55 protein-coding genes (2 of these 55 only partly in view) are annotated in these 57,020 nt (G+C 64.7%); 13 read left to right on the plus strand and 42 right to left on the minus strand.

From position 1 onward, the window contains the following. Window positions 1-1,260, minus strand: the 5' portion of a protein-coding gene (gene glmU / locus BLW56_RS14230) for a bifunctional UDP-N-acetylglucosamine diphosphorylase/glucosamine-1-phosphate N-acetyltransferase GlmU (protein WP_256203475.1). Its footprint begins 93 nt before the window's first position; the window shows 1,260 of its 1,353 coding nt (coding positions 1-1,260); its start codon is at window positions 1,258-1,260; the stop codon falls past the left edge of the window. 59 nt (window positions 1,261-1,319) lie between these two features. Here glmU and BLW56_RS14235 point away from each other — a divergent pair, with 59 nt between their 5' ends. Further along, the gene (locus tag BLW56_RS14235; RefSeq protein ID WP_093511327.1) at window positions 1,320-1,982 is read left to right on the plus strand and encodes an HAD-IA family hydrolase; all 663 of its coding nucleotides are present in this window, start codon (window positions 1,320-1,322) and stop codon (window positions 1,980-1,982) included. Here BLW56_RS14235 and BLW56_RS14240 read toward each other — a convergent pair. The 8 genes from BLW56_RS14240 to BLW56_RS14275 all read right to left on the minus strand — a co-directional run bounded on the left by BLW56_RS14240 (window position 1,979) and on the right by BLW56_RS14275 (window position 9,583). Then, window positions 1,979-2,992, minus strand: a complete 1,014-nt coding sequence (locus BLW56_RS14240) for a nucleotidyltransferase domain-containing protein (RefSeq protein ID WP_093511328.1) — start codon at window positions 2,990-2,992, stop codon at window positions 1,979-1,981. The two genes, BLW56_RS14235 and BLW56_RS14240, sit on opposite strands and share 4 nt — an antisense overlap. After that, complete coding sequence (locus tag BLW56_RS14245; protein ID WP_093511329.1) at window positions 2,989-3,855, minus strand: HprK-related kinase A; 867 nt, start codon at window positions 3,853-3,855, stop codon at window positions 2,989-2,991. Before BLW56_RS14245 ends, BLW56_RS14240 begins: the two co-directional genes overlap by 4 nt. Continuing rightward, window positions 3,852-4,133 carry an HPr-rel-A system PqqD family peptide chaperone gene (locus tag BLW56_RS14250; RefSeq protein ID WP_093511330.1) on the minus strand — a complete coding sequence of 94 codons (282 nt, stop codon included), beginning with the start codon at window positions 4,131-4,133 and terminating at the stop codon, window positions 3,852-3,854. Before BLW56_RS14250 ends, BLW56_RS14245 begins: the two co-directional genes overlap by 4 nt. Next, window positions 4,126-4,572: a MarR family winged helix-turn-helix transcriptional regulator gene (locus tag BLW56_RS14255; protein ID WP_093511331.1), complete on the minus strand. Its 447-nt coding sequence runs from the start codon at window positions 4,570-4,572 to the stop codon at window positions 4,126-4,128. The genes BLW56_RS14250 and BLW56_RS14255 overlap by 8 nt, the downstream gene beginning before the upstream one ends. Window positions 4,573-4,657: 85 nt before the next feature. Continuing rightward, the gene (locus BLW56_RS14260; RefSeq protein WP_093511332.1) at window positions 4,658-6,706 is read right to left on the minus strand and encodes a TonB-dependent receptor; all 2,049 of its coding nucleotides are present in this window, start codon (window positions 6,704-6,706) and stop codon (window positions 4,658-4,660) included. Then, window positions 6,703-7,335 carry a maleylacetoacetate isomerase gene (gene maiA / locus BLW56_RS14265; RefSeq protein WP_093511333.1) on the minus strand — a complete coding sequence of 211 codons (633 nt, stop codon included), beginning with the start codon at window positions 7,333-7,335 and terminating at the stop codon, window positions 6,703-6,705. Before maiA ends, BLW56_RS14260 begins: the two co-directional genes overlap by 4 nt. 8 nt (window positions 7,336-7,343) lie before the next feature. After that, window positions 7,344-8,372, minus strand: a complete 1,029-nt coding sequence (locus tag BLW56_RS14270; protein WP_093511334.1) for an SO2930 family diheme c-type cytochrome — start codon at window positions 8,370-8,372, stop codon at window positions 7,344-7,346. Next, window positions 8,369-9,583: a parallel beta-helix domain-containing protein gene (locus BLW56_RS14275; RefSeq protein WP_093511335.1), complete on the minus strand. Its 1,215-nt coding sequence runs from the start codon at window positions 9,581-9,583 to the stop codon at window positions 8,369-8,371. The genes BLW56_RS14270 and BLW56_RS14275 overlap by 4 nt, the downstream gene beginning before the upstream one ends. A 97-nt stretch (window positions 9,584-9,680) precedes the next feature. Here BLW56_RS14275 and BLW56_RS14280 point away from each other — a divergent pair, with 97 nt between their 5' ends. Further along, window positions 9,681-10,094, plus strand: coding sequence for a DUF2147 domain-containing protein (locus BLW56_RS14280; protein ID WP_143043469.1), 414 nt, complete (start codon window positions 9,681-9,683; stop codon window positions 10,092-10,094). Between the two features lie 143 nt (window positions 10,095-10,237). Here the strand turns inward: BLW56_RS14280 and BLW56_RS14285 are convergent, their stop codons facing one another. From BLW56_RS14285 to BLW56_RS20430, 8 genes are all read right to left on the minus strand, one after another. Beyond that, the gene (locus BLW56_RS14285; RefSeq protein ID WP_093511337.1) at window positions 10,238-10,933 is read right to left on the minus strand and encodes an aspartate/glutamate racemase family protein; all 696 of its coding nucleotides are present in this window, start codon (window positions 10,931-10,933) and stop codon (window positions 10,238-10,240) included. Between the two features lie 127 nt (window positions 10,934-11,060). Then, a complete protein-coding gene (locus tag BLW56_RS14290; RefSeq protein ID WP_093511338.1) occupies window positions 11,061-12,545 on the minus strand; it encodes an NAD(P)(+) transhydrogenase (Re/Si-specific) subunit beta in 1,485 nt (494 codons plus the stop codon). 1 nt (window position 12,546) lies between these two features. Next, on the minus strand, window positions 12,547-12,828 hold the full coding sequence (locus BLW56_RS14295; RefSeq protein ID WP_058803547.1) for a proton-translocating transhydrogenase family protein: 282 nt from the start codon (window positions 12,826-12,828) through the stop codon (window positions 12,547-12,549). A gap of 165 nt (window positions 12,829-12,993) precedes the next feature. Further along, a complete protein-coding gene (locus BLW56_RS14300; RefSeq protein WP_093511619.1) occupies window positions 12,994-13,596 on the minus strand; it encodes a fasciclin domain-containing protein in 603 nt (200 codons plus the stop codon). Between the two features lie 41 nt (window positions 13,597-13,637). Then, on the minus strand, window positions 13,638-14,243 hold the full coding sequence (locus BLW56_RS14305; protein ID WP_093511339.1) for a fasciclin domain-containing protein: 606 nt from the start codon (window positions 14,241-14,243) through the stop codon (window positions 13,638-13,640). Window positions 14,244-14,398: 155 nt separating this feature from the next. Beyond that, entirely contained in the window at window positions 14,399-15,148 is a 750-nt protein-coding gene (locus BLW56_RS14310; RefSeq protein WP_143043470.1) for a hypothetical protein, read from the minus strand. 8 nt (window positions 15,149-15,156) lie between these two features. Beyond that, the gene (locus BLW56_RS14315; protein WP_093511341.1) at window positions 15,157-16,278 is read right to left on the minus strand and encodes an NAD(P) transhydrogenase subunit alpha; all 1,122 of its coding nucleotides are present in this window, start codon (window positions 16,276-16,278) and stop codon (window positions 15,157-15,159) included. Between the two features lie 10 nt (window positions 16,279-16,288). Continuing rightward, on the minus strand, window positions 16,289-16,411 hold the full coding sequence (locus BLW56_RS20430; protein WP_037510616.1) for an aa3-type cytochrome c oxidase subunit IV: 123 nt from the start codon (window positions 16,409-16,411) through the stop codon (window positions 16,289-16,291). 240 nt (window positions 16,412-16,651) lie between these two features. Here BLW56_RS20430 and BLW56_RS14325 point away from each other — a divergent pair, with 240 nt between their 5' ends. Next, window positions 16,652-18,082, plus strand: coding sequence for a sigma-54-dependent transcriptional regulator (locus tag BLW56_RS14325; protein ID WP_093511343.1), 1,431 nt, complete (start codon window positions 16,652-16,654; stop codon window positions 18,080-18,082). Here BLW56_RS14325 and folP read toward each other — a convergent pair whose 3' ends face one another. The 7 genes from folP to glmM form a co-directional block, all read right to left on the minus strand. Further along, window positions 18,083-19,213, minus strand: coding sequence for a dihydropteroate synthase (gene folP, locus BLW56_RS14330; protein WP_093511344.1), 1,131 nt, complete (start codon window positions 19,211-19,213; stop codon window positions 18,083-18,085). It lies immediately after the preceding gene. Beyond that, the gene (locus tag BLW56_RS14335) at window positions 19,213-20,352 is read right to left on the minus strand and encodes a site-specific DNA-methyltransferase (RefSeq protein WP_093511345.1); all 1,140 of its coding nucleotides are present in this window, start codon (window positions 20,350-20,352) and stop codon (window positions 19,213-19,215) included. The genes folP and BLW56_RS14335 overlap by 1 nt, the downstream gene beginning before the upstream one ends. Before the next feature lie 217 nt (window positions 20,353-20,569). After that, window positions 20,570-21,466 carry an oxidoreductase gene (locus BLW56_RS14340; RefSeq protein ID WP_093511346.1) on the minus strand — a complete coding sequence of 299 codons (897 nt, stop codon included), beginning with the start codon at window positions 21,464-21,466 and terminating at the stop codon, window positions 20,570-20,572. A gap of 23 nt (window positions 21,467-21,489) precedes the next feature. Next, window positions 21,490-22,047, minus strand: a complete 558-nt coding sequence (locus BLW56_RS14345; RefSeq protein ID WP_256203501.1) for a ribonuclease HII — start codon at window positions 22,045-22,047, stop codon at window positions 21,490-21,492. Continuing rightward, entirely contained in the window at window positions 22,044-23,186 is a 1,143-nt protein-coding gene (gene thiD / locus BLW56_RS14350) for a bifunctional hydroxymethylpyrimidine kinase/phosphomethylpyrimidine kinase (RefSeq protein WP_093511348.1), read from the minus strand. Before thiD ends, BLW56_RS14345 begins: the two co-directional genes overlap by 4 nt. Next, a complete protein-coding gene (locus BLW56_RS14355) occupies window positions 23,183-23,407 on the minus strand; it encodes a DUF1272 domain-containing protein (RefSeq protein WP_093511349.1) in 225 nt (74 codons plus the stop codon). The genes thiD and BLW56_RS14355 overlap by 4 nt, the downstream gene beginning before the upstream one ends. A gap of 35 nt (window positions 23,408-23,442) precedes the next feature. Beyond that, complete coding sequence (gene glmM, locus BLW56_RS14360) at window positions 23,443-24,783, minus strand: phosphoglucosamine mutase (protein ID WP_093511620.1); 1,341 nt, start codon at window positions 24,781-24,783, stop codon at window positions 23,443-23,445. A gap of 171 nt (window positions 24,784-24,954) precedes the next feature. Here glmM and BLW56_RS14365 point away from each other — a divergent pair, with 171 nt between their 5' ends. Together BLW56_RS14365 and BLW56_RS14370 are read left to right on the plus strand one after the other, a co-directional pair. Continuing rightward, a complete protein-coding gene (locus tag BLW56_RS14365; protein WP_093511350.1) occupies window positions 24,955-26,208 on the plus strand; it encodes a dicarboxylate/amino acid:cation symporter in 1,254 nt (417 codons plus the stop codon). Beyond that, window positions 26,205-27,200, plus strand: coding sequence for an aldo/keto reductase (locus BLW56_RS14370; protein ID WP_093511351.1), 996 nt, complete (start codon window positions 26,205-26,207; stop codon window positions 27,198-27,200). The genes BLW56_RS14365 and BLW56_RS14370 overlap by 4 nt, the downstream gene beginning before the upstream one ends. A gap of 102 nt (window positions 27,201-27,302) precedes the next feature. On the opposite strand, the gene BLW56_RS14375 is transcribed toward BLW56_RS14370, so the two are convergent. Genes BLW56_RS14375 through BLW56_RS14395 form a run of 5 tightly spaced genes read right to left on the minus strand, consistent with a single transcriptional unit; the run spans window position 27,303 to window position 32,929 of the window. After that, window positions 27,303-27,839: a DUF1003 domain-containing protein gene (locus BLW56_RS14375; protein WP_062179950.1), complete on the minus strand. Its 537-nt coding sequence runs from the start codon at window positions 27,837-27,839 to the stop codon at window positions 27,303-27,305. A gap of 4 nt (window positions 27,840-27,843) precedes the next feature. Continuing rightward, entirely contained in the window at window positions 27,844-28,545 is a 702-nt protein-coding gene (locus BLW56_RS14380; RefSeq protein ID WP_093511352.1) for an NnrU family protein, read from the minus strand. 47 nt (window positions 28,546-28,592) lie between these two features. Continuing rightward, window positions 28,593-29,894, minus strand: a complete 1,302-nt coding sequence (locus BLW56_RS14385; protein ID WP_177175974.1) for an amidohydrolase family protein — start codon at window positions 29,892-29,894, stop codon at window positions 28,593-28,595. Continuing rightward, a complete protein-coding gene (locus BLW56_RS14390) occupies window positions 29,891-31,303 on the minus strand; it encodes an amidohydrolase (RefSeq protein WP_093511353.1) in 1,413 nt (470 codons plus the stop codon). The genes BLW56_RS14385 and BLW56_RS14390 overlap by 4 nt, the downstream gene beginning before the upstream one ends. A gap of 3 nt (window positions 31,304-31,306) precedes the next feature. Continuing rightward, a complete protein-coding gene (locus tag BLW56_RS14395) occupies window positions 31,307-32,929 on the minus strand; it encodes a peptide MFS transporter (protein WP_093511354.1) in 1,623 nt (540 codons plus the stop codon). A gap of 184 nt (window positions 32,930-33,113) precedes the next feature. Between BLW56_RS14395 and BLW56_RS14400 the strand changes: the two genes are divergently transcribed. Together BLW56_RS14400 and BLW56_RS14405 are read left to right on the plus strand one after the other, a co-directional pair. Next, entirely contained in the window at window positions 33,114-33,695 is a 582-nt protein-coding gene (locus tag BLW56_RS14400; RefSeq protein WP_093511355.1) for a nitroreductase family protein, read from the plus strand. Between the two features lie 71 nt (window positions 33,696-33,766). Then, window positions 33,767-34,114 (plus strand): GntR family transcriptional regulator, encoded by a 348-nt coding sequence (locus BLW56_RS14405; protein ID WP_093511356.1) that lies wholly within the window; start codon window positions 33,767-33,769, stop codon window positions 34,112-34,114. 33 nt (window positions 34,115-34,147) lie between these two features. Here BLW56_RS14405 and BLW56_RS14410 read toward each other — a convergent pair whose 3' ends face one another. Genes BLW56_RS14410 through BLW56_RS14430 form a run of 5 tightly spaced genes read right to left on the minus strand, consistent with a single transcriptional unit; the run spans window position 34,148 to window position 41,807 of the window. Next, complete coding sequence (locus BLW56_RS14410) at window positions 34,148-35,041, minus strand: hypothetical protein (protein ID WP_093511357.1); 894 nt, start codon at window positions 35,039-35,041, stop codon at window positions 34,148-34,150. A gap of 24 nt (window positions 35,042-35,065) precedes the next feature. After that, entirely contained in the window at window positions 35,066-36,913 is a 1,848-nt protein-coding gene (locus tag BLW56_RS14415) for a tetratricopeptide repeat protein (protein WP_093511358.1), read from the minus strand. Further along, complete coding sequence (gene prsR / locus BLW56_RS14420; protein ID WP_093511359.1) at window positions 36,914-38,299, minus strand: PEP-CTERM-box response regulator transcription factor; 1,386 nt, start codon at window positions 38,297-38,299, stop codon at window positions 36,914-36,916. After that, a complete protein-coding gene (gene prsK / locus BLW56_RS14425) occupies window positions 38,296-40,440 on the minus strand; it encodes an XrtA/PEP-CTERM system histidine kinase PrsK (protein ID WP_256203476.1) in 2,145 nt (714 codons plus the stop codon). Before prsK ends, prsR begins: the two co-directional genes overlap by 4 nt. After that, on the minus strand, window positions 40,419-41,807 hold the full coding sequence (locus BLW56_RS14430) for a TIGR03013 family XrtA/PEP-CTERM system glycosyltransferase (RefSeq protein WP_093511360.1): 1,389 nt from the start codon (window positions 41,805-41,807) through the stop codon (window positions 40,419-40,421). The genes prsK and BLW56_RS14430 overlap by 22 nt, the downstream gene beginning before the upstream one ends. 128 nt (window positions 41,808-41,935) lie before the next feature. Here BLW56_RS14430 and BLW56_RS14435 point away from each other — a divergent pair, with 128 nt between their 5' ends. From BLW56_RS14435 to BLW56_RS14445, 3 genes are read left to right on the plus strand one after another with little or no spacing between them, the layout of a single operon-like run. Then, window positions 41,936-42,970 carry a mannose-1-phosphate guanylyltransferase gene (locus BLW56_RS14435; RefSeq protein WP_256203477.1) on the plus strand — a complete coding sequence of 345 codons (1,035 nt, stop codon included), beginning with the start codon at window positions 41,936-41,938 and terminating at the stop codon, window positions 42,968-42,970. 6 nt (window positions 42,971-42,976) lie between these two features. After that, window positions 42,977-43,687: a helix-turn-helix transcriptional regulator gene (locus tag BLW56_RS14440; protein ID WP_093511361.1), complete on the plus strand. Its 711-nt coding sequence runs from the start codon at window positions 42,977-42,979 to the stop codon at window positions 43,685-43,687. Between the two features lie 46 nt (window positions 43,688-43,733). Then, window positions 43,734-45,563: a DUF885 domain-containing protein gene (locus tag BLW56_RS14445; protein WP_093511362.1), complete on the plus strand. Its 1,830-nt coding sequence runs from the start codon at window positions 43,734-43,736 to the stop codon at window positions 45,561-45,563. Window positions 45,564-45,605: 42 nt separating this feature from the next. On the opposite strand, the gene BLW56_RS14450 is transcribed toward BLW56_RS14445, so the two are convergent. The 3 genes from BLW56_RS14450 to BLW56_RS14460 form a co-directional block, all read right to left on the minus strand. Then, window positions 45,606-46,655, minus strand: coding sequence for a L,D-transpeptidase family protein (locus BLW56_RS14450; protein ID WP_256203478.1), 1,050 nt, complete (start codon window positions 46,653-46,655; stop codon window positions 45,606-45,608). 100 nt (window positions 46,656-46,755) lie between these two features. Next, a complete protein-coding gene (locus tag BLW56_RS14455) occupies window positions 46,756-48,069 on the minus strand; it encodes an HD-GYP domain-containing protein (protein WP_093511364.1) in 1,314 nt (437 codons plus the stop codon). 94 nt (window positions 48,070-48,163) lie between these two features. Next, the gene (locus tag BLW56_RS14460; protein ID WP_093511365.1) at window positions 48,164-49,552 is read right to left on the minus strand and encodes a helix-turn-helix domain-containing protein; all 1,389 of its coding nucleotides are present in this window, start codon (window positions 49,550-49,552) and stop codon (window positions 48,164-48,166) included. A 141-nt stretch (window positions 49,553-49,693) separates the two neighbouring features. On the opposite strand from BLW56_RS14460, the gene BLW56_RS14465 reads away from it, so the two are divergent. After that, window positions 49,694-51,286 carry an isocitrate lyase gene (locus tag BLW56_RS14465; RefSeq protein ID WP_093511366.1) on the plus strand — a complete coding sequence of 531 codons (1,593 nt, stop codon included), beginning with the start codon at window positions 49,694-49,696 and terminating at the stop codon, window positions 51,284-51,286. Window positions 51,287-51,429: 143 nt separating this feature from the next. On the opposite strand, the gene BLW56_RS14470 is transcribed toward BLW56_RS14465, so the two are convergent. Together BLW56_RS14470 and BLW56_RS14475 are read right to left on the minus strand one after the other, a co-directional pair. Then, entirely contained in the window at window positions 51,430-52,413 is a 984-nt protein-coding gene (locus BLW56_RS14470) for a TerC family protein (RefSeq protein WP_093511367.1), read from the minus strand. A gap of 68 nt (window positions 52,414-52,481) precedes the next feature. Then, entirely contained in the window at window positions 52,482-52,676 is a 195-nt protein-coding gene (locus tag BLW56_RS14475; RefSeq protein WP_256203479.1) for a DUF465 domain-containing protein, read from the minus strand. Between the two features lie 241 nt (window positions 52,677-52,917). On the opposite strand from BLW56_RS14475, the gene BLW56_RS14480 reads away from it, so the two are divergent. Together BLW56_RS14480 and BLW56_RS14485 are read left to right on the plus strand one after the other, a co-directional pair. Further along, a complete protein-coding gene (locus tag BLW56_RS14480; protein ID WP_093511368.1) occupies window positions 52,918-53,685 on the plus strand; it encodes a crotonase/enoyl-CoA hydratase family protein in 768 nt (255 codons plus the stop codon). 2 nt (window positions 53,686-53,687) lie between these two features. Continuing rightward, window positions 53,688-54,578: an alpha/beta hydrolase family protein gene (locus BLW56_RS14485; RefSeq protein WP_256203480.1), complete on the plus strand. Its 891-nt coding sequence runs from the start codon at window positions 53,688-53,690 to the stop codon at window positions 54,576-54,578. 42 nt (window positions 54,579-54,620) lie between these two features. Here the strand turns inward: BLW56_RS14485 and BLW56_RS14490 are convergent, their stop codons facing one another. From BLW56_RS14490 to BLW56_RS14500, 3 genes are all read right to left on the minus strand, one after another. Continuing rightward, window positions 54,621-55,445 carry a helix-turn-helix domain-containing protein gene (locus tag BLW56_RS14490; RefSeq protein WP_256203481.1) on the minus strand — a complete coding sequence of 275 codons (825 nt, stop codon included), beginning with the start codon at window positions 55,443-55,445 and terminating at the stop codon, window positions 54,621-54,623. 92 nt (window positions 55,446-55,537) lie between these two features. After that, a complete protein-coding gene (locus tag BLW56_RS14495; RefSeq protein ID WP_093511371.1) occupies window positions 55,538-56,857 on the minus strand; it encodes an amidohydrolase in 1,320 nt (439 codons plus the stop codon). A 24-nt stretch (window positions 56,858-56,881) separates the two neighbouring features. Then, window positions 56,882-57,020, minus strand: the final stretch of a protein-coding gene (locus BLW56_RS14500) for a DUF4893 domain-containing protein (protein ID WP_093511372.1). It continues 509 nt past the right edge of the window; the window shows 139 of its 648 coding nt (coding positions 510-648); its start codon lies beyond the right edge, outside the window — the gene reads right to left on this strand; its stop codon occupies window positions 56,882-56,884.

The raw sequence follows: 57,020 nt of genomic DNA on the forward strand, positions 1-57,020 counted from the left end.
GAGTTCGCCGTCGGCGACGTCGCGGGTCACCGCGCTTCCCGCCGCAACGATCGCATCGGCGCCGATCTTCACGGGCGCGACGAGTGCGCTGTTCGATCCGATGAAGGCGCGCTCGCCGATCTCGGTCTTGTATTTGAAATAGCCGTCATAGTTGCAGGTGATTGTGCCCGCACCGATGTTCGCGCCCGCCCCCACGCTGACGTCGCCAAGATAAGTGAGATGGTTCGCCTTCGCGCCTTTGCCGAGCACCGCTTTCTTGGTTTCGACGAAATTGCCGATCTTCGCCTTCTCGCCAAGGACCGTGCCGGGACGCAGCCGCGCGAACGGGCCGACCTCGCAGCCGGCGCCGACGATCGCTCCCTCGATATGGCAATTGGCGCGGATTTTCACATTGTCGGCGATCGTCGCGCCGGGGCCGAAAAAGACATTGGGTTCGATCGTCACATCGCGGCCGAGCTTCGTATCCCACGCAAACCAGATGGTGTCGGGCGCGATCAGGCTGGCGCCGTCGGCCATCGCCTGCACGCGTCGCCGCGCTTGCCACTCGCCCTCCATCGCAGCGAGCTCGCCGCGGCTGTTGATGCCCGCGACGTCATAGGGATCGGTGATGACGACCGCGCAGTGGCGCCCGTCGGCATTCGCGATATTGACGATGTCGACGAGATAATATTCCTTCGCCGCATTGTCGTCGGTGACGCGCGCGAGCAGCGCGAAGAGGTCTGCCGACTTCGCTGCCATCAGCCCCGAGTTGCAGAGGCGAACCGCGCGCTCGGCGTCGCTCGCATCCTTGTGCTCGACCATCTTCACGACGCGGTCGCCCTCGGTGATGACGCGGCCATATTGCTGCGCATCGGCGGGCTCGAAGGCGAGCACGACGACGGCGGGCGCGTCGTCGGCGTTCAGCCGGTCGATCATCGCCTGCATCGTCGCCGCGGGAACGAAGGGCACATCGCCGTAGAGGATCAGGACATCGCCGTCGAAACCCGCGAGCGCCGCTTCGCCCTGCTGCACCGCATGGCCGGTGCCGAGCTGCGGCTCCTGTACCGCAAGGTCGGCGCTTCCTGCCAGCGCGGCTTCGAGCTGGTCGGCCTTGTCGCCGACGATCACGACCTTCTTCGCAGGGCTGAGTTCGTCGACGCTCGCCATAAGGTGCAGCAGCATCGGCCGTCCCGCGATCGGGTGCAGCACCTTGTGCAGGTCGGATTTCATGCGGGTGCCCTTGCCCGCGGCGAGAATGACGGCAGCGATCGGATTGCTCATGCCGCGAGCCATGCCAGCAAATCATTGCGGTTTCCAGAGCATCGCGCCATGCGCTGCGGATGAACGGATTTCCTTTTGCGATCGTCGGCTTCGACCTCGACGGCACCTTGCTCGACACGCTCGGCGACCTCGCCGCCGCGGTAAACCACGCGCTTGCACGGATGGACCGCGCGCCGCTGAGCACCGACGCCGTGCGGCCGATGATCGGACGCGGCGCGAAGCATATGCTCGAGGAAGGCCTGCGCGCGTCGGGCGGCGTCCCCGACGGCGCGGTCGAGCGGCTCTACCCCGAACTACTGGACTTTTACAGCGAGCATATTGCGGTCCACACCCAGCCCTTCCCCGGCGTGATCGCCGCGCTCGACCGGCTCGACGCGATGGGAATCAAAACCGCGGTCGTCACCAACAAGGCCGAGCATCTCGCGCGCCTGTTGCTCGCCGAATTCGATATGACCGATCGCATGGCGACAATCATCGGCGGCGACACGCTGGGCGTCCGCAAGCCGTCGCCCGAACCAATCCATGCCATGGTCGAACGATGCGGTGGTGGGCGCGCGGCGTTCGTTGGTGACAGTATCTATGACGTCATGGCGGCGAAGAACGCGGGCGTGCCGAGTGTCGCGGTCAGTTTCGGCTTCCTCGATCGACGCGCACCCGAGCTTGGCGCCGATCATGTGATCGACCATTATGACGAACTGGTGCCGCTGCTCGCGACGCTCTAGCGCTTGCGCCACTTCGTCCAGAGATGCCTCGCGAGCATCGCGGGCGGCATCCGCAGCCAGTGCGAGCGGATATAGAAGGCCTGATCGAGAAGCAGCTGCGTGACGCGCCCCCAGTCGTCGCGCGCGAGAAGGCGTCGGCGAAACCAGACGTCGGCAGGATCCTGCAGATCCCACCCCTGGGGCAGCGTCGCCCCATAAAGATCGCGCGCCAGCCGCGCCGCGCGATGCACGGGGATGCGCAATCCGTGAAGGTCCGCACGGGCGTCAAGCTTGCCCCAATAGCCCGGATCGGCGGCCGCGAAATCGCGCGTCATCGAGTGGAAATCCCACAGATTGCGTAGCCCGCCCTGCAGATCGCCGTCGGCGAGCATATGCGCCGCGCAATGGCACGCCATATCGGCGGGGTTCAGAACCGCGAACCCCGCACGGCTGCTCACCGCCTCGCTGACCAGCGCCAGCGCGTCGGGGGTGATCCGGTGGGTGCGCGGCAGGATCGTGTGATGCACGTCGATCATCCGGTCGCGGACCTTGTGGATCATCGGCGGCAGTTCATGCATATGCTGGCGGTAATAGGCATCGTCATACGGGTCCGACTTCACCCACTCCCATCCCGCCTTGAGCAGGTCATTTTCGGCGCGGCGGATGTCGTGCGCGAGGACCAATATGTCGAGATCGCCGATCTGGCGCCCGGCGGCGCAGGCCATGTCCACGGCGGCATAGGCCGCGCCTTTCAGCAGCACGAATTCGATCCCCGCCGGCGCCAGCGCACGGCGCGCCATCTCGGCCTCCCACAAAGCCTGCGTCTGTGCGACCTTGGCAGCCGCACGCTGGTCGGCAAACAGCGCGGCGACGGTGGGCGGGAGGTCGGCATCGGCCAGATGATGCGCGAGCGTCGCCAGCATCGCCTCGCTGCGCGCAACGCCGATCACACCGTCCCAATCGCGCGGCACCAGCGCGACCGGATCGCAACGTCCGGAAAGCAGGTCGACGAAGCTTTGGACTGCGCTCACTTTGTCGTGTCCGCCCAAAGCTGCTCGACCAGCGCGACGCCGGTCGCGCTGTCTGGATAGGAAATGCCGAACGCGGGAGTTTCACGAACGAGCCGCGTCAACGCGGCAAAGCCCGCCTCTCCGAGCGCGACATAGTTGGTCGACGCCTCGGTCAGCCGGACAAAGGCTTCACCCTCGCCCATCGCTTCGATCGCAGTCTCGCCGCCGAAGCGCGGAAAGAGCAGCAGCGCCGGACGCGCGGGTTCGTGCATCGCGGCGATGGCTTCGGGCCGCGGGATTAAATGGCGAATGTCGCCCTTCGGCGTCGCGGCGAGCAGCGGGCCGAGCCGCGCCGGATCGACGCGGGCCGCAACCTCGGCAATCGCTTCATTCTTCAGGCTGACCGCGCGCGGAAAGGCGAAAGCATCGCCCCCAGCCGGGTCGATCAGTGTGAATTCGTCGCCCATCAGCCGCCAGTCGCCCTCTCCCAGCAGCGCCGCGAGCGTCGATTTGCCCGACCCCGACTCGCCCGACATGATCAGCGTGCGTCCGTCCTTTGCCACCGCGCTCGCGTGGAGCAGCATATGACGTCGCCAGCCGAGCGCGACCTGCAAATTCATTCCCATCTCGGCGGCGAGCAGCCCCATCGACAGCGGCAACGGCAGCGCGTCGGGAACGACGAAATCGCCGCCGATATGCACCGAAGGTCGCAACCAGCGCCGCCATGGCCGTGCGGCGAACAATCGGACGGTCGCATCGGCAGGGCGCGCATCGTCCGCAGGATATTGGGCATAAAGGTGCCGGAGCGCCGCAATCGGTTCGGCCCAGTCGCTGCCGATACGAAATTGCACCGGGCCGACGGCAATGCGTATCTTGTGCGTCACACCCGCTCCACCAGCCCCATCGCGGCAAGCTCGCCGAGCCGCTCGGCAAGGATGGGCTGCACATCGTCGTCGCCCTCGAAATCGAACACCGCGGCAAGGCGCGATGCAAGGAGGGCAGCGTTGCAGACGTCGGCGCCCATGGCGTCCAGTATCTCGGGCATCGGCGAGACGACGAGATGCGTCTGCATAGAGCGCCGGTCGAAAATCGCGGTCAGTTCGCCGAGCGGCTCGATCCGCAGCGCGCCCGGCGGCGCGGCGCGATACGTCCGATCAGCCATAATCTTCGGCGGCGGCGGTCAGTTTTGCGAGGATAGCGAGCAGCGCCGCGCGTTCTTCGGTACTGATATTCGATTCAAGCCGCGCCTCGCTCGCGAGCGCCGCGGGGACGATTGCGTCGTACAGCGAACGCCCCGTTTCGGTGAGCTCCAGATGATGCGAACGTCCGTCAGCCTCATGCGCCTGACGCGCGATCAGCTCGCGGTCGGCGAGCGCTTTTGCAGCGCGATTCACAGTCACCTTATCCATGCGGGTCGCCTGAACCAGCTCGCGCTGCGTCTTCGGCTGACCTTCGCCAAGCACCGCCATCAGCCGCCATTCGGGGATCTTGAGCCCGAAGCGATTCTCATATTCGGCGGCGATCCGGCTCGACAGGGCGTTCGATGCGATGGACAGGCGGTACGGCAGGAAATTGTCTAGATTCAGCTTCTTCGCGGCCATGCCTTACTCATCCCCACAATCCGTAACCCCGGCAGAGCCATCCTATCGCCTGTTTCGGGCCTGTGAAGGGCGGACAGCGTGAAAATCAGAAAGAAACGCGCGCGCCAACCCACAATGTCCGCGGTGTCGCGCGCTCGACGATCCCTGACGACGAGATTGCGGCGGGTACCAGCTCATCGAACAGATTCTCGCCGCGCGCCTCGATGCTGATCCCGTCGCTGAATCGCCACGACAGCCCCGCGTCGAGCGTCAGGGCATCGTCGAGAGCGAGCAGCCCCAGATCGTCCTCATTCTGCTTGCCGATATAGCGCAGCGTCGCGAAGCCGCCGAACGGGCCGTTCGCATTGCTGCGCAGCGATACGCTTCCGCCGTGCTTCGCGATCTGCGCCGGGCGACGACCGTCGAGCCCAAGCGCCGCGCCCGATGCATCGACGTCTGCATCGGTGAAGGCGTAGGTCGCGCGCAGCGTCGCCGGACCGATCCGCTGCTCGGCGCTGACCTCGACGCCCTTGCTGTCGATCGCGTCGAGATTCTGCCGCTGGTTGAGGTTCGGCGCGAGCGTCACATTGGCGATCGCGTTCGTCAGATGGTTCGCGAACAGCGTCGCCGACAACTTCGTGTCGCCATTGTCCCAATCGGCGCCGACCTCGCCGCCCCACAGTCGTTCGGGCTTCAGCATCTCGTTCGCGGTCGTCACCTCGGCTCCGACGCGGAATGGGCGATAGAGTTCGTTGAGTGTCGGCAAGCGCCAGCCGCGATAGGCTGCGGCGCGGATCGAGATCGCGTCCGAATTCCAGCGCACGCCGGCGCGGCCGCTGCCTTCCCAGCCCTGCCGCGAGGCGAAACGAAGGTCGGTGATAACGGGCCCCGCGATATTGCGTTCGAGGCGATAGCCCTCACCGAGCCACCAGCGATCGACGCGACCGCTCAGCGTCCAGAGTAGGCCGTTATCCCGGTAACCCCCGGTCCATTCGGCGAAAGCACCCACGGTATCGCTGTCGCCGCCCGCGATGCGGTGACGGCCGGGGGTCACGCCGGCGAAGAAAAAATCTTCCTCCGTGCGACCAACCGTACGGCGCCAGTCGACACCGATACGAAGCGGATTCTCCCCGCCGAATTCGGGCCGCAATTCGAACCGCGCGCCGAGCCCCGTCGCGGGGACGCGCTGCAAGAGTGCGGGCGCGACGCTGTTTCGTCCAGCGGCGACGCTCGCGAAGCCGCTCTCGAAATCGCGAAGCTGGACATAGCCGAGCGCGAGCCATTGTGTCCCGCCAAACGGATCGTGGACGAAGCGCAGGCTGGCGTCGATCCCGTCAAACTTGCTCTGCGTAAAATCGGTTCCACGGTCGCGCCGGTCGGAAAAACCGCGCAGCGCGGCCTCGATCCGGCTGTTGTCACCGGCGGCGAAACGAAGGCGCAAGCCCAACCCGCCCTGCTCGTAGGGCGCCGCGCGGTCGACTGCGCCGCGCTGTCCCGCCGCGACAGGCACAAAGCCATCGCCACGACTATAGCGTGCGTCGACCGCGACCTCCCCTTCGCCAATTTGACCGCCGACGGAAGCTGACGCATCCCAGCCGTCCCGGCTACCATAAGCGACGCTCGCCTCGGCGCGGTGAGTCATTTCCGAATAAAGGCCGATCGTACCCGCGAGCGCACCGGGACCGTCGACGCCGCTGCCGCCTCCGCGGGTGACGATGATTCCACCTAGCTTGATCGCGTCATAGGCGCTCCACGCGACCCAGCCCCCAAAGGGATCGGCTTGCGGCACGCCGTCGAGCGTGACGAGCGCGCGTGCCGACGCGTTGCCGCCGAGCCCGCGGAGCGTGATACCCTGGCTCGTTGGGTGCGCCGAACGGCCGTCCGACCGGCGAAACTGGACCAGCCCTGCCTCATCGCGAAGACGGTTCTCGACGCGCGCACCAAAACCGGGCGCGATGTGGGTCAGGATGGCGGCGCTCTGCACCGCATCGCTGAGCGGCCGACTCAGCACGCCGCTGCCGTTGACGATGATGACATCGCGCGGACGCGGGGTGCCGAGAATGCAAGGAGGCTCCTCGAAATATTCCTCCTCTTCCTGCGCCATCGCCGCCGCCGGCTGTGCCAGCAGCGCGGCCCCCACAAGCCAGCGGATCACGCTGGCTTCACCGCATCGGGATGCGCCGACTGGAAGGCGTCGAGTTCCATGCACGCGGCGTCGATCTCGGTCAGCCGCGGGAAGGCATCAAGCGGCACCTCAAACCTGCGCGCGTTATAGATTTGCGGGACGAGACAGCAGTCGGCGATGCCCGGCGTGTCCCCGCCAAGATATTTGCCGACGCCCGCCATCGCCTCCAAGGCTTCGAACCCCTGCGTGATCCACGTCGCGATCCAGCGGTCCTTGGTTTGTTCGTTAAGGCCTAGGTCGCGCTTCAGATATTTGAGCACGCGCAGATTGTTGAGCGGGTGGATGTCGCTCGCGATCACCTGCGCGCGCGCCAGCGCGACGGCGCGCGGCATCGCTTCCTCGGGAATCAACTGCGGCTCGGGAAACGCCCTGTCGAGCCAGTCGATGATCGCCATGCTCTGGATGATCGGTTCGCCATCGACGACGAGCATCGGGACGAACCCCTGCGCATTCTGCTCCAGAAAGGCGTCGCTCCGCTGTTCGCCCGCGATCAGGCTGACCTCGACGCGTTCATAATCGAGCCCTTTCAGGTTCAGCGCGATGCGCACGCGAAAGCTTGCCGAGGAGCGGAAATAATCGTGAAGGACGAGCTGTGTCATGGCGCCGTCTAATGCGATGCTTTCGGCATCTCCGCAATCCATTGCCTGAGCAGCGCCGCGCCTTCCTTATGGACCGTCGATCGCCCGACCTCGGGCATCGCGATGCCGGGATCGGTGCTTTCGAGGCGATAGATCAGGAAGCTATGGTCGGGATCACCGGGTGCGATGGCGAAATCCATGCCCCCGCTGCCGCGCCCCGCCGCGGTCGGCCGCTTGCCGATGCCATAATTCACGCCCGCTGGATCGTCGGTCCAGCGCAGAAACAGGCCGCTGTTCGACGCGCTGCCGGCGGGGTTATGGCAATGCGCGCAATTGACGTCGAGATAGGCGCGGGCGCGGGTCGCAACGCTGCCCGATATGGGATCGTCCCACTGCGGCATTGTCGGTTTCAGCGCAGCGGGATTATCGAAATAGAGACTGCGCAACTTGTCGGACGCCGCCGGGTCTAGGATGAAGTTGCGCGCCTTGGGTCCGATCGGCACAATCTCGCCGGCGAGGCTGTGGCATTCCTTGCACTGATTTTTGTTCGGCACCGCGTAGCGAATGCTGTGCGTCTCGCCATCGGGGCTCTTGAAGGTCACCGGCACGCGCCGCCCACCGAGCGCCAGCGTCGCATCCTTACCGTCGGCGTCCCATATATAGGGAAGCGCCAACCAGCCCGCCGCACGGCGGATCAGCAGCCGCGTCTCGACCGGGCGCCCGTCGTTGACGTCGCTCCAGCCAAAGCTTTTGACGAGCACGGTTCCGACCGGAAACTCGATCACCCCGTCGCTTCCGACCTTCGCCTTCTTGCCGGTGGGGATCGAGATGAAGCGATGCTTGTCGGTATAGTCACTGAACAGCGGTGCGCGGAGCGTATAGCCGATGCCGGTCGAAGGCGCCTTCGGATCATTGCCGCGGAACAGCCCGAAAGCCGAGAGCTTCGCGGGCATAGCATCGCTTTCGACGACCGCCTGGTCGACAGTCGGCGCCACCACGGCCGCCCCGCCGCTCGCACACAGCAGCGCCGCGCCAATCGCGGCAAGAACGCGTCTCACCGGACCTTCGCCTCCATCGCGTCGGGCAGCTTGATCGTCGGCAGCGCTGCGGGCGGCGTGCCTTTCGACAGGTCGGCGGGAGCGGGCTTCGCCTCGCTTTGCGGCGTCTTTACGTCGGGCAGGTTCAGCGACAGCACGCCGACCTTGTCGAGCACGATCGCGTCGCCCGCGCCGTCCCACAGCACCGGCGGAATGCTGCCGCCCATCGCCGCCGCGATCATGTCGCCGCCGGGGAATTTCGGCGCATAGCCCGCCTTGCCATGCTGATTGCAGCGCACGACGATCGCATTCGGCAACGGCTGATATTTCGGATCCTTATGCTCGTAACGATAACCGACGATCATCACATTGGCGGTGCCATTCTGGTCGAAGACATTGTCGAAAATCTCGACATTGCGGTTCGCCATGATCAGCACGCCGGTCCCCGTCGGAACGCTCGCGACGATATTGCCCTTCGGCGCGAAATTGGGCGTGCTGTTGTCGTTCACGATATTCTCGAACACGCGGACATTATGCCCGCCCTGCATCGGCAGGCTCGGCAGGTCGAACACGAGGATGCCGCCGGTGTTCTTCGTCGCGATATTGTCGTGGACGTCGGCGTCGTAGCTGTTCTCGATCTCGATCCCCGCGACATTCTCGGTGGCGATCGATTCGCGCACGACGATGTTCTTCGACTGACCGACATAGATGCCCGCGTCGGAGGCGCCGCGGACAAAGACGCTGTCGATCAGCACGTCGCTGCTCTCGACCGGATAGATGCCGTAGGCGCCGTTGCTTTCCTTCGGCCCCGCGGTCCATTCGACGCGCAGCTTGTGATAGACGATGCGGTCGGCGCCCTTCGACTTGATGCCGTCACCCTTCGTATTGAGCACCGCGAATTCGGTGAGGAACACGTCGTCCGAGGTGACGAGCAGCCCTTCGCCCGCGCCCTGCTGCCCGGTAAAGTCGAGGATCGAGCCGCCCTCACCCGCTCCGGCGCCGCGCACGGTCACATTTGCGACGTCGAGCGACAGGCCGTCGGTGAGCTTCCACACGCCTGCGCTGAGTTGGACGGTATCGCCCGGTTCGGCAAGGATCAGCGCCTCTTGCAGCTTTTCGTTCGCGTCGGGCGTTGTTGCGCTGACGCTGATGACTTTCGCCGCCGCCGGACTGGCGGCAAATGCAGCCACGATGCAGAGCGTCGCCGCGTGGCTGAGGCCATGGAATCGCATTTGTCTCTCCCCTTATTTTCGGGGAGCATGGTGCAAGACTTGACGGATGCCAAGCGTGTTGCTGACATATGTGTAGCTAACCCGGGGAGAGGTCGCCTTGATTCACAGATTTGCTCTGGCGCTTGTCGCCTTGATAGCCGTGCCATCGATGGCAGCGGCGCCGGCACCGATTGCCGGGCGCTGGAAAACCGACGATGGCAAAGGCATCGTGGTCATGGCCGCGTGCGGCAACAAGATGTGCGGGCGCGTCGAACGCCTGCTGATCAAGCAGCCCGCCGGCGGCCAGCTCGACGAACGCAATCCCGACAAGGCGAAACGCAGCCGTAAGGTTACCGGCCTTCAGATTTATTGGGATCTCGTCCCGCACGGCGACGGCTGGAAGGGCGAGGGCTATAGCCCCGAGGACGGCCGATATTACAAGGCGCATCTGCGCGCCAACGGCGGCAAGATGACGATGAAAGGCTGCGTCAGCCTGTTCTGCCGCACGGTAACGTGGACGAAGATGTCATAAACCCTATCCTCCCTGTGGCAAAGGCATGGGGAGGTGGCAGCGCGAAGCGCTGACGGAGGGGCGAATGGCATTGCCGTCGCCGCCCCTCCACCGCCTTCGGCGGTCCCCCTCTCCATCGCTTCGCGACAGGGAGGATTTTGTCATCACCCTTCGCCCAGGATCCAGTCGACCCCTGCGGCGACATGGATGCGCGTCGTGTCGTAAATCGGCAGGACGTTGGCGTCGGTATCGACCAGCATCACCAATTCGGTGCAGGCCAGCACGATGGCTTGCACATCCTGCTTCGCGATATCGGTGATGAAGGTCTTCATCGTGCGGCGCGAACTCTCGTTCACCTTGCCGAGCATCAGCTCTTCGTAAATGATCCGGTCGATTTCGTCGGCGCGGCTTGTGTCATAAGGGGCGAGCGTCAGCCCGTGGCGGACGAGGCGCTGACGGAACCATGCCTCGGTCATCACGTTGCGCGTGCCGATCACCGCCGCCGCTTTTACGCCATCGGCCTTCATCTTTTCGCCGGTCTCGTCGACGATGTGCAGGATCGGGATCGAGATCGCCGCGGCGACATCCTCGGCGACCTTGTGCATCGAATTGGCGGCGATCATCAGCGCGGTCGCGCCCGCCGCCTCGAGCCGCTGCGCCGAAGCGATCAGCACCTCTTTCGCGTGCGCCCATTGCTCGGGGGTCGTGATCCGCGACAGCTCGCAATAGTTGAGGCTCTCCATCACGATCGGCGCCGAACAGGCGGTGCCGAGGCGCTTTTGCACGCCCTTGTTGAGATGGCGGTAATAAAGCTCGGTCGATGCCCAGCTCATTCCCCCGATCAGGCCGATTTTGCGCAAGATGGTCCTCCAGAATACAACAGGACCGGGTCGTTGCCGGCCCGGTCCCGTCTATCGCTAGTTAAAGTGACGCCCCCGGGCAAGGCCGGGGGCAAAACTTTGCGGCAAAGCGTCGATGCCTGAAGCCTTAGTGCCCGCTACCGCTGAGCGCCTTGACGATGTCGTCGGCCATCTTCTTGGCATCGCCGAGCAGCATCATCGTCTGATCCATATAGAAAACGTCGTTGTCGACACCGGCATAGCCGACCCCGCCCATCGAACGCTTCACGAACAGCACGGTCTTCGCCTTTTCGACGTCGAGCACGGGCATGCCGTAGATCGGCGACGATTTGTCGGTCTTCGCCGCCGGGTTGGTCACGTCGTTGGCGCCGATAACGAAGGCGACGTCGCACTGCGCGAACTCGCCGTTGATGTCCTCCAGCTCGAAGACCTCGTCATAAGGCACATTCGCCTCGGCCAGCAGCACGTTCATATGGCCCGGCATACGGCCCGCGACCGGGTGGATCGCATATTTGACGTTCACGCCTTCCTTTTTCAGCTGGTCGGCCATTTCGCGCAGCGCATGCTGCGCCTGTGCGACCGCCATGCCGTATCCGGGGACGATGATGACATTTTCTGCCTGGCTCATCAGGAAGGCTGCGTCTTCGGCGCTGCCCGGTTTCCACGGACGCTGTTCCTTGGAACCACCGCCCGCGCCAGCGTCGGCATCGGCGCCGAACCCACCCGCGATCACGCTGATGAAACTGCGGTTCATCGCGCGGCACATGATGTACGACAGGATCGCACCCGACGAGCCGACGAGCGCGCCGGTGATGATCATCGCGGTGTTGCCGAGCGTGAAGCCCATCGCCGCCGCGGCCCAGCCCGAATAGCTGTTGAGCATCGACACGACGACCGGCATGTCGGCGCCGCCGATCGGGATGATCAGCAGGAAGCCGATGACGAAGCTGAGCCCCGTGATCGTCCAGAACACCCACGGCGACTGGTCCTGCGTGAAATAGGCGGTCAACGCGACGATCGCGGCGAGCGTGCCAAGGTTGATGATGTGGCGCCCCGGCAGCATGATCGGCGAACCCGACATATTGCCGTTGAGCTTGAGGAAGGCGATGACCGATCCCGAGAAGGTGATCGCACCGATCGCAATGCCGAGGCCCATTTCGACGCGGCTCACGACGTGGATCTGACCCGCCGCATCGGCGATGCCGAAGGCAACGGGGTTGAGATAAGCGGCAGCGGCGACCGCAACCGCGGCAAGGCCGACGAGGCTGTGGAACGCCGCAACGAGCTGCGGCATCGCGGTCATCGCGATCCGCCGCGCCATTACGATACCGATCACCGCACCGATACCGATCGCGACAAGGATCTCGCCGAGACCGATTGTATCGAGCGCGCCGTCAACGCTGACCGGCACATGCGTCAGCAGCGTGGTGACGACCGCGATGGTCATACCGATCATGCCGAAGCGGTTGCCGCTCTGCGCGGTTGCCGGGCTCGACAGGCCGCGCAGCGCGAGGATGAAGAGGACGCCCGACACCAGGTAGGCGACGGCGGCGTAGGGATTTACGGCGCCGTGGCCGCCGGTCGCGGCCGAGAGAATGGCCTGTACGTCCATCTCAGCGCTCCTTCTTCTTGTACATCGCGAGCATGCGCGACGTCACGGCAAAGCCGCCAAAGATGTTGATGCTGGCCATCACGACTGCAGCAAGGCCCAGCCATTTCGACGTGGCCGAACCCGCGGCGGCGCTGGCGATCAGCGCACCGACGATGATCACCGACGAAATGGCATTGGTGACGCTCATCAGCGGCGTGTGCAGCGCCGGCGTCACCGACCAGACAACAAAATAGCCGACAAAGCAGGCCAGGACGAAAATCGAAAAAATCGCGATAAAATCCACGGGCTCGCTCCCCTGCTGATTCCGTTTCGCGCACCTCTTGCCGCGCCCCGCGATGTGTGTCGACTCCAAAGCATCCAAAAAGACGCGCCCGCATCTCCCTGCGCAGGAAATGCGGGCGCTTTACGACATAAAATATCGTCTTGCCGGACCATCCGGCGATGTTTTTTACATTTTCGGGAGGAGCACCGCGTCGATGACGTGGATAACGCCGTTCGACTGGCCGACGTCGGCCTGCGTCACCGCCGCCTTGTTGCCGCTCGCGCTGGTCAACAGGATCGCATCACCGCTCTTCGTCGCGGTCAAATCCTGCCCGTCGACGGTCTTGAGCACGGCTTTTCCGCCGCCTTCGGTGATCTTCGCGGCGAGGTCGGCGGCGGTCAGCTTGCCCGGAACGACATGATATTTGAGCACGCCCGCCAGGACATCCTTTTGTGCAGGCCGCATCCAGCCGTCGCGAGTCACCGGCGGAACCTGAGCGAAACCGGCATCATTGGGTGCAAACAGCGTAAACGGCCCTGCGCCCGAAAGCGTCTGGGTCAGGCCGGCCTGCGTTACCGCCGCCGCCAGCGATTTATAATCGGGCGACGCCGCGATGTTTGCAGCGATCGTGTTGCTCCCGAGCATGGCCGACGGCGCGGCAGCGGCGGCAGGTGCCACCGTTTCACTGCTCGCGACTGTTGTCGGTTCATCGGGTGCATCGGTTTTACCGCCGCAGCCCGACAGCGCGAGAGCGGCCGCCGCGATCGTCAGGATCAAAGGGGTTTTCATATGCTTATCCTTCATAATGACGACCGCAGCGGCGCGAATCGTCAGCCGAGCGTCGGCATCAACACGCCGTTGATGACGTGAATGTTACCGTTCGACTGCTCGACGTCGGCCTGCGTGATGAAGCCGCTGCTGCCCTGCGTGCCGTCAACCTTGATGTTGCCCTCCACCTCGGTGAAGGTCAGCGTCTCGCCCTCGACGGTCGCGAGCGTCGCCTTGCCGCCGCCGGCCTTGATCTTCGCGAACAGATCTTCGGCGGTCACACGGCCCGGAACGACATGATAGGTCAGCACCTTGGCGAGCGATTCGGTGTTGCCCGGATTCATCAGCCAGTCGGTCATCGGCTGCGGAACCGCGGCAAAAGCCTGATCGGTCGGCGCGAACAGCGTGAAGGGCTGGCCGGCAAGCTTGTCCGATACACCAGCGGCGGTCAGCGCGGTTGCCAGCGTCTTGTGGTCGGGCTTGGCGGCGATTTCGAGTGCGATACCCGTCGGCTCTGCGGGGGCAGCGGGCGCGGCGGCTTCAACGGGCGCGGCAGCATCGGCGGCGACTTCGGTCGCTTCGGCCGGAGCGGCGGTTTCCTGCGCATAAACGGGCGACAGGGTGGCAAGCACAAGGAGGGGGGTGGCGAAAAGCTTCGCAGACGACATCAATCATTCTCCACTTGGTTGAAAGTCAGGGTTAGAAAACCCTGAACGCATAGTAACCAAAGGAAGTTTCATGAAAAGGCCGAAAACGGCCATTTTGTGATTGGCGGCCGAAAGTGCAGCGGCCAACCGCCCGTCATCCAGGCGCCCTGCGATCGCTAATAGAAACCATAGGAGGTGGTCTTCACCACGGCGAAAGGCTGCATCGGCATGTCCCGTTGAACGGTCACCACCATCTTGCCGTCGCGCTCGGCAACGGCGGTAAAAACAGCACCAAGAATTGTCAGTTGCTTTGGCATTTCGGCCGATTTGAAAGAAACTGGCGCGGTCAGGCGATCGGTCGTTCCTTCACGCCCGAACACGATCATGAAGCTCTCGCGACTGTAGATATTGAAATAGTTCCGCCGTTCGATCGCGACAAAATATTCGTCGGTCATGCTCGTCACCGGAACCTGCCGATAGGCCGCTCCGGATACCGGCTTTCGCTTCTTGGTATATTTCTGCGCAACCGACGGCAGCCCTTTGGTCTGGCTTACGACGTCGAACCATTCGTCGAAATCGCCATCGGAATCGCTGTCGAGCAAGCACCCGACCAGAACCTTGTCCGGAACATAAGGCCTGCAATAGATGGAAGCGCCGTCCGACTTCGCCTTGAAGAATTGCGTACCGGCCTCGAACCGGTTCGAACCCATCGTTACCGGCCCGGCGAGTTCGGCGAGACCCATCGGCAGCAGCCGCTGTTTGAGGACGAAATCGCCTCCGGCAAGCGCCCGCTCTCCGGGCAGCGCGCCGCTGGGTGCAATAATCCAGGGCGTACTGATGTGACGCGACGGCTCCTCAGCGCCCGACGCGGGGCCCGCGAGTGCGGCACAGGTCAGAGCGGCGCCAACAAAGGCGATCCGCGCCATGCCGTCCATCAACCCAGCAGTCGCTCGTTCACGACCTTGCCGCCCTGCGTCAATCGCACGGCATTGCCGATTTCCTCGTCGAGCACGGGCTTGCCCGCTTCCTTGTCCCAGAAGGCCGAGAGGAAGTTGAACAGGTTGCGGCTGAACAGCGCGCTGGTGTCGGCGGGCATCAGCGCCGCGATATTCTGCGCGCCGATGACGGTGACACCATGGATCTTCTTCGCTTCGCCCGACGCCGATCCTTCGACATTGCCGCCGCTTTCGGCCGCCATGTCGACGATCACGCTGCCGGCGCGCATCGTTGCGAGCTGCGCGTCCGAGATCAGCCGCGGCGCGGGGCGCCCCGGGATCAGCGCGGTGGTGATGACGATGTCCTGCTTGGCGATGTGCGACGACACGAGTTCGGCCTGCGCCGCCTTATATTCGTCCGACATTTCGGTAGCATAGCCACCCGCGCCTTCGCCTTCGATCCCCGCGACCGTCTCGACGAAGATCGGCTTGGCGCCGAGGCTGAGGATTTGTTCCTTGGTCGCGGCGCGCACGTCGGTCGCGCTGACCTGTGCGCCGAGGCGACGCGCGGTCGCGATCGCCTGAAGACCCGCAACGCCGACACCCATGACGAACGCCTTGGCGGCGCTGACCGTGCCGGCGGCGGTCATCATCATCGGAAAGGCGCGGCCATAGGCGTTGGCAGCAATCAGCACCGCCTTGTAACCCGCGAGGTTCGCCTGGCTCGACAGGATATCCATCGACTGCGCGCGCGTGATGCGCGGCATGAATTCCATCGCGAGCGCTTCGAGTCCCAGCTTTGCATAGTCATCGACGCGCGCGCGCTCGCCGAACGGGTTGAGCCCCGCCGCCAGCCAGGCGCCATCGGCAAAGCCAGACAGGCTCTTGGGATCGGGGCCCTGAATGCCAAGAATGATGTTCGCGCCCTTCAGCGTATCGGCGCGGCTGCCGACGCTCGCGCCCGCGGCGCTATAATCGGCGTCGGCGATCGAGGCATTTTCGCCCGCCCCCGATTCGACGGCAACTTCAGCACCCAGCCCAATGAATTTCTTCACGGTTTCGGGGGTCGCGGCGACGCGGGTCTCGCCGGCGGCGAGTTCCTTCAGGACGGCGATGCGCATGCCGGTCGGGTCAGGACGCGATGAGCAGGACGACACCGACGGTGACCACCGCGGTGATGATCGAGCCGATCTTGAACAGGCTGATGAAACCCGCGTAGGTTTCTTCGGCTGCCTTCATTTCCTGCTGTGCCATCGTCATTCCCCTGTTGCTGCCGTTTCCTGTGCGCGAACGCACAGCGTCGGCCCCAGAATCGGTTATCGCGCCGGTCTTAGCCATGCACTCCCCGATGCTCAAGTGCGGGTTTGGCCCCTAGACTTCGATGTGGGAAAAGACGAATGCCCTTAATCGCCCTTTTACCCCTATTGGATACACATGCCGCCCTCAGCAGAACAAACCCGTAGCAATGCCGGTTCAGGGGGCAGTTTCGATACGATGACGAACACGCGCGACACGCGAACGGTGATGATCGTCGACAGCGAGCCTGCCCAGCAGCGCTTCCTCGCCGCGCTTGTGTCGCGTGGCGGCTGGCGCAGCGTCATCGCGCCCGACACCGATACCGCACTTGCCAAGCTCGGCACCCAGGAAGGCATGGCGCTCGACGCCGTGCTCGTCGATCAGGGCGCGCCGGGGATGGAGATCGCCGAATTTGTCGCCGAACTCCGCCGCTGGCGCCCCGCGCTGCCGCTCGTCGTCATCACGATGCGCAACGGCGTCGAGGTCGCGGTCAGCGCGATGCGCGCCGGCGCAAGCGATTTTGTCCAGAAACCCATCGCCCCCGACCGCCTGCTCGAAGCACTCGACCGCGTCGTGTCGACCAGCGGCCCGCAGGGCGAACTTCGCCCGCTTACCGAAAAGCTTCGTGCCCCATTGGCATTCGAAGAAATCATCGGGTCCAGCCCCAATTTCCGCAGCGCGCTCGCGATCGCCGCGAAGGCCGCCCGCGCACGCGTTCCGGTGATGATCAACGGCAAGCCCGGCACCGGCAAGGAAGTCTTTGCCCGCGCGATCCACAGCGCGAGCCCGCGCGCGCGCGGCCAGCTCGTCATGGTCGATTGCTCGGCGGTGTCGCCTGGGCTGATCGGTTCGGGCCTCTTCGGGCATGAGCGCGGCGCCTTTGCGGGTGCCTTCGACCGGCAGGTCGGCCGACTGGTGCAGGCCGACGGCGGCAGCATCATCATCGACCATGTCGAATGCATCCCGCTCGAAACGCAGGCCAAGCTCGTCGAATTCCTCAACAGCGGCGAGGTCCAGATGATCGGCGGCTCGATCCGCCAGAGCGTCGACGTTCGCATCATCGCGACGAGCACGAGCCCGCTCGACAAGCTGATCGAGGCCGGCCACTTCCGCGAGGATCTGTTCTACGCCCTGTCGAGCGCGCAATTCACCCTGCCCTCGCTTTCCGAACGTCGCGGCGACGTCGGCCCGCTCGCGCGCCATCTGCTCGCGCGGATCAGCGGGCTGCCGGGCATGGGAACGATCGGCGTCACCGACGACGCACTCCGGCTGCTTGCAGCCTATGCCTGGCCGGGCAATGTCCGCCAGCTTCAGGATGTGCTGTTCCGCGCTGCGGTCGAGAGCAAGACCGATGTCCTGACCAGCGCCGACTTCCGCGCGATCGAAGCCGCGCTCGGCGGCGGTGCAAGCAACGATGCCGACGTCGCGATCAACGGCGAAGCGATCGGCGTCACGCTATACCTTCCCGACGGCAATCTGCGCCCGCTCGAGGAAATCGAGGCCGATGTCATCCGCCTCGCGATCGGCCACTACCGCGGCCGGATGAGCGAAGTCGCCCGCCGCCTCGGCATCGGGCGCTCGACGCTTTATCGCAAGCTCAGCGATCTCGGGATCGATACCGCGGCCTGATCAGCCGGTCAGCGCCGCGTCGCGCAGTCCGCGCCAGACGCGGATCGCCTGCCGGTTCTCGGCAATATCGTGGACGCGGAGCAATTGTGCGCCCTGCGTCGCCGCCTGATAATGCAGCGCGACCGTGCCGCCGAGCCGCTGATCGGCGGGCGCCTCATTATCGAGCGCACCGATCATCCGCTTGCGGCTGGCGCCGAACAGGATCGGACAACCGAGCGTGTGGAACAGCGCAAGGCCATTGATCAGCGCCAGATTGTCACCGACCCCTTTGCCGAACCCCAGCCCGGGATCGACGATAATCCTCGACCGGTCGACCCCGGCGGCGACGCATGCGGCGACCCGTTCGGCGAGCATGTCGTAAACATCGAACAGGACATGCCGATAATCGCCGCCCTCATGCGGATCGCTCTTTGCCGAGGGCGCGTGCATCAGCACGACCGGGCAGCCCGCATGCACGACCACTTCCATCGCGCGGTCATCGTAGCGCAATGCCGAGATATCGTTGACGATCCGCGCACCGGCGGCGAGCGCCGCTTCCATCACCGCGGCCTTGCGCGTGTCGATCGACACCGCCACGCCGCCCCGCGCGAGCGCCGACACCACACCCTCGATGCGTTTGATTTCGTCGCCTTCCCACACCAGCGGTGCGCCGGGCCGTGACGATTCACCCCCGACGTCGAGGATCGCGGCGCCTGCTGCGCCCATCGCAAAACCCGCCTCTACCGCGGCGGCGACATCGACATGCTTGCCGCCGTCCGAGAAACTGTCGGGCGTGACGTTCAATATGCCCATGAGCTGGGGTTCGCCCAGCCGGATCGTCCGCTCGCCAAGCTGCAGATTTCCGCGCGGCCGCAGGACACCGTCGCGCTGCGCCAGCGCCGACTGCGCCAGCCGGTCGGGCATCGCCGCGATCCAGCCGGCCCATTCCGAAACCGGAACGATCGTCGATTCGACCGTCGGACCGTCGCGCAGGCTGATATGCCAGGCGGCGAACCAGACCATCGTGTCTGCGATGCGCAGACAATCATCGTCCAGCTCGTGCGGCCGGTCGACGAAACAGGTCGGGCGGCAATAGATTTGCGCGTCCGCTGACGCGGCGCCGAGGTCGGGCTTGGTCAGCGGCTGAAACATCAGGCTTCGTTCGCCAGCAACCAATCCTGTCGCACCGCGTCGATCACCCGCAATTCCTTGCCCGTGTCGACATGCCAGAAAGTCCAGCCGTTGCAGCTCGGCGCGCCTTGCAGGCCCGCACCAACCTTGTGGATCGACCCGGCGGGCTGGCCTTCGCATTCGAGGCTGCCATCGACGCGCACCTTCGCCTTCCAGCGGCGCTTGGTGTCGGTCAGCACCGTGCCCGGCGCGATCATCCCGCATTCGACGAGCGTACCAAAGGCGACGCGCGTTGCGGCCTTCGGCGCCATCATCGTCTTCACCGCGCTTTCGTCAAGCGGCAGCGCCAGTTCGATCCGCTCCAGCGCGGCCTCGATATAATCATCCTCGCGCTCGATGCCGATGAAATGGCGACCGAGACGCTTCGCGACCGCGCCCGTCGTACCGGTGCCGAAGAAGGGATCGAGGATCACATCGCCGGGGTTCGAACAGGCAAGCAATATGCGATAGAGCAAGGCTTCCGGCTTCTGCGTCGGATGCACCTTGGTGCCGCCCTTCTTGAGCCGCTCCTGACCGCCGCAGATCGGGATCAGCCAGTCGCTGCGCATCTGAAGCTCGTCGTTCAGCGTCTTCATCGCGCGATAATTGAAGGTGTAACGGGATTTTTCGCCCATCGACGCCCAGATCAGCGTCTCATGCGCATTGGTGAAGCGCGTGCCCTTGAAATTGGGCATCGGGTTCGCCTTGCGCCACACGATGTCGTTCAGGATCCAGTATCCATTGTCCTGCAGCGCGGTGCCGACGCGGAAAATATTGTGATAGCTGCCGATCACCCAGATGCTGCCGTTCGGCTTCAGGATGCGCTTCGCTTCCTTGAGCCAGGCCTGGGTAAAACGATCATAGGTCGCAAGGCTGTCGAACTTGTCCCAATCATCGTCGACCGCATCGACCTGGCTACCGTCGGGACGCAGCAAGTCGCCGCCGAGCTGCAGGTTATACGGCGGATCGGCGAAGATCATGTCGACCGACGCGGCGGGCAGGCTGCGCATCATTTCGACGCAATCGCCCTGCAAAATGCTGTCGAGCGGCAGGTCGGCGGGGGCGACTTTCGGCGTCCGCTTCTTCGTCGCCGGTGCCTTGACCCGTTCCATAACACCCATGCTTCACCCCGTTCCTTGCTCGTAAGAAGGCCCTGATGAGTCAGGCGGAGTCCGCCGTCAAGCGCAGGAGTCTAGGGATTCCGCCTCTCTAACTGGTTAACGCGAGGAGAACGAAACGAGTCTGCCACACCATATGGAGTCATCGGCGAATCGCAGACTCAACCACTGGTGGTGTGGCGATGAGGACTCACCTGCGAAAAAAATTTTGGTTTCGGGGTCACAGGCCCGGATCGACCCCGGTCAATTCGATCGAACGCATCCAAAGTTCGCGTCCCAACTTCGGATCGCGTGCCATGCGTGTCGCGCGCGCCGGTCCCGATCGGCCCGATATCTCGCCCAGCCCCTGCGGCCCCAGATAGTCGCCGCCCTGCACGCGCGCACCGGTCGCCGCCTGCAGCGTCGGCCAGGCGCCTTGTGCCGCGCTGTTGAAGAAGGGGCCGGCAAGCGGCGTCATCGTGCGCAGCGGCAGTGGCAGGTGGCGCGTGAGCTCGGTGAGCGCGACCCCCGGATGACATCCGATCGCCTGCGTCGCGCGGCCCGCCGCGCTCAGTCGCCGGTCGAGTTCGAACATATGGAGCAGGTTCGCGAGCTTGCTCATCTGGTAGCGCGCCCAATTATGATAGCTGCGCGATGCCGACAGGTCGCTGTAGTCCATCGCGCCGTTCCGGTGCGCGATGCTGCCGGTGATGACGATACGGTCGTCGACATGCGGGTGGATGAGGCCGGTGAGCGCGAACGTGCCGAGGTGATTGACCCCGAATTGCAGTTCATAGCCTTGCTTCGTCAGCGTTTTGGGCGGGATCATCACCCCTGCGTTGTTGATGAGCACATCGATCCGCGGCCCCGACAGCACCGCCTTTGCCGCATCGCGGACCTGATCGAGATCGGCGAGATCGAGCGGCTGGAACGACAGCTCGGCCTTGGGCACGTCGACCCGGATGCTATTCATCGCCACCTCGGCCTTGTCCGCATCGCGACAGGCGAGGATCACATGCGCGCCGCGCGCGGCCAGAGTTTTGGAGACTTCGAAACCGATCCCGGCATTGGCACCGGTGACAAGGAAGGTGCGGCCGGTCTGGACCGACACATCGTCGGCCGTAAATCCCCTGCTCATCGGCTCTCCCCTTTGCTTGGGTTTCAGACCAGCTGCATTTGTGCGACCGGGGCAAAACTGGTCCGATGGTGCGGCGTGGGGCCATGTTGCCGCAGCGCCGCGAGATGCTGTGCCGTACCATAGCCCATATTGGTTTCCCAGCCAAAGCCGGGGAAGTCGCGCGCCGCGGCAACCATGAAGCGGTCGCGATGCTCCTTCGCGATGATGCTTGCCGCCGAAATGCAGGGGTGGAGGGCATCGCCGCCGATGATCGCACGCGCGCTGTAACGCCATTTCGGCAGACGGTTGCCATCGACCAGCACCTCATGCGGATCGAAGCCCAAGGCCTCGACCGCGCGCGTCATCGCGAGGAAAGTCGCCTGCAAGATGTTGATGCGATCGATTTCGGCGACACTCGCCTCGCCAACGCCCCAGCGGCACCGCGTCTTGATTTCGATCTCGAGTTCGCCGCGGCGTTTGGCGGTCAACTTTTTGGAATCGTCGAGACCAGCGATACCGCCTTCGCAAAGCAGCACCGCCGCCGCGACCACCGGGCCGGCGAGCGGCCCGCGACCGGCCTCATCGACGCCGACGATCGTCAGATGCGCCACGGCGGATATCTCCGATATTCCGCCGCCTGATACAGGCAGAGCCGGTTGCCCGCGGGATCGGCCAGCCGCGCCTCGCGCCAGCCCCATTCCTCGTCCTTCGGCATTTGATCGAACCGCACCCCGCGCCGCGCGAGGTAAGCGACCCACGCGTCGAGCGCGCCGCTTTCCATATAGGTCGTAGCCCCGCCCGCCGCGCCATCGTCGACGTGGATCGATAGCGTGACGCCATTGGCGGCCTCGAACCGGGCATATCCATTGTCGGGACTATCGACGATCTGCTTCAGTCCCATCTGTTTATAGAAGGCGACCGACACCGCATAATCGGTCGCGGGCAGCGTGATCTGGTTAAGCGCCGGGCCGGTGAACAGCCCGTCATTGCGTACATATTGCTGCCCCATCGGGCCGTGCCCCTGTCCCAGCCCCGGCGCATCGTGCAGCGACAGGCGCACGAAATCGCGCGCGCGCGCAATCGCGGGTTCGAGCGGCATGCCCTGCGCAAGGCCGGTCGCGATCGCGCTCGCAAGCGTACAGCCGGTGCCATGGCTGTGCTGTGTGTCGATCCGCGGCGCTTCCCAGCGCGCGACCTCGCCCTCGCCGGTTTCGAGCAGGCGGTCGATCACCGTCTCGCCCTCGGCATGGCCGCCCTTCACGAGCAGTGAACAGCCATGCGCGAGCACCGCTTCCTCGCCGCCGAGCGCGTCGAGTTCGGGCAGATTCGGCGTCGCGACCATCGCGCGGTCGAGAAGCGCCTTGAACGCCGCGATCGTCGCGTCATCGGCCAGTACCGATCCGCTGGTGGCGATCATCACCGGGTCGAAGACCAGCGCAGCCTGCGCGAGATCGGGCCCTGACAAGCGCTCGGCGACCGCCGCAGCGGTTTCGGCGCTGCCGATCATCCCGATCTTGACAGCGTCGACACCGATATCGGACGCCACGCTGTCGATCTGCGCTAGCACCATCGCGGTCGGGACCGGATGGACGCCCTGCACACCCAGCGTATTCTGCGCGGTGATCGCCGTAATCGCGGTCATCGCGTGACCGCCGAGCATCGTGACCGCCTTGATGTCGGCCTGGATGCCCGCGCCGCCGCCGCTATCCGATCCGGCAACAATCAGGACGCGTGCGGTCACCCCTTATGCTTTCGCTCCGTCGAAGCAGGGTATTTCGCCAGTATCGCTCCTTCGCGGAGCGGCCGGTCAAGCAGGTCGCCGCCGCAATTGGGGCAGAGTTCGTCGAGCTTGTCGGCACAATTCGCGCAGAAGGTGCACTCCATCGAACAGATGAAGGCGCCGTGAAGATCGGCGGGCAGGTTGCGTCCGCATTTTTCGCAATCGGGTCGCATTTCAAGCATGGTAAGTCTCTTTCGGTTCTAAAAAAATCGGATGGTTATGCTGCGGCGGCGCGCACCGCGTCGCAGATCATGTCGACGACCCGCTCGACCTGTCCGGCATCGTCGCCCTCGGCCATCACACGGATCAGCGGCTCCGTGCCCGACGGACGGATGACGAGGCGCCCGCGCCCGTTGAGCACGGCTTCGCCTTCGGCGATCGCGGCGATGACCTGCTTGTCCTCGAGCGGTTTTCCGGCGGCGAAACGGACATTCTTCAAAAGCTGCGGCACCGGGTCGAACTGGTGCAGCAATTCGCTCGCCGGCTTGCCCGAAGCGACCAGCTCGGCGAGGAGTTGCAGCGCCGCGAGCGTCCCGTCGCCGGTGGTCGCATGGTCCGACAGGATCATATGACCCGACTGCTCGCCACCGACGTTGAAACCGCCCTCTTTCATGCGCTCGAGGACATAGCGGTCGCCGACCTTGGTGCGTTCGAGCCGTAGCCCTTCGCCTTCGAGGAAGCGCTCGAGGCCGAGGTTCGACATCACCGTCGCGACGACGCCGCCGCCCTTCAGCCGGCCTTGCCGTGCCCAGCTCGCGCCGATCAGCCCCATGATCTGGTCGCCGTCGACGATCGTGCCCTTTTCATCGACGACGATCAGCCGGTCGGCATCGCCGTCAAGTGCGATGCCGATGTCGGCGCCACTCGCGACCACCGTTTCCTGCAGCAGCGCGGGCGCCGTCGATCCGCATTTGTCGTTGATATTGGTGCCGTTGGGTTCGACGCCGATCGCGACGACGTCGGCGCCGAGTTCCCAGAATACCGTGGGCGCGCTGTTATACGCCGCGCCATTCGCGCAATCGAGCACGATGCGCAGCCCGTCGAGACGAACCGATTCGGGCAGGCTCTGCTTGACCGCATGGATGTAACGACCGCGCGCGTCGTCGATGCGCTTGGCGCGTCCGATATGCGCCGCGTCGGCGAGCTTCGGTTCGACGGTCAGCAGATGTTCGATCTGCGCCTCGTCCTCGTCGGACAGCTTGTATCCGTCGGGGCCGAACAGCTTGATCCCGTTGTCCTGATAGGGATTATGGCTCGCCGAGATCATCACGCCGAGGTCGGCGCGCATCGAGCGCGTCAGCATCGCGATGGCCGGGGTCGGCATCGGCCCGACCTGCACCACGTCCATACCGACGCTGGTGAAGCCCGCGACGAGCGCATTTTCGAGCATATAGCCCGACAATCGCGTGTCCTTGCCGATCACGACGCGATGCTTGTGGTCGCCGCGCAGGAAGTGCGCACCCGCCGCCATGCCGACGCGCATCGCGACCTCCGCGGTCATCGGCGCCCGGTTGGTCAGGCCGCGAATCCCGTCGGTTCCGAAAAACTTGCGCATGATACCTCTGCTACTTAAGCCGATTACAGACAATGCCTGCCCCGGCGTCCACGGGATGGCCCCTACGGAGCATTTCCCGGCCCAAAAACCGGTTCCCGTTTGTTACGGGAGGTGCTCTAAGTCACCCTCATTTGCTTGGCAAGCAGGCCAGAAAAAACGCCGGGAGAATCTGCTTTGAAATCCGCTTGGTTCATTCTCTCGGCGCTCGTCGCCGGCATGCTTTTGGGGATCGCGGTCGAACTCGTATCGCCCGCCGCGGGCACGGCGTCGCTTCCCTATATCGAACCGATCGGGCTGCTCTGGCTCAATGCGCTCAAGATGACGATCGTCCCGCTCGTCGTCGCGCTGCTCGTCACCGGGATCACCGCGACCGCCGATGCCGCGCGCGCGGGCAAGCTCGCCTTTCGCGCCGTGATGACCTTTCTCGGTGCGATCTTCCTGTCGGGGTTGATGACCTTGCTCCTCGCCCCGCTGCTGCTTCGGCTCTTTCCGCTGTCGCCCGGCGCCGCCGAAGCGCTCCGCCACGGCCTTGGCGGCACGGCCGAGGCAGGCCCGTCGCCGACCTTCGGCGATTTCCTGCTTTCGTTGATTCCCACGAACCCGATCGCGGCGGCGGCCGACACGGCGATCCTGCCGTTGATCGTTTTCACCACCATCTTCGCCTTTGCGATCACCAAGCTCGAACCGCCGCAGCGCGCGACCTTGTCGGGACTGTTCAAGGCATTGGGCGATGCGATGCTGATCGTCATCGGCTGGATCCTCGCGCTGGCGCCGATCGGCGTTTTCGCTCTCGGCTATGCGCTCGCGGTCAAGGCCGGAGTCGCCGCGTTCGGCGGGCTCGTCCATTATGTGCTGATCCTGTCGGCGATCGGCACGAGCTGCATCCTGCTCGGCCTCCTCCTCGCGTGGCTCGTCGTCGGCATTTCGCTGCCGCGTTTCGTCCGCGCGATGGTCCCGACGCTCGCGGTCGCGATCAGCACACAAAGCTCGCTCGCCAGCCTGCCCGCGATGCTCAAATCGTCCGAAGAACTCGGCGTCGATCCGAAGAAGGCCGACGTCGTGCTGCCGCTCGCCGTCGCCCTGTTCCGCTTCACCAGCCCGGCGATGAACCTCGCCGTCGTCGTTTATGTCGCCTGGCTGTTCGGCGTCGAGCTGACGCCTTGGGAGATGGCGGTCGGCCTGCTCGTCGCGATGGCAGCAGCGCTGTCGTCGGTCAGCCTGCCCGGATCGATCAGCTTCGTCACTTCGATCGCGCCGATCGCGGTGTCGATGGGCGTCCCCGTCGCACCGCTCGGCCTGCTCGTCGCGGTCGAGACATTCCCTGACATTTTCCGGACACTCGGCAATGTTATCGGCGACGTTGCCGCGACCAAATATGCCGCCGATGGTGTAGAAGACGACGGTCCCCCAGCAGGAGTCGCATCGTGAAGTATCGCAAGCTCGGCCATGGCCTCACCGTCTCCGCGATCGGGATTGGCTGCATGCCGATGATCAAGGGCGGCAACATCCTCTATGGCGAAGCCGCCGACCTCGATGAATCGACGCGCACGCTCCACCGCGCGATCGACCTTGGCGTGACCTTCTTCGACACCGCGCAAATCTATGGCCCGTTCAGCAACGAGGAATTGCTCGGCGAGGCGATCAAGGGCAAGCGCGACGGGCTCGTCATCGCGACCAAATTCGGTTTCAGGTTCGACGGCAACCAGATCGTCGGCGTCGACGGCTCGCCCGCCAACGCCCGCGCCGCATGCGAAGGCTCGCTCCAGCGGCTCGGTGTCGACACGATCGACCTCTTCTATCAGCACCGCGTCGACCCGTCGGTGCCGATCGAGGAAACCGTCGGGGGGATGATGGAGCTCGTGAAGGAGGGCAAGGTCCGCCACATCGCGCTGTCCGAAGCCGGCGCAGACACGATCCGCCGCGCCGCCAAGGCTGCGCCGATCACCGCGCTTCAGAGCGAATATTCGATCTGGGAACGCGATGTCGAGGACGATATCCTCGGCGCCTGTCGCCACAATGGCATCGGCTTCGTCCCCTATTCGCCGCTCGGCCGCGGCTTCCTCGCCGGCGCGGTGCGCAGCCGCGACGAACTTCCCGAGAACGACTGGCGCCGCAACGATCCGCGCTATTCGGAAGAGAATTTCCCCGCCAACCTCGCGATCGTCGATGCGATCGGTGCGGTCGCCGAACGGCATGGCGTGTCGAAAGCGCAGGTTGCGCTCGGCTGGCTGCTCGCACAGGGCGACGACATCGTCCCGATCCCCGGCACCAAGCGCCGCGCGACGATGGAGGACAGCGTCGCTGCGGCGGACGTCATACTGACCGCCGACGACCTCGCCGCAATCGACGCGGCGGCGCCGAAGGGTGGAACGAGCGGCCCGCGCTATGGCGAGATGGGTATGCGGATGGTGCGGCTTTAACGGTGGCTGGCGACTGATTGCTGCCATTCTTCTCCCCTCCCTGAAAGGGAGGGGAATGTCTCAAATCCACCCCAAAACCGACATCAACCTCCGCCCTCTCCGCTAACCCTTCACCTCCATCCGCTCGCACAGCGCGTCGACCTTCCCGGCCAGTTCGTGGATCCGCATCTGGTCGAGCTTCTCATGCAACCGCATAATCTCCAGCTCGGCGCGCAAGTTAATCTCATAATCGAGCCCTGCCGCAATGCGGTCCTTCGCCGATGCGCGGTTCTGGCTCATCATGATGATCGGCGCCTGGATTGCCGCGAGCGTCGACAGCATCAGGTTAAGGAAAATGAACGGATAGGGGTCGAACGCCATCCCCCAGCGCGCCAGCACGTCCGAATTGAGCAGCATCCACCCGAGCAGCACCGCAGTGAACGCGATGATGAAGCCCCATGAGCCGCCCACCGCGGCAACGCGATCGGACAGGCGCGCGCCGAAACTCGCCTCGGCATCGTCGAGGTCGGCGGCATCACGGCTGATCAGCCGGCGCTCGGCAATCGCATCGAGCACGCGCAGCTCGTCGGCATCGAGCTCGTCGAGCGGGCGCCCGAGCAGCCGCAGCGAAAGGTCTGCAGTCGTCGTCTTGTCGTGCATGATATCAACCCATCCAGCGCCAAATTCCGGCGACCATATAACCGAGCGCCCCATGCGCCCAAGTCGCTACAAGCCAAAGCAATATTCCGCCGAATAAGGCATGTGGCCGCGGGATGGTCTCACCCCATGGTGCCGCGCCGCCGATCTGCCGGACATAGGGCAGAAAGCTCGTCCGCGCCGCCCAGCCCTGCCATGCGGCCCCCATCAGCCGCGCCTTCTTCGCATCCTGCCCCGCCGAACCCACGAGCGCGAGAAAGGCGACGATACCAGACAGCACGATCTGGCCCGGTGTCGGCATCACCAGCGCATGGGCAAGCGCCCACAGCGTAAAACCCCACATCATCGGGTGCCGCGTGATCGCGAACACCCCGCGCGGGGCGGCCTGCGCGGCCTTGGCGGCGCCCGGCGCCGGCATCGCCGGATTGCCGATCAGCGACCCCATGAACAATATGCTCGCGAACAGCACGATCAGCGACGCGAGGATCCACAAAGGGTCGTCGACCGCCCACAACGGCGGCTCGGGCGGCATCCCGCGCCATGCCTGCACAATCAGGACGAAGGTCGCGATCGCGACGATCGAATAGACGATCTGGAACCCGCGTTCGCCCAGCCGCCCCGCGAGCCCGTCGCGGAGCGGATGCGACAGCATGAGGTGCGAGCCCACGAACAGGACGCCGGTGACGATCAAAAGCGACATGGGTTGCATGGAGCTTCTCCCTCTCCCCCTTCGCCGCTTTTGATCAGGTGCGGCGCCTACCTGTCGTAAGCCTTGGGCAATGCCCCTTCCTGCGGCGCCCGATAGCGATCGCGCAGGCGGTCCTGCCGCGTCGTCAGCGATTGTGCCTTGCCGTCGATCCAGACCGCCGTCGGACGGCTGCCGAGTTCGAGCGGGTCATTGTCCCAGATCACGACGTCGCCGACGCGGCCCGGACGCAGCGAACCGATGCTGCCTTCCATGCCGACCGCGCGCGCCGGAACGCTGCTGATCGAAGCGAACGCCTGATCCCAGGTCATGCCGCTGGCGCCCGGCACCCGCGCGAGGCCGACGAGATTGCCCGCATATTGCGTCGCATAGCCCATCTTGTGCGCGTCATCGTCGTCGAACACCCCGACCGACACGTCGACGCCCGCCGCCTTGAGGCGGCCTGCGTTCGACTGCGTCGCGCCAAGCTGCTCGAACGTGCCCGGCAAATCGGTGAGCGGCGAGACGAGCACCGGCACCTTGGCCGCCGCAATCTCGCGCGCGACGAGCCAGCCTTCGGTCACGCCGACGAGCACCAGCTTCAGCGCCGGAAATTCCTGCCGCAGCTTCAGCACATTGACGATATCGGCGGCACGATCGACGCGCACGAACAGCGGCGTCGTGCCGTCGATGACGCGCACCAGCGCATCGGCGTCCGCGCGCTGGATCATCGCGTCATTGCCCCATTCGGCGAGTGAAGCGGGATTGCGGGCGTAGCTCCGTGCCGCCAGCAATTGCTCGCGGAAAAGCAGGAAGGTCGCGGCGCGGCTGCCGCCGGCCTTCGCCGAGCCATCCTCGCCGAACGCGACATATTGCAGCGCGCGCGGCTTGGTCACCATGTCCATATCGTCGGCAAGGTCGACCACCGCGCCCTGTCCGGCGAACAAATTGCTGCTGCCACCCGGCGCGACGATCGCGCGGGTCACGCCCGACGCGCGGTTCACCGCGACGGGCGATCCCATCGGATTGAGCGCCGGCGCGATATCGAGCCCCGCCGAAAAGCGCGTGCGCGGCGCCGAGCGATCGTTGGTGCCGGTGACGGCATCGACTTCGGTCAGGCCGACACGGCTGAATGCCGCGACGATTCCGGGCGTGACATAACGCCCCCCGGCATCGACACGTTCGACACCCGCGGGCACGGCAACGCCCGCGCCCGCCGCGACGACCTTGCCGCCGAGAACGACGACGGTGCCGCCGTCGATCGGCGCGCTACCGTCGCCGATGACAAGCTTCGCGTTGACGATCGCGACATCCTGCGCCGCGGCCGGAACCGCGATCAACGCTGCGGCGGAAAGAAGAAGCGCGCGCATCATTTCACGTCTCCTTCACCCGGCTGGCCCAGTTCGAAATCGCTCACCGGACGCCGCTTCGGATCGTTCGCATCGAACATCAGGGCGCCATCGATCCAGACCTTTTCGGGCCGCGTGTACGCGCTGAACGGGTTGCCGTTCCATAGCACGACGTCGGCCATCTTGCCGGGCTTCAGGCTGCCCGTCCGGTCCGCGATCCCCAGCGCCTTCGCCGGATTATACGACAGCCAGGTCCATGCCATCTCGTCGCTCACGTCGATCCCGATGCGGCGTCCGGCAGCACGCGCCTTTGCCGCTTCCTGATTGAGCCGCTGGATCTGGTTCGCATCGTCCGAATGGACGATCGTGCATGCGCCCGCCTTGTAGACGAGCGGGATATTCTCGTTGACGCTGTCATAGGCTTCCATCTTGAAGCCCCACCAGTCGGCCCACATCGCCGAACAAATGCCTTCCTTGGCCAAAATATCAGCGATCTTGTAGCTTTCGACCGCGTGGTGGAAGGTCGACACCTTGTAGCCGAATTCCTTCGACATATCGATCACGAGCGCCATTTCGTCGGCGCGGTAGCAATGATTGTGGACGAGGATTTCGCCCGACAGCACGCCCGCGAGCGTTTCCATCGCAAGGTCGCGGTCGACCGCTTTCCCCTCATCCATCTTTTTCTTGTACGCGGCCGCCTTCTGCCAGGTCGCGCGGTTCACCGCGAAATTGCCCATGCGGGTCGAGGGCATCCGCCCCTTGCCGCCATAGACGCGCTTCGGATTTTCGCCGCACGCCATTTTCAGGCCATAGGGCGCGCCGGGGAATTTCATGCCCTGCACCGTGCGCGACGGCACATTCTTGAGCGTGATCGAGCGTCCACCCATCAGGTTCGCGCTGCCCGGCAGAATCTGCAGCGCGGTGACGCCGCCATTGGCGAGCGCGCGGCTGAACCCCGGATCCTGCGGCCAGACGCTATGTTCGGACCAGACTTCGGGGGTCGTCGGCGACGTCGCCTCATTGCCGTCCGAATGCGCGTCGACACCGGGCGAAGGATAATCGCCAAGGTGGCTGTGAATGTCGATCACGCCGGGGGTGAGGAACTTGCCCGTGCCGTCGATGACGTCGGCGTCGGTCGGCAAGTCCATGTCGGGCCCGCCGACGCGGTCGACCTTCCCGCTCGTCATCACGATCGAACCATTGTCGATCCGACCACCCTCGCCGTCGAAGATGGTGACACCCTTCACCACCGTCAGGCGGGTCGGATATCCCTTGTAAGTCGACGGATAGGGATCCTTGTTGAACTTGGCCGGCTTGGCGGCCGGAGCGGCGGGCTCATCGCCCGCCGACTTCGCCTCGGTCCCCGACGCCGCGCAACCCGCGAACGCCAGCGACACCGCAGCCAGCAGGCTGCCCTTCACACCCCGGATCATCGATTACGCCCCTTTGGTTTCGGGATGGATGCCGGCGGCTTGCGGCTCGGCGAGTTCCTTCTGACCTTCTACATCGTCGCCGTCACGCAGCGTGTCGAGATGCATCCAGCGCTTCACGATCGGGCTGAGCAACAGCACAACCACGCCGGCGCCGATCGCGATCCAGCCGAACAGTTGATAGATGTCGAGCAAGCCCTGCTTCGTCATCTGACCGTCGTGGCCGCCGGTGGCTTCTCCGATCTTGCCGGCAACGAAATTGCCGACTGCGGTCATATAGAACCAGGCCCCCATGATCAGCGACGCGAGGAAGCTCGGCGCCAGCCGGTTCATCGCGCTAAGGCCGACCGGGCTGAGGCAAAGCTCACCGGTGGTGGCAAAGAAATAATAGGCAAAGACGAGGATCACCGGCGTCATCGCGGCAACGCCATAGGCTTCGGCGCCCCAGACGAGGACGAGGTTCGCGATGCCCATCTGCGCGAGCGCGAGGCCGAACTTGGCCGGCGCCGACGGCTCGGCGCCGCGCTTGCCGAGCCACAGCCACAGCGTAGCGAAGAGCGGCGCGACGAGGATGATAATGATCGGGTTGATCGACTGGAAGATGCCCGCGGGCACGCCGCCACGATCGACGAAGCGGTCGGTGAACAGGTTCATCGAACCGCCCGCCTGTTCGAACAGGCCCCAGAACAACGGATTGAGGCTGATCAGGAACAGGATCGCAAACATGCGCTCGCGCGGTTCCTTTTCGAGTTTGAAGCTCTCGTAAAGCACATAACCGAGCAACGCGACGCCCGAGATAGCGAGCAAGCCCTGGATGACGTCCTGATATTGCACCAGCGCCCAGATCACCGCGACCGCCGCAAAGCCGACGGCATAGATGGTCATTTCGCGCGAGCGGGCGAGCGGAGCCGGCGCCTCACCGGCGCCGTTGAGAACGCCCTTGCCGAGCACGAAGACGATCAGGCCGGCGAGCATGCCGATGCCCGCGAGGCCGAAACCGAAGCCCCAGCCGATCGTCTGGCCGAGATAGGCGACGAGGATGGTGCCGAGCGCGGCGCCCGCGTTGATACCCATGTAAAAGATCGTATAGGCGCTGTCGCGGCGGGTATCGGTGAGCTTGTAGAGCTGTCCGACCATCACAGAGATGTTCGCCTTCAGGAAGCCCGAGCCGACGATGATGAAGGCGAGCGCGGCCCAGAAGATGTTGATCGTCGGGTCATTCTGCCCGCCGACGCCCTCGACCGCCATGAGGCTGTGGCCTGCGGCGAGCAGCAGCCCGCCGAACAGCACCGCCTTACGCTGGCCAAGATAACGGTCGGCCAGATAGCCGCCGAGCACCGGCGTGATGTAGACGAGGCTAGTGTAGGCGCCATAGATCAGGTTCGACTTGCTGTCGCTGAACAGCCAGTGCTGCGTGAGGTAGAAAATCAGGATGGCGCGCATGCCGTAATAGGAGAAACGCTCCCACATTTCGGCGAAGAACAGCATGTAAAGGCCCTTGGGATGTCCAGCGAATTCTGGCTTCCGGCTCGTCGCGATCAGCGCCCCGACGGTCAGGAATGCCCCCAGGAGGATCACCGCGATAACCGCGATCCAGTCGCCCTCCTGCCAAAGGCCAATATCTTTCATCAAAGCGTCCCTTTTTTCGATTATCTTGAGCGCGGCCGTCCGCCGCGCGAATGGGGCAACCTAGCGTTAAAATTGCGTATGGGAAGAATCTAATTGCGCCTGAAACCGCTTCGGGCGGGCCAAAAACTGTTGCGAATCGCTCGCAACTCTTGCGCCGAAGCCTATAAAACTCCACATGCGCGCCATGTTCAACGACAGCTCCTCTCTCCTCGCCCATCTTGCCACCCGCCGTTCGGGGAAGGCCCGCGACATGATCGCGCCGGGCCCCGACGCCGCCAAGCTCCGCGATATCATCGCACTTGCCCTGCGCACACCCGATCACGGCAAACTCGCCCCCTGGCGCATCGTCACGGTCGCCGACGACCAGCGCGAGGCCTTTGCGACGCTGCTCAAAAAAGCATGGGTTGCGGAAAATCCGGGCGCGGCCGGCATGGACCTTTCGGCGCTCGACCAGTTCGCGCATCAGGCCCCGACCTTGCTCGTCCTCCTGTCCACGCCGGTCGCGGGCAGCAAGATCCCGGTGTGGGAACAACAAATGTCGGCCGGTGCGGTCGGCATGAACCTGCTCCACGCCGCGCATGCGCACGGTTTCGTCGGGAGCTGGCTGACCGGCTGGGCCGCCTATAGCGCCGAAGTCGCCGCGGCATTCGGTGCCGGCGAAGGCGACACGATCGTCGGCTACTTCTTTCTTGGTACCCCGGCTCGCGAACTCGACGAACGCCCCCGTCCCGAATATGACGACGTCGTGCGGTCATGGGAAATTTAGTTTCATAGTCGGCATCAAATTTGTAATTAGTCGCATTTGACTGTGCTGCTGTCTTATGGCATTAAGGCGGCATGCTCGATCAGTCAAAACCCGTGTACCAGCGCCTGCGCGATGTCATCGCCAACGCCATCCTCGACGGCACGTTCCGTGACGGCGACATGTTGCCGTCGGTCCGCTCGCTCGCGGCCGAGGAAGGCGCCAATCCGCTGACCGTAGCCAAGGCCTATCAGACCTTTCAGGACGAAGGGCTGGTAACGGTCAAGCGCGGGGTCGGCATGTTCGTCGCCCAGGGCGCGACCGAACGCCTGCGTGATCTGATGCGCGCCGACTTCCTCGCCAATGTCTGGCCCCCCGTCGCAGATCAGATGCGCCGCATCGGCCTCGACGCGCGCGCGCTTCTGGACCTTACCGAGGCCTGAGCGCGCTTTCGGAGCGCCGCGGAAAGTTCGAGTTCAGCCGCGACCTTCGTAGAGGTCCGCCAAGGTCGGTCGTTTTCCGAAACCGAGTCCACGCAACATGTCGGCATCGCGGCCCTTCTTTTCCGACAGACAATGTCGCTCCAAACGGCGCCCGCCCGTAGCAAGACCCGCCAGCCCAGTGGGCGCGTAAACATAATCGCGGACAATGAGGACATGTGCGTCGTCGAACGGGATTCGATCCTCTCGTCTGTAGAGCGAGAGCCATTTCATATCCTTGCTCCACTTGCCCCGGCTTTCGACATTCAGCCCCCGCCGTTTGAGCGCCACCCTGTCGGCCATCACCCCGCGGACACCCGGGTCGTTGTCGCACAGCGATTCAAACTCGGCGCGGCTGTTCATCAGATTGACGACATCCCGTCCGGCGTAAGCCAACGATGAGACGACCGCCGCAGCAACCAGCAAAGACGCGCCGATCCGGGGCCACCGCACACCATGTGCGCGACCATAAACCAGTGGATGCATGCCGCCGACGCAGGCACCGAAAACAAGTTGGGCGTTATCGACCGCATAGGTCCCGGAGAAATGCCAGATAGCCAGCCCCCCGACCAAGCCGATGATTGCGAAGGCGAGCGTCGCGACGAAAATATGTTCGGACAAGTGGCGGCGAGTGAGGGCCATTAAAGGAATTCCGAGCAGCAATCCGACCGGAACGGCAATAAAAAGGGCAAAGAAAAGGACGATATTTGCGACCAGCAGGAAATTCATCCCGCCGTCAATGGGTGTGGAGGCCTGAACATGCGGGTTGATCGCAGCATAAATCATTGCCGCCAGCACCGAACCCAAAACCGATGCAATGACGGATATGCGCCCTAGATGGCTGCGCCCGGATCGTTCGCTTTCCTTTTTCATCAGTTTCTCGATCGCCAAACTGAACTTCCTGCTTTGCTTCGCCTAACGCCCGATCTGCGCGGCCTTGTCGCGCAAATCCGCCGCAGCCTGCTTCTTGCCGCGCCGGTCGAGCAGGTCGGCGTAAAACTCCATGATCCCGCTGTTCAACGGCTGCATTCGATAGGCGCGGTCGATCAGCGGCAGCGCGCGATCGTCGTCGCCTTTCGCGACCCACGCCCGCGCGAGTTCGCGCAGGACCACAACGTCGCGATCACCGATACGGCGGCGGACATGCTCGAAATGCGCGATGGCCTCGTCCCAATGCTCGATATCCATCGCAAGATGGCCGGCCAGCCGATCGGCGGCGATGCTCGACGGCTGGATGTTGCGCAATGCGAGGATCGCCGCGCCGGACCCGGCGGCATCGCCCGCTCGAAACAGCGCATTGGCGAGGCGCAATGTCGTCCGCTCGCTCGCGTCGAGGCTGCGCGCCGCGCGATAGGCCGGTACCGCCAGATCATATCGCCCGCCGGCAAGCGCCGTGTCACCGAGCAGGATATGTGCATCGGCAACGCCGCGGTTCGCGTCGCGGAGCTTCGTCGCCCGGAGAATCGCGCGCGCGCTGTTCCCGCCGGCAAGGTCGGCGGCAATCGCCGGGATCACCTTGGCAGGGTCGAGCGGTTCGGCATCGGCCGCCATCGTCAGCAGCCCATAATCGTCATCGGCGGCAAAGGGCACCGCTTCGCCGGGCGAGAGCGCCGCTGCGCGCGCCAGATAGTCCGCCGATTCGATCCGCCGCCCCAGTTCGGCCGCCGCACGCGCCGCAAGCAGCAGCGACCAGCTATCGGCGTCGGGACGCCGGACCAGCGGCAGCAGCGCGTCGAGAGCGGCATCGGCGTCGCCATCGGCCCATTCCGCCGCCCCCAGAATGCGCCGCGCGGTAAAATTCTGCGGCTGCTCGTCAAGCAAGCGGTCGGCCCATGTCGCCGCGACCGCCTCGCCCCCCAGTTCGAGTTCGACGATCGCGCTCAGCAGCATGAAGGAGGGCTGCTCGTCAAGTTCGCCGCGCGTGCGCTGGAGCAGGCTGCGCGCGAGCCGATAATTTTCCGCGCGCGCCGCGACCACGGCTTGCAGGTAAAAGAGGCGTGGGTCGCGCGGCACGATCGTCGCGGCGTGGCGCAACGCGGTCAGCATGTCGCGATACCGGCCAAGGTCGCCCAGCGTCGCCGCCTGTTCGATCAGCGCATCTTCATTATCGGGATCCGCGGCCAGCGCCTTTTCATACCAGTCGAGCGAGGCGGTCAGGCCCTCCTGCGTCCGCACGAGGTTCGCCTTCAGCGCCAGCACCGCGCTGTTCGTCTTGTCGAGTTCGATCGCATAGTCGACCGCATCGCGCGCACCGGGCGTGTCTGCATAAGCGTCGCGAAAACGGGCGACATCGACCCACAGCGCCGAGTTGCGCGGCAATTCGTGCACCGCCCGGTCATAGGCTTCGCGCGCCGCGCCCAAGTCGCCGCTCGCCAGATGGACGTCGCCCGCGACCCACGCCGCCTCGCCGATCATCTCGGGGATGATCGGCCCGTCATCCAGCGTTTCGAGCGCGCGCGAACCTTCCCCCTGCATCGCATAGGCACGCGCCAGCAGCGGGCGCAGCGCCGCCGCGCTACCTCCCGCGCCCAGCGCACCCTTCACCGCCGCTTCCGCCCCCACGCCGTCGCCCAGCCGGATCGCGACGCGCGCCAGCTCAACCCGCTCGGCGATCGCCGCCGGGTCGTTCGCGATGGCTTCCTGAAGCGCGGCACGGCGCTCGATCAGCGTCTTGCGCGGCGCGGCGGACGGCGCGTCGTCACATGCTCCGAGCAGCAGGGCCACGAACAGCAGCGCACTAGTACAGACGCGGCGGAAATCCATTCAGGCCTGCATCCGATACTGTTTAAGCAGATCATAGAGCGTCGGGCGGCTGATCCCGAGCAGCTTGGCCGCTGCCGAGATATTGCCCTCGCTCTGCGTCATTGCGCGGCGGATCGCAACGCGGTCGGCCGCCTCGCGCGCACTGCGCAAGTTGAGCCAGGCCTCCTCGCCCTCTCCGTCACCGTTCCCGCTACCCGCGAGGTCGAGATCTTCGCGCAGTACCAGCTTGCCGTCCGCCATGATCACCGCGCGCTTGATGCGGTTTTCCAGTTCACGAACATTACCGGGCCAGCGCCCCTCGTCGATCGCCTGCAGCGCATCGGGAGCAAAGCCGCGGACGGCCGGGTTCATCTCGGGCGCATATTGATGCAGGAAATGCCGCGCTAGCAGCACGGCATCGCCCGGCCGCTCGGCGAGCGAAGGAATCTTCACGACCATCTCGGCGAGCCGGTAATAAAGATCGTCGCGAAAGCTCTGTTCGGCGATCATCGCGTCGAGATCGCGGTGCGTCGCGCACACGATCCGCGTGTCGACCGCAATCGCCTTGCGTCCGCCGATCCGCTCGATCGTCCGTTCCTGCAGGAACCGCAGCAATTTGACCTGCAACGGCAATGGGATGTCGCCGACTTCGTCGAGGAAAAGCGTCCCGCCGTGCGCGAGTTCGATCTTGCCCTCGGTTGTCTTCACCGCGCCGGTAAATGCGCCTTTTTCATGCCCGAATAGCTCGCTTTCGAGCAGGTTTTCGGGGATCGCCGCGCAGTTGATCGCGACGAAGGCACCGTCGCGCCGCGCGCTTGCCTCATGGAGTCCGCGCGCGAGCAATTCCTTGCCCGTACCACTCGCACCGAGCAGCATGACACTGACATCGAGGTTCGCGACGCGCTCGATCGTGCGCGCGACCTTCTGCATCTCGGGTGCGCCGGTGATCATCCCGCCAAGCACGCGATTGTCGGTCGCCCCCTGCTCCGCCAGCCGGGCATTTTCGACCTCCAGCTCGCGGACATGAAAGGCGCGGCGAACGATCAGTCCCAATTCCTCGATGTCGATCGGCTTCTTGTAGAAATCCCACGCGCCGTTCGCGATCGCGGTCAGCGCGCTCGTTCGCTCGCCATGTCCCGATACCACGATCACCTTGGTGTCGGGCTTGACCTCCAAAATGGTCTTCAGCGTCCGGAACCCCTCGCGCGTCCCGTCGGGATCGGGCGGCAGGCCAAGGTCGAGCGTGACGACATCGGGCTCCTCAGCGCGCAGCAGTTCGATCGCCGCATCATGGTCGCCGGCAACGAAGACCTGATAATCCTCATACGCCCATTTGAGCTGCGTCTGCAGCCCCGGGTCGTCTTCGACCACCAGCAATTTGCGCAGATTGGCCCCGCTGTCGTTCATTTCGATCCCATTTTCATCACGCGGGCGTCGCCCCCCATATCGTCACGCGCATCGGCGAGCGGCAACCACAGGGTGAAGCTGCTCCCCTTGCCCCGCTCGCTTTCCACCTCGACCCCCCCGCCCATCGCCTGTGCGATCTGCAGCGCTTCGAACGCGCCCAGCCCGAAACCCGATTCCTTCGTCGAGACGAAGGGCTTGAAGAGTTCGCTGCGGATAAACTCGCGCGTCATCCCGCTGCCCTGATCGATCACGTCGATACGCGCCCGCCCATGCTCGGCCACCGCGATGACCTGCACCGGGGTTCCCGCCTCCGACGCGTCGATCGCGTTGGCGACCAGATGCTGGACGATCTGCCGGATCGCGCCTGCATCGGCCCATGCCGACAATCCCGCCTGGCACCCGACAAACAGCACACGGCGCGCGCGCATCTCGGCGGCGATTTCCTGCAGCACCGGTTCGACCATCGTCCGCCCCGCCTCCACCGCCGGTCCGCGTTCGCGCGGCGCCAACCGGACGAGCAGGTCGCTGAGACGTCCGGCCGAAATCTTCAGCGTTTCGACCATATCGGCGCGGAAATCGGCCTTGTCGGCATGGCGTTCGGCATTGCGCGCGAGCAGGCCGATCTGGCTCGCCAGATTCTTGATGTCGTGCATGATGAAGGCGAAGCGCCGGTTGAATTCGTCGAAGCGCCGCGCTTCCGACAAAGCCTGCTGGCTCTGCGATTCGGCAAGGTAGCTCGCCGCCTGCTGCCCCGCGATGCGCAGCACGTCGAGGTCTTCCCAGTCGAGCGCGCGCGAAACCGGCGGCCGATGCAGGATGACGATCGCGATCATCCGCTGGAAATGCAGCACCGGCACCATCACCCACGCCCGGCTGTCCGCGATCAGCCAGTCGGGAATGGCGAGGTCGGCGCCGGCCTGCCCTCGCCGCTCCGCGTCGAGGTCGACGATATGCTGCGTCTCCTGCAGCATGAAGGCCGAGCGCAGCGAGAGCATCGCGTCCTCGCTCGCGCCATCGGGCCAGTGCCATTGCTCGGCGACACGAAAACCGCCAGACGCACCGGGCAGCATCAGCAGCGCACCGGGGCTACCGGTCAGTTCGGCGAGCGCCTTGGCGACGCGGCGATGCAGATTGCGGTCGTCCTCGCCCCCATCCCCTTTCGCGCCCTGCCCCAGCGTCGCCGTGAAGCGCATCCATTCGGCGCGATAGTCGTAACGATGCTCGAAAAAATGCTTGGAGATCATCACCGACAACCAGGCGCGCGACCGTGACGAAGCGAGCATCACCCCGCCGGCGCCGATCACGACGACCAGCGAGATCGCCTGCGCCAGTTCGGCATAGTCGCCGCCGGCGACGCGCGCGACCGCGCCGGTCAGCGCGATGACGATCAGATAGGCCGCGGCACCGAGAAGGATCAGCGTGCGCGTCGCGGCCGTGCGCGACAGGCGCATCCGCTCGCGTCCGATATCGAGTGCGGCGACGACATAGACCGGCAGGATCAGCAGCGCGATCGCGGGGAGCAGCGCGATCAGCGTCGAGGCGATCTTGCCGGTCAGCGCGCCGATCAACTGGACGTTGAGTTCATAGGCCCACAGCATCGCAAAGCCGCCCGCGACCGCCATGACCGGCATGCGCTGCCCCGCGCTCGCATGACGAACCCCGCCATCGATCACGAGCAGCCCGCCGATCGCGACGATCAGCGTCGCAAAGGTCAGTGTTGGCGTCATCCACGGCTCGGCGGCGGCACCCGCCCGCACATGCGCCGCGGCGCCAAGCAGGAAGGTCAGAACGCAGATCGTTGCGAGCATGCGCAGGATCAGGCGCAGCGGCCGCGACATCGGCGCGCGCGGCGACCAGAATGTCGCCCCCACCCAACCAAGCATCGCGATGTCGCGCAGGGTTTGAATGACCAGCGACTGCGACGATCCGGCACCGAAGAGGGTCAATGCGCCGCACCATAATGCCGTCGCTGCAGCCGCCAGCGTCAGAAGCCGCGGCGCCGGCATCAGCGCCGCCATGCGCGCCCGCGAGCGTGTCAGCAACCACAGGGTGACGCCGGCAAAGCCGGTTAGCGCAAGCGCCGACAGGATCTGGGACAGGCTCGCCAGCGCGCCCACCGCTACCGCGCTCCCTCCGGCCACAGCACGACGCGCACGGTCTGGAGAAGGATCAGCAGATCGAGGAAGGGCGAGTAGTTCTTGGCGTAATAGAGATCATACTCGAGCTTGACCCGCGCATCCTCGACCGAGGCGCCATAGGGGTAGTTGATCTGCGCCCACCCCGTCAGCCCGGGCTTCACCATGTGGCGCTCGGCGTAATAGGGCAGCTTCTTCTCGAGTTCCTCCACGAAGCTCGGCCGTTCGGGGCGCGGGCCGACGAAGCTCATGTCGCCCTTCAGCACGCACCAGGTCTGCGGCAGTTCGTCGATCCGCAGCTTGCGGATGATCCGGCCGACGCGCGTCACGCGCGGGTCGTTCTCGCTCGCCCACACCGCCTTGCCCGACGCTTCGGCATCGGTGCGCATCGAACGGATCTTGAAGATATCATAGGGTTCGCCGAACAGCCCGACCCGCGGCTGGCGGTAGAAAACCGGCCCGCGGCTGTCGAGAATCACGGCGATCCCTGCAACGATGACCAGCGGCAAGCCGACCACGAGGACCAGCAGGCTGGCGACAATATCGAACAGCCGCTTGCCGACCTTCGAAATGCGCTGCCCCGCCGAAAAACCGTCGGAAAAGATCAGTCCGCTGGGGTTTGTGGTCGCGAGGTCGACGCGCCCGGTCTCGCGCTCGATAAAGCTCGCGATATCGTTGACGTGCACACCCGTCGTCTTGACGCGCAGCAGGTCGTTGAGCGGCAATGCGTTGCGCCGTTCTTCGAGCGCCAGAACGACCTCGCCGGCGCGAAGCGCAACGACATGATCGGACAGATTGGGAATATCGTCGCGCGGGACGGCCCCCGTCACGGTCTTTTCCGCCGCGCTCATCGCAACGAAGCCCACCATCTCGAGCCCGCTTCCCGGCGCATCGGCCAAGGCGGCCAGCCGCGCGGCACGCGGCCCAGCACCAAGCACCAGGATGCGGCGGCGGAAGGCCTCCGTACCCGACGATTGGGTCAGGGCGAGCCGGATGACGAAGAGCACCGCGATGGCAAAGATCATCGCGTACAGGCTGTTCGCGCGCCACAGCGTCGCGGTCGGCAGCAGGAAACCGAGCACCGAAAGGAAGATCACGCCGAGCGAGATTGCGGCGAGCAGGCGCGCGGTGGCGAAACGCATCGAGCGCAGCCCTTCGTTCCCATACATCCCGGTCGCCATCATCGCGAGCGAATTGGCGACACCGAAGGTCAGGAGCGGAAGCCAGCGGCTCGCGAGCGGCCCGGCGTCGAACCCGGCCTGATGGGCATAAAGATGCCATGCGCCCTCTGCCGATCCGAGCAGCGCAAAAAACTCGATCAGCGCCAGCCAGACGACCGCGTGCGGAACATAATGTTTAAACAGCCGAAACATCGAAACTCGCCAGACCCTTTCGCTCGCGCGACCCTATAGCGGAGGCGTCAACTGTCGGTTAATTTTACACTCGCTATATCGCGAATGACAAGGTGACCCGCCGCATTCAACAGGATAGACCGACGCCCATGACGCTGATGATCCAGCCTGTTATCCTGTGCGGCGGCGCCGGCACGCGGCTCTGGCCCGAATCGCGCGGCACCCGCGCGAAACAGTTCTTGTTGCTTCACGGCCAGCGCAGCCTGTTCCGTCAGACCGTCGAGCGCACGCCTGCGGGGCCCGATTTTCTTCCGCCCATCGTGCTGTGCGGCGACGGCCATGTCGCGATGGTCCGCGAACAGATGGACGACCGCGAGGAAACGCTGCTCGTCGAACCGATGCCGCGCAACACCGCCGCCGCGATCGCGCTTGCCGTCGCTCAGGCCGATGCCGATACACTGCTCCTCGTCATGCCGAGCGATCATGTCATCGCCGATGTCCCGGCCTTTCATGCCGCGATCGCCAAGGGGGTACGCCTCGCGCAGCAGGACTGGCTCGTCACCTTCGGCATCACGCCCGATCGCCCCGAAACCGGCTTCGGCTATATCGCTGCGGGCCGTCCGCTTGGCGAAGACGGCTTCGCGGTCGACCGTTTCGTCGAAAAACCGCCGCTCGCCGACGCCGAAGCGATGCTCGCGGCGGGCGGATACAGCTGGAACGCCGGGATATTCCTGTTTCGCGCCGCGCGGATGCGCGATGCGATGCTGACGCATTGCCGTCCGATCTTCGAAGCGGCGGACAAGGCCGTTGCGGCGGGGATGCGCGACGGCGACGCGCTCTACGCCGACGCCGTCGAATTCGCGAAAGCGCCGTCGGACTCGATCGATTATGCGGTGATGGAAAAGGACGATCGCGTCGCGGTGGTGCCCGCGGCGATGGGCTGGTCCGACCTCGGCTGCTGGCACACGATCCACGCACTCGCCGACAAGGACGATGCCGACAACGCGGTTACCGGCGACGCTTTTCTGCACGAAAGCCGCGGCAATCTGGTCCGCGCGGGCGACAAGCGCGTCTCGATCCTCGGCATGGACAATATTGCCGTCATCGTCGACGGCGACGACATATTGGTGATTCCGCTCGAGAGATCGCAAGAGGTGCGCGCTGCCGCCAAGGCCCGCGAATAGGCGGTCATGGGCGGATATTCCTGCTTTGCCGAAGCACCGCTGGGCCTGCTCGATCACGGCCCGGGCGAGCTTCGCGACCGCCACTGTCACGATGACGCCTTCGTCGCAGTCGTGCTCGAAGGCGGCTATCAGGAGGCCGGCGACGAGGGGCGTTGGAACGTTCGTCCGGGCGACGCCCTGGTCCATCACGCGTTCGAATCGCACCTCGACCGGTTCGAGGCAAAGGGCGCACGGGTGCTCGTTCTCGCGCTGCCCCCTGAACTCGCGACGACGCGGACCATGCGCGGATACGTCGCGGACCCCGATCGCCTTGTCCGCCTCGCGGAGCGCGACGCGCGCGCGGCGTCGGCCTATTTCGCCGAGATGTTCGTCACAGCCGGGACCACGGCCCTCGACTGGCCCGATCTGCTCGCCGACGACCTCCGCCGCCTCGCCCCCTTCGCGCTCGCGCACTGGGCCGAGGAAAAGGGCGTCCGTGCCGAAACGCTCAGCCGCGGTTTCCGCTCCGCCTATGGCTGCACGCCGAAATCCTATCGCGCCGACGTCCGCGCGCGCGCCGCCCTCACCGCCGCGCGTCATGGGCGCGAGCCCTTCGCCCACATCGCACATCGCCTCCATTTCGCCGATCAGGCGCATATGACGCATGCGGTCGCGCGGCTGACCGGGGCGACGCCGGGTTGGTGGCGGCGACGTCAAATGGATACAAGACAGCGCTGACCTCGCGCCGTTATACTCCACCATTACACACTTAACGGAGACCCTCATGCTCGACCGCCGTACCCTGCTTGCCGCGCTGGCCGCGACATCCGCCATTGCCGGGGCCCGTTCGCCCGCGCGCGCCATGCTGGCCGATACGTCCGGCGGCGAAGGCGCGAAACTCACCGCGATCTACGAACGCATCTACGACATGCTCGTCGACCAGGACCCCGAATTCGCAACGGCGCTCGGTCTCGACAAGGGCGATAATGCAGCGGCCAAATCGAAGCTCGCCGACCGCTCGCCGGCGGGGATCAAGCGCGGCCACGACCTCTATCGTACAGGGCTCGCAGAACTGAAAAAGATCGACGTCTCAAAGCTCTCGGGCATGGATCTCGTAAACTATGAAACCTTCCGCGGTCCGTGGGAAGATTATGTCAAAGCCTATGATACGTTCAGCTACGGCCTCCATAGCTGGCCCGAACCGCACCCGGTGACGCAGCTCAGCGGCTCCTATCGTTCGGTCCCCGATTTCCTGATCAACCAGCACAGCATCGCGAACGCCGCCGATGCCGAGGCCTATCTGGCGCGCTGCAATGATTTCGCGGCGCAACTCGACAACGAGACGGGGCGCATCAAGGCCGACCATGCCGCAGGCATCATCCCGCCCGATTTCGTGATCGACCGCACGCTCGGGCAGTTCGACCGCATCTGGGCGCCCGCACCCGCCGCAAACGGGCTGGCGACCAACCTTGCCGCCAAGACGAAGGATATCCCGGGCGACTGGGCCGCGCGCTGCGCCGCAATCGTCAAGGACCGCATCTATCCCGCGATGCGTCGCCAGGCGGACGAGCTTAAGGCCGTTCGGCCCCGCGCGACGCACGACGCCGGTGTGTGGCGCCTGCCCAAGGGCGACGAATATTACGCCTATGCGCTTCGTTTCGCGACAACGACCGGGATGTCGGCCGAGGAGGTACACAAGCTCGGGCTCGACCGCGTCGCCGAACTCAGCGCACGCGCCGATGCGATCTTCAAGGCGCAGGGCATGACCAAGGGAACCGTCGCCGAACGTATGCGCGCGCTCGGCAAGGATCCGCGCTTCCTTTATCCGAACACCGACGCCGGCAAGGAAAAGCTGATCGCCGAACTCAACTCCCAGATGCAGGCGATCCAGGCGCGGCTACCCGAAGCCTTTGGTCGCCTGCCCAAGGCGAAAGTCGAAATTCGCCGCGTCCCCGCCGATATCGAGGACGGCGCGACGGGCGGCTATTACCAGATCCCCGCGCTCGACGGCTCGCGTCCCGGCGCTTACTATATCAACCTGCGCGACACCGCCGAAAACCCGAGCTGGACGTTGCCGACGCTGACCTATCACGAGGCGTCGCCCGGCCATCACCACCAGATCGCACTCGCACAGGAAGCGACAGGCATTCCGCGCCTTCGCCGCCTGCCCGCCTACTCAGTCTATACCGAGGGTTGGGGCCTGTATGCCGAACAGCTCGCCGACGAAATGGGTGTCTATGAAAACGACCCGTGGGGCCGGCTCGGCTATCTGCAAAGCTATATGTTCCGTGCCGCGCGCCTCGTCGCCGACACCGGGCTGCATCACTATAAATGGACGCGCGAGAAAGCGATCCAATATTATAACGATGCGCTCGGCACCCCCGAACCGTCGAATATCACCGAAATCGAACGCTATTGCGTGTGGCCGGGGCAAGCGACGAGCTATATGGTCGGGCAAACGAGCTGGGTCCGCATCCGCGAAAAGGCAAAGGCGACGCTTGGCGACAAGTTCGATCTTCGCGGCTTCCACGACACCGCCCTGTCGGCGGGCGCGATGCCCATTTCGGTCCTCGACTCGGTCATCGCGCGCTGGACTGACGCGCAAAAAGCCTGATCGCACGATAGGCCCTTCGCCTGCGCGAACAGGCGAAGGGCCTTAGTTCTGGAAGATTGCGGGCGTTCCGGGCTTCACCATCTGTGCAAGACGCGCGGCATCCCAGTTGGTCAGCCTGACGCAGCCATGGCTTTCGGCGCGGCCGATCGTATGCGGCTCGCTCGTTCCGTGAATGCCATAATGTGGCTTGTTGAGGTCGAGCCACACGACGCCGACCGGACTGTTCGGCCCGGGTTGCAGCAACACCGCTTCCTTGCTGTTGCTCACATCCCAGAACAGCTTGGGATTGTAATGAAAATCGGGATTGCGGCTAACGCCCTGAATCTTCCAAGTGCCGATCGGCAGCGGATCATGACTACTGCCCATCGTCGCGGGGAATTGCGCGATCAGCTTGTCGCCATCATCATAAACCTTCAGCACGCCATCCGATTTGTCGACGACGACCTTTGCCGCCGCCACCTGCTGCGGCGCGACACCTAGCCGCTCGAGCGTGCCGTTCCAGCCGCGCTCGTCCTTTTCCATATTCGCGACATCGACGTCGGGGATATTGGGAACGCGAAACGGACGCCCTGCGCCGACGAGCGTCGACGGACTGTTCAGCGCGACGAGCGTCTCGGGCGTCGTATGGAAACGCTCGGCGAGCGCTTCGGTCAGGTTGCGATATCCCAGCGCGGGTAATTTGGCTTGGTCGGCCGCCTCCTTGGGAAAGGCGGGAACGAACGGCCCTTTCGCAAAGCCGGCGGGTATGACGACCATCCGCGTCGCCGGTATATTGCCTGCTTCTTGCAGCGCCTGCCCGGTCGCCGCGTCGAGTTTGCCGCTGACGTCCAGACCACGCGCGGTCTGAAAACCGCGAAGCGCCGCGACATAGGATTGTCCTTCCTTCCCGTCGATCACACCGGGCGAAAAACCGAGACGGTCAAGTTGCACCTGCGCACGAAGGATCGGCGTCTCGGCGAAGGGCGCCGCGTTTTTTGCATCCTCGAAGCGTAGCGAGTCCGGCGCGGCAGCGGTCGCCGGCGCCTGTTCTGACGTCGCCTTGTCGGGGGCCGCATTACAGCCCGAGACCAGCAACAGACACGGTATAATCAAGATAGGTTTCAAATGCTTGTCCTCGCAGCTTGAACAGGATTAACGATCCTGTTCGCGAAAGGATGCGCGACAAGAGGACGCGGAGGGCCGAAGCGCGTGCTCAGCCTTCCGCTTTTTCGGGCGCAACCTTTGCCGCCAGCACCCGATGGCGCAAGACGTCCCAGTCGGGAAAGCGCCAGAAGGTCGGGCTGTCGCGGCCGATGATCCGAGGATGCTCCGCCGACGGCGCAATCGCGCGATCGACGGGGTTGATCTCGGCGAGCGCGTCGCAGTCGAAAAACGCCCGGACGATCACCTCTTCGTCGGCCTCGCCGGCGCTGCCGACGACAATGCCAAGTTCGCCCGTCGACAGCCGGACGAGTGTACCGACCGCATAAATGCCCAGGCTGTCGGCAAAACGATCGAGCAGCGCGGGATCGAAATGGCCCTTCCATTTCTGCATCTCGGTCAACGCCTCGCACGGCGTCCATGCCGTCTTGTACGGCCGGTTCGACGTCACCGCGTCATAGACGTCGCAAATCGCGCCCATACGCGCCGCCAGCGACAATTGCTCGCCCTTCAATCCGCCCGGATATCCGGTGCCGTCGATCTTCTCATGGTGCCGCAGGCAAAGTTCCAGCGCCAGTTCGGGCGCGCCGCGCGAACTCGCGAGCAATCGGTGCCCGGCGGCCGGATGCCCCCGCACCGACTGCATCTCGCCTTTCGACAGGGCCCCGGGCTTGTTCAATATCTCGTCCGACACGGCAACCTTGCCGACATCGTGGAGCAGGCCCGCCACTCCCAGATCCTCGACCTCCTGCGGATCGAGCTCCAGGTGCCGCGCGAAATTGATCATCAGCGCGCAGACGGCGACCGAATGGAGATAGGTATATTGATCCTTTTCCTTCAGGCGGACGAGATTGATCAGCGCCTTCGCATCGCGTTCGATCGACGCGCCGATCGAGCTGGCTAGGCGCACCATGCGCCGAACCTCGACCGCGCGCCCCAATCGCGCGGCGTCGAACATATCGGTGACGGCGCCGCGCGTCCGGTCGATGACCTGCTTCGCGCGGCGACATTCTCCGGCATAGCCGCGGCGCGGGCGCGGCGCCGCGCGATCCTCGGGATCGGGTGCCGCAAACGTCGTTCGCGAACGCGGGCGCAAGGCGTTGGCCAGCGGCTTTCGCCACGCCCGCGAGGCGTTTCGCCGCGGCGCGCGCTCGCGCTTATCGTCTCGCTTACTTTCGGACGGCGCCAGCCCGCGATCGGGATCGATCATCAGCGCCTCGATACCCGAACTGCGAATGCGCTCCAGCTGCTCGGCGGTTTCGACCCGGAAATTGGATCGCCAGAACGGGTGATCGAACCACGACCCTTCAAAGGCGTGGACGAACATGCCGATTTCGACGTCCTGCGGATCAATTCTTACAAGCATTATGGTCCCGTTGCGGCCGCCTGATAGGCACGCACCTTTCCCAATACGGCACGCTATGTGCCACTTTAAATGCGCCGGCAAGGAATCGTTAACCTTAGTCCCCCGCGAAATCGAACGCGCTTACCCCGCGTTCGCCCTCGCGGAAGCGTAGCGGACGGCCCAGCGGCGGCATCGAGCGCTGGACGCAGCCGGTGCGCGTGCAGCGACGGCAGCCCAGCCCGATCGGTGTCGCGGGACTGCGCATAAGATCGATCCCGCGCGCCGCGATCAACGGAGCCGCAACCTTGGCATCGACGCCGACGCAGACCGCAAAGCGCGCCGGCGTCCCGCTGCCCGTGGCGCCGGGCGCGGCGACCGAGCGGCTCTGTGTGAACCAGCGCGATCCGTCCTCCAATTCGACCAGGTCGGCGACGACCTCGCCGGGGCGGGCGAACGCTTCGTGGACGCCCCACAGCGGGCAGCGCGCGTCGCCGTCGACCAGCGGCGACTGGCTTGCACCGGCATAACGTTTGCTTCCCTGCCCCGCGCGATCGACGCGCAGCATGAAGAAGGGCAGCCCGCGCGCGCCGACGCGCTGCAAGGTGGTCAGTCGGTGCGCCACCTGCTCATACCCCGCGCCGAAACGTCGCTGGAGCAGCAGTAGATCATATCCCGTCGCGTCGCATGCGCGCAGGAACCGGCTGTACGGCATCATCAGCGCCGCGGCGAAATATTGGATCAGATGGCGCTCGAACAGCTTGGCCGCGGCGGTCTCGGCAAATTCGGCACCCGCGACGAGCGCGTCGATCTCGGCCTTCGCCTCGATCTGCGCCAGCGTCGCCGCCGCCTGAAAGGTGCGCGAGGCGGGGCGTAGCAGCTCGCTCAGCATAAGTTGCCGCGCGTGCCAGTCGAGCCAGCGGAGCCGGTCGGGCATCACGTCGCTCGGCAGGATGCGGATACCAAGCTGGTGGCGGGTGCGCAGCCGCTCGGAAATCGTACCATACAGGTCGCCACCCGCAAGTCGCAGCTCGTCGGCCAGTTCCTCGGCCCGCACGTCGAGGTCGGGGAAATGGTTGCGCCATTTCTCGATCGCGCGGCGCACGGCGGCAACTTCGGGCGCCTCGGCTTCACCCGCCGCACGGGCCTCGGGCGCCGCGTCGAATAACCGTGCAAAGGCCGCGGCGGTCGCTGGCGCGCTCTGCATCCATTCCTCGACCTCCTGCGCGCCGATCCCGAGGTCGGCAAAACGCGCATCGGCCAACCGGCGCCGCAGCCCGGCGAGCCCGCCCGGCACATCCTCCGCGCCCAGCTTCGCCGCATCGAAACCGAACCGTTCGGCCAGCTTGACGATCACCGTGGCGCTGAGCGGCCGCTGCCCATGCTCGATCAGGTTGAGATAGCTTGGCGAGATATCGAGCGCCTCGGCCATCGCCGCCTGCGTCATCCCCGCCTCGCGCCGCACCTTGCGCACCGCGGGTCCCGCAAACACTCGCCGCTCCGCCATAGTTTTGTAACTTTCTTTACTAATTTACACGCATTTTTACACCTAAACGCCATATTTCACAATTATTATTGACAAAGCTTTTCACTTTGCGCGGCACTTTCGCCAACTTCCACCCATCACCTCCGCACAAGGATCAAGACGATGGGTTATCAGGAAGACATGGCGCAGGCAGGCCGCCTCATCCGCGATTACGACGGCACATGGGACGGCATCAGCGGCGAAAGCATCGCCCGCATGCGCGCCCAGAACAAGTTCCGCACCGGCCTCGACGTCGCCCGCTACACCGCGCGCATCATGCGCGCCGACATGGCCGCCTATGACGCCGACCCCGCGAACTACACCCAGTCGCTCGGCTGCTGGCACGGTTTCATCGCACAGCAGAAGATGATCTCGATCAAGAAGCATTTCGGGACCGTCAAGGGCCGCTACATCTATCTCTCGGGCTGGATGATCGCCGCGCTGCGCAGCGAATTCGGTCCGCTGCCCGACCAGTCGATGCACGAAAAGACCAGCGTTCCGGCGCTGATCGAGGAAATCTACACCTTCCTGCGTCAGGCCGACGCCCGCGAACTCGGCATGCTGTTCCGCGATCTCGACGCCGCGCGTGCCGAGGGCGACGAACTCAAGGCCAAGCAGGTTCAGGCCGCGATCGACAACCATGAAACGCACGTCGTGCCGATCATCGCCGACATCGACGCGGGTTTCGGCAATGCCGAGGCGACCTATCTGCTCGCCAAGAAGATGATCGAGGCCGGTGCCTGCGCGCTGCAGATCGAAAATCAGGTCTCGGACGAGAAGCAGTGCGGCCATCAGGACGGCAAGGTCACCGTTCCGCACGAAGACTTCATCGCGAAGATCCGCGCCTGCCGTTACGCCTTCATGGAACTTGGCGTCGAGGACGGCATCATCGTGACGCGCACCGACAGCCTCGGCGCGGGCCTCACCAAACAGATCGCCTTCTCGAAAGAAGCCGGCGACCTCGGCGACCAGTATAACAGCTTCCTCGATTGCGAAGAGGTCGAAGGCGCGGGCAACCCGGGCGACGTCCTGATCAACCGCGACGGCAAGCTGGTACGCCCGAAGCGCCTGCCCTCGAACCTCTATCAGTTCCGTTCGGGAACCGGCGAGGACCGCTGTGTCATGGACTGCATCGCGAGCCTGCAGAACGGCGCTGACCTGCTCTGGATCGAAACCGAAAAGCCGCACATCGAACAGATTGCCGGCATGGTCGACCGCATCCGCGAAGTCGTCCCCAATGCGAAGCTCGCTTACAATAATTCGCCGAGCTTCAACTGGACGCTGAACTTCCGCCAGCAGGTGTTCGACGCTTGGGAGAAGGACGGCAAGGACGTCAGCGCCTATGACCGCGCCAAGCTGATGAGCGTCGACTATGACGGCACGGAACTGGGCGACGAAGCCGACAACCGCATCCGCACTTTCCAGCGCGATTCGGCGAAGCGGGCAGGCATCTTCCACCACCTCATCACCCTGCCCACCTATCACACGGCGGCGCTCAGCACCGACAATCTCGCCAAGGAATATTTCGGCGACGAAGCGATGCTCGGTTACGTCAAGGGCGTCCAGCGCGCCGAGATCCGCCAGGGCATCGCCTGCGTGAAGCACCAAAATATGTCGGGCAGCGACATCGGCGACGATCACAAGGAATATTTCGCCGGCGAAGCCGCCCTGAAAGCGGCCGGTAAAGACAATACGATGAACCAGTTCGCCGCGTAAACGAGTTAGACGCGGGGGCCCGTTGCACCCCCCGCGTCGCCCATCTTGGCGCGGGGGCCAGCGACCCGACCCCCGTGCCTCCCAAGCTTTCCTGGGGAGGAAAGCCTGTCCGCCGGAAGCCCTTGCGCTTCCGGCGGACATTTTTATTGCGACGCGGCTTCTTCGCCGCGCGTCTTGACCAGCGACCAGATGATCCCGCCGGCGATCAGGGCAACTGTCACGCCCAGACTGACGAGCGGCGGGAACTTTGCGCCGCCCAGCACAAAGTCGGCGACGAAGATCTTCGATCCGATGAAGACGAGCACCAGTGCCAGCGCATATTTGAGATAATGGAAACGGTGCACCATCGCCGACAGCGCGAAGTAGAGCGCGCGGAGGCCAAGGATCGCCATGATGTTCGACGTATAGACGATGAACGTATCGGTGGTGATGGCGAAAATCGCCGGCACGCTGTCGACCGCGAACACGAGGTCGGCGAGGTTGATCACGACGAGTGCGAGGAACAGCGGCGTCGCGGCGAGCACCAGCTTGCCCGTCTTCGTATCGGGAACGCGCACGAAGAATTTCTCGCCGTGCAGCCCGTCGGTCAGCGGAATGTGCCGCGACAGCCATTTTACGACCGGATTTCCCTTCACGTCCATCGGCGTGTCGCTCGCGAACAGCATCTTCACGCCGGTGAAGATGAGGAATGCCGCAAAGATATAAAGCACCCAGCCATATTCGGTGACCAGCGCCGCGCCGCCCGCGATCATGATACCGCGGAGCACAATGACCGCAACGATACCCCACAGGAGCGCGCGATACTGGTAGCGCGGCGGGATCGCGAAGGTCGTGAAAATCAGCGAGATGACGAAAATATTGTCGATCGACAACGCCTTCTCGATGAAGAAGCCGGTGTAATATTGCAGGCCCGCCTCGCCGCCCTTGGCGGCCCAGACCCACGCGCCGAATGCCATTGCGATACCGATGTAGAAGGCAGAGAGCTTCAAACTCTCGCCAATCCCCATCTCCTTGTTTTCCTTGTTGAGGATACCAAGGTCGAAAGCGGTCAGCGCGATCACGAGCGTGATGAACGAAAGCCAGAACCAGGCCGGGGTACCCAGCCAGTCGGCGAACAGAAATTCCATGATCTTTTCCCTGGATATGCCGGGAGCGCCGCCTTTCGGCAGCGCCCTCGATCGTCATTCTTTTGGGATTAGCGTGCCAGCGCCGGTCGCAGCGACGGGCGGAGCGCCAACCCCGCAAGCCGCTCCTTGACCGCGAGCTTCAACGTCTTCAGCCGCAACAGGCGAAACGGATCGGCACCGCGCTGGCGCGCTTCGCGCCGTTCGGCCTCGTCGAGTTGGCGATGGAGCTGGGTCAGACGATAGAAATTGGGATTGAACATCATAAAAAGGGCCTCCTGATCGAAAAATCAAGCAGGTGACGCCGATGCCGGGACCCCAGGAAACAGGGGGGAGATAGGGCCAGAGCATCGGGGTCACCCGATGCGGTCCGACATCACGTGGCGGGAAATTTCCCGCCGACGCCAGAGGGGCCCGGCCCGCATTTCTCTTATGTAGGGAGCGTGCCCGCTGCTTGCAAGTCCCCCCGCGCCGCGCCACGCTGTATCGATAAAAGGAGCAATCTCGATGAGCGTCATAATCGCGAAGGACGGACCGGTGACGATCGTTACGATCGACCGGCCGGAAAAGCGCAACGCGGTCGATCCCGCCACCGCCGACGGGCTGCGCGAGGCCTTCGCCGCCTTTGCGGCCGACACGGAAGCAAGGGTCGCGATCCTGACCGGCAGCGCGGGCCATTTCTGCGCCGGATTCGACCTCGGCGCGGTCGGCACCAGCCGATACGATCCCGACGGTCCCGGCCCGATGGGTCCGACCCGGATGCTGCTTGAAAAACCCGTGATCGCCGCGGTCGAGGGCCACGCCGTCGCGGGCGGGCTCGAACTCGCGCTGTGGTGCGATCTTCGCGTCGCCGCCGCCAGCGCGATCTTCGGTGTCTATTGCCGCCGCTGGGGCGTGCCGTTGATCGACGGCGGCACCGTCCGCCTGCCGCGTATCGTCGGACAAGGCCGCGCGCTCGACATGATCCTGACCGGCCGCCCCGTTACCGCCGACGAAGCGCAGCGGATCGGCCTCGCCGACCGCGTCGTCGCCGAAGGCGAAGCACTCGCTGCCGCGATCGATCTTGCGAAACAGATCGCCGCCTTCCCGCAAATCTGCATGAACAGCGACCGGATCAGCGCCTGTCGCCAGTGGGATTTCGATATCGAAGGCGCGCTGGCATATGAAGCGCACGCTGGCGTCGCCCCCTTGCGCGAAGGCGCGGAGGCCGGCGCGAAGCGCTTTACCGAAGGCACCGGACGCGGCGGCAGTTTCGCCGATTTCAAGGGGGAATGACGATGAAGATGTCCAAGATATCGATCGCAGCCGCGCTGCTCACCTTGCCCCTGCCCGCGATGGGACAAGCCACCGACATCCCCGCCGCCGTCTATACCGATCCGCCCACCGACAAGGCGCACCCTGCTGCGATGGAAGTCGTCCACATCCCGAGCGGCGCGGTGAAGATCAACGGCGTCGTCTATGTCGCGCAAGGCGCCGGCCCGCATCCGACGGTCATCCTCTGTCATGGCTTGCCCGGCAACGAAAAGAGCCTTGATCTAGCGCAGGCGATGCGCCGCGCGGGCTGGACCGTCATCACCTTCAACTATCGCGGCTCGTGGGGCAGCCCCGGCGAGTATCGCTTTTCTCAAAATCTGGAAGATGCAGACGCGGTGCTCGCTTTCGCCCGCGATCCCGTCAATGCCGCGAAGCTGCGGATCGATCCGAAACGTCTCGTCATCATGGGCCACAGCATGGGCGGATGGGTCACCGCACTTACCGCCGCGCATGACAAGGCGTTGCTCGGCGCCGCGATGATCTCGGCGGGCAATATGGGCTGGCTCGGCAAGCTGCCGCGCGAGCAGGCGGTGAAGGCGCTGCGCAGCAACGGCATGGAGGCGCTCGCCGGGACGACGCCCGAAATCATGGCCGACGAAATCATCGCCAACACCGACCGCTTCGACTTCGTGAAGGCCGCGCCGCAGCTCACCGGAACCAGCCTGTTCGTCCTGACGTCGAACGACGGGCTGGCACCGATGAGCAACGCCTTGTCGGCCGCGATCGGCAAGAACGGTGGCGGCGCAAAGCTCAGGACGCTGCACGTCGCGACCGACCATAGCTGGTCTGACGCCCGCGTGCGGTTGCAGGCCGAGATTCTGGGGTGGCTCGAGACCCTCAAAGCCGGGAAATGATCCACCCCACGCGCTGCCGTCACGACGCAGACAAGGTCGCGATCAACCGACCCGATCGAAACGGGTCGTTTCCAGTTTTTGACGGCTGTCGGCGGACCAGACAATCGTTTCGGTCATCGATTTCAGATCCTTGGCGACGGTGTAGACTCGCGTCGACACACGGGTGCCGGCCTTCCCCAATGTCATGACCAACGTGTCGGGCGCCGGCTGGCGCAGGGCAACGCTGTCGATGAAATCCATATTGCCGGTGATCGGGACGGCGACGCCATCGAGAGCGGCGGTCGATTCCGAATGCCTGCTGGACCCGTCCGGCGCGACGATTTCGACACGCGTCGTCCATTTTCCGTCCGGCGATGGGCGGAACGTCATCGTCACCCGCTGGGGACGCTCATTTTCCGGCATCTCCGATGCGTCGAGCGACCAGCTCCCGACCAGCGGCATCTGCTGGGACGCCGCGCTGTAAACGGCATTGGATGTTCCGGCCTGGTCGGTGGGCGGGACCGCTGCGAACATCAATCCAGCGGCGGTCAAGGGTATTGCGATAAGCATGGCGATCTTTCCTTTCGAACCACGAACCCCGACGGTTGCGGTGCGCGCCAACTCCTCCATTGCGGAGCGCTGTCCCGAAAGATCGATATTTTCGTCACAAGTTTTTTGGAGGTCCAGAAGACGCGCCAATTCGCGGCTGCTCCCTACACCCGTCTTGCGACGCGCGGTGCGCAAACGCTCATTGATCGACGTTTCCGAACGATCCAGACGCGCTGCGATCGTCTTCACCGTATGCCCGGCAGCCAACAGCCGCAGAATTTCGACTTCCCGGTCGGTAAGCCTAGCGGACAAGCCGGGCATGGGATGGTTGGCAGACATATGATGCTGCTCACCATAGCCTTACGAACAGGTCCATCCCAATTTATTTGGAGAGCGGTCGCCGGCGCGAACCGGCGCCCCGCATCGCCACCCTATCCTTTGGGCATCAACTTCATCGTCATCGCCGTCAGCGCCTCTGTCGCGGTCGAGATCACCGCGGGGGCGTCGGGGGCCCAAAAGGGCGAGTGCAGGCTCGGCAGCGTGCGCCCTTCCTTTTGCGCCGCGTCATATTCGGCCTGCGGCACACCGCCGACCCAGACGATCAGGCTCTTCACATCCTTGTGCTCGTCGCGCGAATAGCGGCTGAAATCCTCGCCACCCATCACCGGCGGCATCTTGACGACGCGGTCGCTGCCGAAACTGGTGGTGAGATAGGCCGCCATCTCCTCGGTGAAATCGACCGTATTGAAGGTTGCGGGGGTATATTCGTCCTTCTGGACCGACACGACGGGCATCTTGTCTTCGGGAATACCCGCAGCAATCGCCTCGCCCTTGGCAATGCGCGCGATGCCGTCGAGCAAGTGATCGCGGACCTCGTCGCTATAGCTGCGCACCGTCAGTTGCAGCTTCGCCTCGTCCGAAATGATATTGTGCTTGGCGCCGGCGTGGAAGCTGCCGACGGTCACCACCGCACTGTCGAGCGGGCTGATTTCGCGCGACACCAGAGTCTGGAGCGCGCCGACGATCCGGCTCGCCAGAACGATCGGATCCTTCGTGGTCTGCGGATAGGCGCCGTGACCGCCAACCCCTTTCACGCTGATATCGACGCTGTCGACATTGGCGAGCGCATAGCCGGGCGTATAGCCGATCTTGCCTGCGGGGAACTGGGCAGCGTCGTGGAATGCGAGAGCATATTGCGGTTTGGGAAAGCGCGTGTAGAGCCCGTCGGCGAGCATCATCCGCGCGCCCGCGCCGCGTTCTTCGGCGGGCTGGCCGATCATCACCAGCGTGCCCGACCATTTCGCCTTGTTCGCCGCCATCAGCCGCGCGACGCCGATCCATGCAGTCATATGCGTATCGTGACCGCACGCGTGCATCACGCCGGTTTCGACGCCTTCCTTCGTGGTCACACGCACCTTGGAAGCGCCCGGCAGACCCGTCTGCTCGGTCACCGGCAGGCCATCCATGTCGGCGCGCACCAGCACCACCGGCCCCGGACCGTTTTCCATCACCGCGACGACACCGGTGCCGCCCACCTTCTCGGTTACCTTAAACCCCAGCTTGCGCGCTTCGGCGGCGAGGATGCCCGCCGAGCGCACTTCCATGAAGCTGAGTTCGGGATTGGCGTGCAGATCCTTGTAGATCGCCATCAGCGACGGCATCTGCTTTTCGACCTCGCCGCGCAGCGTCTGCGCCGAAGCCGGTACGGCAAGAGCCAGCGCAGCCGCGCCCGTCCACAAAATCCGCATCATCATTTTCCCCTGTTTATGTGCCTGTCAGCCCGCCGGGACCAGTTCGATCACGTCGAGCAACGATTCATAAGCGGGCGCAGGTAGCACCAGCCGCCAGCGATTGTCGCCGATCCGTTCGACCAGCCCCGCCATGTCACGCAAGCGGTCGCTGCCATAATTGACC

The sequence above is a fragment of the Sphingopyxis sp. YR583 genome (assembly GCF_900108295.1).
In the GTDB taxonomy this organism is placed as follows: Bacteria; Pseudomonadota; Alphaproteobacteria; order Sphingomonadales; family Sphingomonadaceae; genus Sphingopyxis.

Excerpts from the sequence above, each read along its gene's own strand:
- BLW56_RS14235 (WP_093511327.1), top strand. The coding sequence starts at position 1,320 with ATGAACGGATTTCCTTTTGCGATCGTCGGCTTCGACCTCGACGGCACC.
- BLW56_RS14250 (WP_093511330.1), bottom strand. The coding sequence starts at position 4,133 with ATGGCTGATCGGACGTATCGCGCCGCGCCGCCGGGCGCGCTGCGGATC.
- BLW56_RS14255 (WP_093511331.1), bottom strand. The coding sequence starts at position 4,572 with ATGGCCGCGAAGAAGCTGAATCTAGACAATTTCCTGCCGTACCGCCTG.
- maiA (WP_093511333.1), bottom strand. The coding sequence starts at position 7,335 with ATGACACAGCTCGTCCTTCACGATTATTTCCGCTCCTCGGCAAGCTTT.
- BLW56_RS14275 (WP_093511335.1), bottom strand. The coding sequence starts at position 9,583 with ATGCGATTCCATGGCCTCAGCCACGCGGCGACGCTCTGCATCGTGGCT.
- BLW56_RS14290 (WP_093511338.1), bottom strand. The coding sequence starts at position 12,545 with ATGGACGTACAGGCCATTCTCTCGGCCGCGACCGGCGGCCACGGCGCC.
- BLW56_RS14300 (WP_093511619.1), bottom strand. The coding sequence starts at position 13,596 with ATGAAAACCCCTTTGATCCTGACGATCGCGGCGGCCGCTCTCGCGCTG.
- BLW56_RS14305 (WP_093511339.1), bottom strand. The coding sequence starts at position 14,243 with ATGTCGTCTGCGAAGCTTTTCGCCACCCCCCTCCTTGTGCTTGCCACC.
- BLW56_RS14310 (WP_143043470.1), bottom strand. The coding sequence starts at position 15,148 with ATGGCGCGGATCGCCTTTGTTGGCGCCGCTCTGACCTGTGCCGCACTC.
- BLW56_RS14315 (WP_093511341.1), bottom strand. The coding sequence starts at position 16,278 with ATGCGCATCGCCGTCCTGAAGGAACTCGCCGCCGGCGAGACCCGCGTC.
- BLW56_RS20430 (WP_037510616.1), bottom strand. The coding sequence starts at position 16,411 with ATGGCACAGCAGGAAATGAAGGCAGCCGAAGAAACCTACGCGGGTTTC.
- BLW56_RS14325 (WP_093511343.1), top strand. The coding sequence starts at position 16,652 with ATGACGAACACGCGCGACACGCGAACGGTGATGATCGTCGACAGCGAG.
- folP (WP_093511344.1), bottom strand. The coding sequence starts at position 19,213 with ATGTTTCAGCCGCTGACCAAGCCCGACCTCGGCGCCGCGTCAGCGGAC.
- BLW56_RS14335 (WP_093511345.1), bottom strand. The coding sequence starts at position 20,352 with ATGGGTGTTATGGAACGGGTCAAGGCACCGGCGACGAAGAAGCGGACG.
- BLW56_RS14340 (WP_093511346.1), bottom strand. The coding sequence starts at position 21,466 with ATGAGCAGGGGATTTACGGCCGACGATGTGTCGGTCCAGACCGGCCGC.
- BLW56_RS14355 (WP_093511349.1), bottom strand. The coding sequence starts at position 23,407 with ATGCTTGAAATGCGACCCGATTGCGAAAAATGCGGACGCAACCTGCCC.
- BLW56_RS14375 (WP_062179950.1), bottom strand. The coding sequence starts at position 27,839 with ATGCACGACAAGACGACGACTGCAGACCTTTCGCTGCGGCTGCTCGGG.
- BLW56_RS14380 (WP_093511352.1), bottom strand. The coding sequence starts at position 28,545 with ATGCAACCCATGTCGCTTTTGATCGTCACCGGCGTCCTGTTCGTGGGC.
- BLW56_RS14385 (WP_177175974.1), bottom strand. The coding sequence starts at position 29,894 with ATGATGCGCGCGCTTCTTCTTTCCGCCGCAGCGTTGATCGCGGTTCCG.
- BLW56_RS14390 (WP_093511353.1), bottom strand. The coding sequence starts at position 31,303 with ATGATCCGGGGTGTGAAGGGCAGCCTGCTGGCTGCGGTGTCGCTGGCG.
- BLW56_RS14395 (WP_093511354.1), bottom strand. The coding sequence starts at position 32,929 with ATGAAAGATATTGGCCTTTGGCAGGAGGGCGACTGGATCGCGGTTATC.
- BLW56_RS14400 (WP_093511355.1), top strand. The coding sequence starts at position 33,114 with ATGTTCAACGACAGCTCCTCTCTCCTCGCCCATCTTGCCACCCGCCGT.
- BLW56_RS14405 (WP_093511356.1), top strand. The coding sequence starts at position 33,767 with ATGCTCGATCAGTCAAAACCCGTGTACCAGCGCCTGCGCGATGTCATC.
- BLW56_RS14415 (WP_093511358.1), bottom strand. The coding sequence starts at position 36,913 with ATGGATTTCCGCCGCGTCTGTACTAGTGCGCTGCTGTTCGTGGCCCTG.
- prsR (WP_093511359.1), bottom strand. The coding sequence starts at position 38,299 with ATGAACGACAGCGGGGCCAATCTGCGCAAATTGCTGGTGGTCGAAGAC.
- BLW56_RS14430 (WP_093511360.1), bottom strand. The coding sequence starts at position 41,807 with ATGTTTCGGCTGTTTAAACATTATGTTCCGCACGCGGTCGTCTGGCTG.
- BLW56_RS14435 (WP_256203477.1), top strand. The coding sequence starts at position 41,936 with ATGACGCTGATGATCCAGCCTGTTATCCTGTGCGGCGGCGCCGGCACG.
- BLW56_RS14440 (WP_093511361.1), top strand. The coding sequence starts at position 42,977 with ATGGGCGGATATTCCTGCTTTGCCGAAGCACCGCTGGGCCTGCTCGAT.
- BLW56_RS14445 (WP_093511362.1), top strand. The coding sequence starts at position 43,734 with ATGCTCGACCGCCGTACCCTGCTTGCCGCGCTGGCCGCGACATCCGCC.
- BLW56_RS14455 (WP_093511364.1), bottom strand. The coding sequence starts at position 48,069 with ATGCTTGTAAGAATTGATCCGCAGGACGTCGAAATCGGCATGTTCGTC.
- BLW56_RS14460 (WP_093511365.1), bottom strand. The coding sequence starts at position 49,552 with ATGGCGGAGCGGCGAGTGTTTGCGGGACCCGCGGTGCGCAAGGTGCGG.
- BLW56_RS14465 (WP_093511366.1), top strand. The coding sequence starts at position 49,694 with ATGGGTTATCAGGAAGACATGGCGCAGGCAGGCCGCCTCATCCGCGAT.
- BLW56_RS14470 (WP_093511367.1), bottom strand. The coding sequence starts at position 52,413 with ATGGAATTTCTGTTCGCCGACTGGCTGGGTACCCCGGCCTGGTTCTGG.
- BLW56_RS14475 (WP_256203479.1), bottom strand. The coding sequence starts at position 52,676 with ATGATGTTCAATCCCAATTTCTATCGTCTGACCCAGCTCCATCGCCAA.
- BLW56_RS14480 (WP_093511368.1), top strand. The coding sequence starts at position 52,918 with ATGAGCGTCATAATCGCGAAGGACGGACCGGTGACGATCGTTACGATC.
- BLW56_RS14485 (WP_256203480.1), top strand. The coding sequence starts at position 53,688 with ATGAAGATGTCCAAGATATCGATCGCAGCCGCGCTGCTCACCTTGCCC.
- BLW56_RS14490 (WP_256203481.1), bottom strand. The coding sequence starts at position 55,445 with ATGTCTGCCAACCATCCCATGCCCGGCTTGTCCGCTAGGCTTACCGAC.
- BLW56_RS14495 (WP_093511371.1), bottom strand. The coding sequence starts at position 56,857 with ATGATGCGGATTTTGTGGACGGGCGCGGCTGCGCTGGCTCTTGCCGTA.